This window comes from Providencia sp. (genome assembly GCF_040396775.1).
Lineage (GTDB): Bacteria > Pseudomonadota > Gammaproteobacteria > Enterobacterales > Enterobacteriaceae > Providencia.
Map to the genome: position 1 here is coordinate 1 of NZ_JBEBNT010000024.1, position 55,648 is coordinate 55,648.

The 55,648-nt window shown below is 41.9% G+C and carries 53 protein-coding genes; 17 read left to right on the forward strand and 36 right to left on the reverse strand.

The annotated features are described in order from the left end of the window. Positions 1-94 precede the first annotated feature (94 nt). Entirely contained in the window at positions 95-661 is a 567-nt protein-coding gene (gene gmhB / locus ABWP91_RS17975; RefSeq protein ID WP_353244394.1) for a D-glycero-beta-D-manno-heptose 1,7-bisphosphate 7-phosphatase, read from the reverse strand. A 170-nt stretch (positions 662-831) separates the two neighbouring features. On the opposite strand from gmhB, the gene metN reads away from it, so the two are divergent. The 6 genes from metN (at position 832) to proS (ending at position 6,466) form a co-directional block, all read left to right on the forward strand. After that, positions 832-1,863 (forward strand): methionine ABC transporter ATP-binding protein MetN, encoded by a 1,032-nt coding sequence (gene metN, locus ABWP91_RS17980; protein WP_353244395.1) that lies wholly within the window; start codon positions 832-834, stop codon positions 1,861-1,863. Continuing rightward, positions 1,856-2,509, forward strand: a complete 654-nt coding sequence (gene metI / locus ABWP91_RS17985) for a methionine ABC transporter permease MetI (protein ID WP_353244396.1) — start codon at positions 1,856-1,858, stop codon at positions 2,507-2,509. The genes metN and metI overlap by 8 nt, the downstream gene beginning before the upstream one ends. Positions 2,510-2,569: 60 nt before the next feature. Then, positions 2,570-3,391, forward strand: coding sequence for a MetQ/NlpA family lipoprotein (locus tag ABWP91_RS17990; RefSeq protein ID WP_353244397.1), 822 nt, complete (start codon positions 2,570-2,572; stop codon positions 3,389-3,391). Positions 3,392-3,516: 125 nt separating this feature from the next. After that, positions 3,517-3,921, forward strand: coding sequence for an envelope stress sensor lipoprotein RcsF (gene rcsF, locus ABWP91_RS17995; protein ID WP_353244398.1), 405 nt, complete (start codon positions 3,517-3,519; stop codon positions 3,919-3,921). 7 nt (positions 3,922-3,928) lie between these two features. Further along, positions 3,929-4,648, forward strand: coding sequence for a tRNA (N6-threonylcarbamoyladenosine(37)-N6)-methyltransferase TrmO (gene tsaA / locus ABWP91_RS18000; protein WP_353244399.1), 720 nt, complete (start codon positions 3,929-3,931; stop codon positions 4,646-4,648). A gap of 99 nt (positions 4,649-4,747) precedes the next feature. After that, positions 4,748-6,466, forward strand: coding sequence for a proline--tRNA ligase (gene proS, locus ABWP91_RS18005; RefSeq protein ID WP_353244400.1), 1,719 nt, complete (start codon positions 4,748-4,750; stop codon positions 6,464-6,466). Between the two features lie 63 nt (positions 6,467-6,529). Here the strand turns inward: proS and chbG are convergent, their stop codons facing one another. From chbG to nlpE, 7 genes are all read right to left on the reverse strand, one after another. Beyond that, a complete protein-coding gene (gene chbG / locus ABWP91_RS18010; protein WP_353244401.1) occupies positions 6,530-7,285 on the reverse strand; it encodes a chitin disaccharide deacetylase in 756 nt (251 codons plus the stop codon). A 35-nt stretch (positions 7,286-7,320) separates the two neighbouring features. Then, positions 7,321-8,673, reverse strand: coding sequence for a 6-phospho-beta-glucosidase (locus ABWP91_RS18015; RefSeq protein WP_353244402.1), 1,353 nt, complete (start codon positions 8,671-8,673; stop codon positions 7,321-7,323). 120 nt (positions 8,674-8,793) lie between these two features. Further along, entirely contained in the window at positions 8,794-9,660 is an 867-nt protein-coding gene (gene chbR / locus ABWP91_RS18020; protein ID WP_353244403.1) for a transcriptional regulator ChbR, read from the reverse strand. 9 nt (positions 9,661-9,669) lie between these two features. Beyond that, positions 9,670-10,014 (reverse strand): PTS N,N'-diacetylchitobiose transporter subunit IIA, encoded by a 345-nt coding sequence (gene chbA, locus ABWP91_RS18025; RefSeq protein WP_353244404.1) that lies wholly within the window; start codon positions 10,012-10,014, stop codon positions 9,670-9,672. A 44-nt stretch (positions 10,015-10,058) separates the two neighbouring features. After that, the gene (chbC, locus tag ABWP91_RS18030) at positions 10,059-11,420 is read right to left on the reverse strand and encodes a PTS N,N'-diacetylchitobiose transporter subunit IIC (protein ID WP_219244371.1); all 1,362 of its coding nucleotides are present in this window, start codon (positions 11,418-11,420) and stop codon (positions 10,059-10,061) included. Between the two features lie 108 nt (positions 11,421-11,528). Next, on the reverse strand, positions 11,529-11,849 hold the full coding sequence (locus ABWP91_RS18035) for a PTS sugar transporter subunit IIB (protein ID WP_206083764.1): 321 nt from the start codon (positions 11,847-11,849) through the stop codon (positions 11,529-11,531). Positions 11,850-12,221: 372 nt separating this feature from the next. Then, entirely contained in the window at positions 12,222-12,878 is a 657-nt protein-coding gene (gene nlpE, locus ABWP91_RS18040) for an envelope stress response activation lipoprotein NlpE (RefSeq protein WP_353244405.1), read from the reverse strand. A 273-nt stretch (positions 12,879-13,151) separates the two neighbouring features. Between nlpE and rof the strand changes: the two genes are divergently transcribed. Beyond that, complete coding sequence (rof, locus tag ABWP91_RS18045; RefSeq protein ID WP_042848970.1) at positions 13,152-13,415, forward strand: Rho-binding antiterminator; 264 nt, start codon at positions 13,152-13,154, stop codon at positions 13,413-13,415. Positions 13,416-13,477: 62 nt separating this feature from the next. Here rof and tilS read toward each other — a convergent pair whose 3' ends face one another. From tilS to rpsB, 19 genes are all read right to left on the reverse strand, one after another. After that, positions 13,478-14,830 carry a tRNA lysidine(34) synthetase TilS gene (gene tilS / locus ABWP91_RS18050; RefSeq protein ID WP_353244406.1) on the reverse strand — a complete coding sequence of 451 codons (1,353 nt, stop codon included), beginning with the start codon at positions 14,828-14,830 and terminating at the stop codon, positions 13,478-13,480. A 23-nt stretch (positions 14,831-14,853) separates the two neighbouring features. Continuing rightward, positions 14,854-15,732, reverse strand: coding sequence for a DMT family transporter (locus tag ABWP91_RS18055; RefSeq protein ID WP_353244407.1), 879 nt, complete (start codon positions 15,730-15,732; stop codon positions 14,854-14,856). Positions 15,733-15,842: 110 nt separating this feature from the next. Then, positions 15,843-16,802: an acetyl-CoA carboxylase carboxyl transferase subunit alpha gene (gene accA, locus ABWP91_RS18060; protein WP_353244408.1), complete on the reverse strand. Its 960-nt coding sequence runs from the start codon at positions 16,800-16,802 to the stop codon at positions 15,843-15,845. Between the two features lie 12 nt (positions 16,803-16,814). Next, positions 16,815-20,297, reverse strand: coding sequence for a DNA polymerase III subunit alpha (gene dnaE, locus ABWP91_RS18065; RefSeq protein WP_353244409.1), 3,483 nt, complete (start codon positions 20,295-20,297; stop codon positions 16,815-16,817). Between the two features lie 11 nt (positions 20,298-20,308). Continuing rightward, positions 20,309-20,902, reverse strand: a complete 594-nt coding sequence (rnhB, locus tag ABWP91_RS18070) for a ribonuclease HII (RefSeq protein WP_353244410.1) — start codon at positions 20,900-20,902, stop codon at positions 20,309-20,311. Beyond that, a complete protein-coding gene (gene lpxB, locus ABWP91_RS18075) occupies positions 20,902-22,053 on the reverse strand; it encodes a lipid-A-disaccharide synthase (RefSeq protein WP_353244411.1) in 1,152 nt (383 codons plus the stop codon). The genes rnhB and lpxB overlap by 1 nt, the downstream gene beginning before the upstream one ends. Before the next feature lie 53 nt (positions 22,054-22,106). Further along, complete coding sequence (gene lpxA, locus ABWP91_RS18080; protein ID WP_353244412.1) at positions 22,107-22,904, reverse strand: acyl-ACP--UDP-N-acetylglucosamine O-acyltransferase; 798 nt, start codon at positions 22,902-22,904, stop codon at positions 22,107-22,109. 1 nt (position 22,905) lies between these two features. Further along, positions 22,906-23,358: a 3-hydroxyacyl-ACP dehydratase FabZ gene (fabZ, locus tag ABWP91_RS18085; RefSeq protein WP_219244380.1), complete on the reverse strand. Its 453-nt coding sequence runs from the start codon at positions 23,356-23,358 to the stop codon at positions 22,906-22,908. 129 nt (positions 23,359-23,487) lie between these two features. Beyond that, on the reverse strand, positions 23,488-24,525 hold the full coding sequence (gene lpxD, locus ABWP91_RS18090) for a UDP-3-O-(3-hydroxymyristoyl)glucosamine N-acyltransferase (protein ID WP_353244413.1): 1,038 nt from the start codon (positions 24,523-24,525) through the stop codon (positions 23,488-23,490). Positions 24,526-24,528: 3 nt separating this feature from the next. Then, a complete protein-coding gene (gene skp, locus ABWP91_RS18095) occupies positions 24,529-25,023 on the reverse strand; it encodes a molecular chaperone Skp (protein ID WP_206083755.1) in 495 nt (164 codons plus the stop codon). Between the two features lie 89 nt (positions 25,024-25,112). Beyond that, on the reverse strand, positions 25,113-27,527 hold the full coding sequence (gene bamA, locus ABWP91_RS18100) for an outer membrane protein assembly factor BamA (RefSeq protein ID WP_353244414.1): 2,415 nt from the start codon (positions 27,525-27,527) through the stop codon (positions 25,113-25,115). Positions 27,528-27,568: 41 nt separating this feature from the next. Continuing rightward, positions 27,569-28,921 (reverse strand): sigma E protease regulator RseP, encoded by a 1,353-nt coding sequence (gene rseP, locus ABWP91_RS18105; protein ID WP_353244415.1) that lies wholly within the window; start codon positions 28,919-28,921, stop codon positions 27,569-27,571. Between the two features lie 8 nt (positions 28,922-28,929). Continuing rightward, positions 28,930-29,790 (reverse strand): phosphatidate cytidylyltransferase, encoded by an 861-nt coding sequence (cdsA, locus tag ABWP91_RS18110; protein WP_353244416.1) that lies wholly within the window; start codon positions 29,788-29,790, stop codon positions 28,930-28,932. A 12-nt stretch (positions 29,791-29,802) separates the two neighbouring features. Continuing rightward, on the reverse strand, positions 29,803-30,555 hold the full coding sequence (gene uppS / locus ABWP91_RS18115) for a polyprenyl diphosphate synthase (protein WP_219244386.1): 753 nt from the start codon (positions 30,553-30,555) through the stop codon (positions 29,803-29,805). A 186-nt stretch (positions 30,556-30,741) separates the two neighbouring features. Continuing rightward, entirely contained in the window at positions 30,742-31,935 is a 1,194-nt protein-coding gene (gene ispC, locus ABWP91_RS18120; protein ID WP_353244417.1) for a 1-deoxy-D-xylulose-5-phosphate reductoisomerase, read from the reverse strand. Positions 31,936-32,082: 147 nt separating this feature from the next. Beyond that, on the reverse strand, positions 32,083-32,640 hold the full coding sequence (gene frr, locus ABWP91_RS18125) for a ribosome recycling factor (protein WP_353244418.1): 558 nt from the start codon (positions 32,638-32,640) through the stop codon (positions 32,083-32,085). Between the two features lie 108 nt (positions 32,641-32,748). Next, positions 32,749-33,477: a UMP kinase gene (gene pyrH / locus ABWP91_RS18130; protein ID WP_206083748.1), complete on the reverse strand. Its 729-nt coding sequence runs from the start codon at positions 33,475-33,477 to the stop codon at positions 32,749-32,751. A 217-nt stretch (positions 33,478-33,694) separates the two neighbouring features. After that, positions 33,695-34,546 carry a translation elongation factor Ts gene (tsf, locus tag ABWP91_RS18135; protein WP_353244419.1) on the reverse strand — a complete coding sequence of 284 codons (852 nt, stop codon included), beginning with the start codon at positions 34,544-34,546 and terminating at the stop codon, positions 33,695-33,697. Between the two features lie 143 nt (positions 34,547-34,689). Beyond that, positions 34,690-35,415 (reverse strand): 30S ribosomal protein S2, encoded by a 726-nt coding sequence (rpsB, locus tag ABWP91_RS18140; protein ID WP_219244390.1) that lies wholly within the window; start codon positions 35,413-35,415, stop codon positions 34,690-34,692. Positions 35,416-36,073: 658 nt separating this feature from the next. Between rpsB and map the strand changes: the two genes are divergently transcribed. The 4 genes from map to ABWP91_RS18160 all read left to right on the forward strand — a co-directional run bounded on the left by map (position 36,074) and on the right by ABWP91_RS18160 (position 41,464). After that, complete coding sequence (gene map, locus ABWP91_RS18145) at positions 36,074-36,871, forward strand: type I methionyl aminopeptidase (RefSeq protein WP_353244420.1); 798 nt, start codon at positions 36,074-36,076, stop codon at positions 36,869-36,871. A gap of 273 nt (positions 36,872-37,144) precedes the next feature. Further along, on the forward strand, positions 37,145-39,781 hold the full coding sequence (gene glnD, locus ABWP91_RS18150; protein ID WP_353244421.1) for a bifunctional uridylyltransferase/uridylyl-removing protein GlnD: 2,637 nt from the start codon (positions 37,145-37,147) through the stop codon (positions 39,779-39,781). 63 nt (positions 39,782-39,844) lie between these two features. Further along, a complete protein-coding gene (gene dapD, locus ABWP91_RS18155) occupies positions 39,845-40,672 on the forward strand; it encodes a 2,3,4,5-tetrahydropyridine-2,6-dicarboxylate N-succinyltransferase (RefSeq protein ID WP_353244422.1) in 828 nt (275 codons plus the stop codon). Between the two features lie 411 nt (positions 40,673-41,083). Next, positions 41,084-41,464 (forward strand): DUF3461 family protein, encoded by a 381-nt coding sequence (locus tag ABWP91_RS18160; RefSeq protein ID WP_047755916.1) that lies wholly within the window; start codon positions 41,084-41,086, stop codon positions 41,462-41,464. A 78-nt stretch (positions 41,465-41,542) separates the two neighbouring features. Here ABWP91_RS18160 and ABWP91_RS18165 read toward each other — a convergent pair whose 3' ends face one another. Genes ABWP91_RS18165 through ABWP91_RS18175 form a run of 3 tightly spaced genes read right to left on the reverse strand, consistent with a single transcriptional unit; the run spans position 41,543 to position 43,115 of the window. Next, positions 41,543-41,995 carry a flavodoxin gene (locus ABWP91_RS18165; protein WP_353244423.1) on the reverse strand — a complete coding sequence of 151 codons (453 nt, stop codon included), beginning with the start codon at positions 41,993-41,995 and terminating at the stop codon, positions 41,543-41,545. A gap of 22 nt (positions 41,996-42,017) precedes the next feature. After that, positions 42,018-42,776, reverse strand: a complete 759-nt coding sequence (gene truC, locus ABWP91_RS18170; protein ID WP_353244424.1) for a tRNA pseudouridine(65) synthase TruC — start codon at positions 42,774-42,776, stop codon at positions 42,018-42,020. A 3-nt stretch (positions 42,777-42,779) separates the two neighbouring features. Next, complete coding sequence (locus tag ABWP91_RS18175; RefSeq protein WP_353244425.1) at positions 42,780-43,115, reverse strand: YqcC family protein; 336 nt, start codon at positions 43,113-43,115, stop codon at positions 42,780-42,782. A 238-nt stretch (positions 43,116-43,353) separates the two neighbouring features. Between ABWP91_RS18175 and ABWP91_RS18180 the strand changes: the two genes are divergently transcribed. After that, positions 43,354-44,241: a DUF535 family protein gene (locus ABWP91_RS18180; RefSeq protein WP_353244426.1), complete on the forward strand. Its 888-nt coding sequence runs from the start codon at positions 43,354-43,356 to the stop codon at positions 44,239-44,241. A gap of 444 nt (positions 44,242-44,685) precedes the next feature. On the opposite strand, the gene syd is transcribed toward ABWP91_RS18180, so the two are convergent. Further along, positions 44,686-45,246, reverse strand: coding sequence for a SecY-interacting protein (gene syd, locus ABWP91_RS18185; RefSeq protein WP_353244427.1), 561 nt, complete (start codon positions 45,244-45,246; stop codon positions 44,686-44,688). A gap of 142 nt (positions 45,247-45,388) precedes the next feature. On the opposite strand from syd, the gene queF reads away from it, so the two are divergent. The 3 genes from queF (at position 45,389) to xni (ending at position 48,484) form a co-directional block, all read left to right on the forward strand. After that, complete coding sequence (queF, locus tag ABWP91_RS18190; RefSeq protein ID WP_353244428.1) at positions 45,389-46,234, forward strand: NADPH-dependent 7-cyano-7-deazaguanine reductase QueF; 846 nt, start codon at positions 45,389-45,391, stop codon at positions 46,232-46,234. Positions 46,235-46,342: 108 nt separating this feature from the next. Beyond that, the gene (gene ppnN, locus ABWP91_RS18195; protein ID WP_353244429.1) at positions 46,343-47,710 is read left to right on the forward strand and encodes a nucleotide 5'-monophosphate nucleosidase PpnN; all 1,368 of its coding nucleotides are present in this window, start codon (positions 46,343-46,345) and stop codon (positions 47,708-47,710) included. 18 nt (positions 47,711-47,728) lie between these two features. Further along, a complete protein-coding gene (gene xni, locus ABWP91_RS18200; RefSeq protein ID WP_353244430.1) occupies positions 47,729-48,484 on the forward strand; it encodes a flap endonuclease Xni in 756 nt (251 codons plus the stop codon). Positions 48,485-48,540: 56 nt separating this feature from the next. On the opposite strand, the gene rlmM is transcribed toward xni, so the two are convergent. From rlmM to ABWP91_RS18215, 3 genes are read right to left on the reverse strand one after another with little or no spacing between them, the layout of a single operon-like run. Then, a complete protein-coding gene (rlmM, locus tag ABWP91_RS18205) occupies positions 48,541-49,644 on the reverse strand; it encodes a 23S rRNA (cytidine(2498)-2'-O)-methyltransferase RlmM (protein WP_353244431.1) in 1,104 nt (367 codons plus the stop codon). Further along, complete coding sequence (locus ABWP91_RS18210; protein WP_353244432.1) at positions 49,637-50,032, reverse strand: DUF423 domain-containing protein; 396 nt, start codon at positions 50,030-50,032, stop codon at positions 49,637-49,639. Before ABWP91_RS18210 ends, rlmM begins: the two co-directional genes overlap by 8 nt. Positions 50,033-50,059: 27 nt before the next feature. Next, a complete protein-coding gene (locus ABWP91_RS18215) occupies positions 50,060-51,001 on the reverse strand; it encodes a transcriptional regulator GcvA (protein ID WP_353244433.1) in 942 nt (313 codons plus the stop codon). A gap of 698 nt (positions 51,002-51,699) precedes the next feature. Between ABWP91_RS18215 and csdA the strand changes: the two genes are divergently transcribed. Together csdA and csdE are read left to right on the forward strand one after the other, a co-directional pair. After that, the gene (gene csdA / locus ABWP91_RS18220; protein WP_353244434.1) at positions 51,700-52,905 is read left to right on the forward strand and encodes a cysteine desulfurase CsdA; all 1,206 of its coding nucleotides are present in this window, start codon (positions 51,700-51,702) and stop codon (positions 52,903-52,905) included. A 29-nt stretch (positions 52,906-52,934) separates the two neighbouring features. Then, complete coding sequence (csdE, locus tag ABWP91_RS18225) at positions 52,935-53,393, forward strand: cysteine desulfurase sulfur acceptor subunit CsdE (protein WP_353244435.1); 459 nt, start codon at positions 52,935-52,937, stop codon at positions 53,391-53,393. Between the two features lie 41 nt (positions 53,394-53,434). Here csdE and tcdA read toward each other — a convergent pair whose 3' ends face one another. Further along, complete coding sequence (gene tcdA / locus ABWP91_RS18230) at positions 53,435-54,253, reverse strand: tRNA cyclic N6-threonylcarbamoyladenosine(37) synthase TcdA (protein ID WP_353244436.1); 819 nt, start codon at positions 54,251-54,253, stop codon at positions 53,435-53,437. Between the two features lie 30 nt (positions 54,254-54,283). Then, positions 54,284-55,393: a murein transglycosylase A gene (gene mltA / locus ABWP91_RS18235; RefSeq protein WP_353244437.1), complete on the reverse strand. Its 1,110-nt coding sequence runs from the start codon at positions 55,391-55,393 to the stop codon at positions 54,284-54,286. Positions 55,394-55,648 lie beyond the last annotated feature (255 nt).

Here is a 55,648-nt window from a genome sequence, read left to right on the forward strand (position 1 = left end):
CCGGTCAGTGGATGCGCATTATAGGGAGTCAGAAAAATCTGGCAAGTGTTTTTTTAAACTTTTTTTCTGACTGTTCGCTTATTACCCAAAATGACTATTTTTTGTTTCTTTTTAACGTTTCTGGCAGGTCTGCAATGCTATTAATGACAAAATCAGCACTATTCATTGCTTCTTCTGTCACAGGCTCGCCACTTTTAACCAGCACTGTTGTTCCGACATTTGCTGCTTTACCCGCTAAAATATCAGCAAGTTTATCGCCTACCATTATAGAAGCAGCCATATCTATATTTAAGAATGACTGCGCATCTAATAACATGCCCGGTTTTGGTTTACGGCAATTACAGTCTTGGCGATATTCTTCAACATCGGACTCTGCGTGATGTGGACAGAAGTAAATACCGTCGAGGTCAACACCACGATCGGCAAGTGACCAGTCCATCCACTCTGTTAATTGCATAAATTGGTCTTCGGTATAAATACCACGCCCAATCCCCGATTGGTTTGTAACAACCACTAATGCATAACCCATTTTTTTTAATTCCGACATCGCCTCAATAGCACCTTCGATAAATTCGAAGTCATCTATTTTATGTACGTAACCATGATCGATATTAATTGTTCCGTCTCTGTCTAAAAAGACTGCTGGTATCCCGTTACTCACCTGTTTACTCCTCAAACTGAATATCTTTTTAGTATCTCACGAAAAGAAATGAAATGAGAATAGAATAAATCGCACAATCTTTATTGACTTAGACGTCTAGACGCCTTAACATCCACCCATATTAGATACACTATCTAAAGAACAATTCAGATAAAAGTTAAAAAACATAAATGATAAAGCTCTCAAATATAAATAAAGTTTTCCAGCAAGGAAGCCGTAGCATTCAAGCGCTGACTGATATTAGCTTGCATGTACCTGCTGGTCAGATATATGGCGTTATTGGTGCTTCAGGCGCAGGTAAAAGTACGTTAATTCGTTGCGTAAACATGTTAGAGCGCCCAACATCAGGCCACGTTGTTGTTGATGGGCAAGATTTAACATCAATGACAGAAAAAGCGTTGACGAGAGCGCGCCGCGGTATTGGCATGATTTTCCAACATTTTAACTTATTATCTTCGCGTACTGTTTTTGATAACGTGGCACTGCCACTGGAACTGGACAATACGCCTAAAGAAAAAATTAAAGAACGCGTTGATGAGCTACTAGATTTAGTCGGCTTAAGCGAAAAGAAAGATGCTTACCCTGCTAATTTATCAGGCGGACAAAAGCAACGTGTTGCAATCGCACGCGCTTTAGCTAATTCGCCAAAAGTTTTACTGTGTGATGAAGCGACTAGCGCATTAGACCCTGCGACAACACGCTCAATTTTAGAGTTATTAAAAGATATCAACCGCCGTTTAGGGTTAACCATCTTATTAATCACTCACGAAATGGATGTCGTAAAACGTATTTGTGACCAAGTTGCGGTAATTAGTGGCGGCCAATTAATCGAACAAGATAAAGTGAGCGAAGTATTCTCTCACCCAAAAACACCAGTTGCGCAGGCTTTTATTCAGTCAACGTTAATTATTGATATTCCAGATGACTATAAAGAGCGCATGAGCACTGAAGCAGGTAAAGATTTATCGCCATTAGTGAAATTAGAATTTACAGGCCAATCCGTTGATGCGCCGCTAATTTCGATGGCTGTACGTAAGTTTGATATTGATATTAATATTTTAAGCTCTCAGATTGATTACGCAGGCGGCGTAAAATTTGGTGTGATGCTAGCGGAGCTGCATGGCATTAATGGTGGTGTTGAGTCCACAATTGAATTTTTGAAAGAGCACCACGTGAAAGTAGAGGTTTTGGGTTATGTCTGAGAGAATGATTTATTTGCTGATTAACGGCACCATCGACACTATCACAATGACCTTTGTTTCTGGCTTTTTAGGCTTTGTTTTAGGCTTACCATTGGGTGTTTTGCTTTATATTACGCGTAAAGACCAAGTGATGGAAAATGTCGGCTTATATCGTGCACTTGCCGTTATAATTAATATTTTCCGTTCAGTACCATTTATTATTTTACTCGTTTGGATTATTCCATTAACGTCATTTTTAGTGGGTACAACCATTGGTTTAAAAGCCGCGATCGTGCCTTTAACCATTGGTGCAGCACCATTTATTGCACGTATGGTCGAAAATGCGCTGTTAGAAATTCCAAGTGGTTTGATTGAATCAGCACGCGCTATGGGGGCAACGCCTCTTCAGATCATCCGTAAAATACTGATCCCTGAAGCAATGCCAAGCCTGATTAACGCAGCAACCATTACTTTAATTATGTTAGTTGGCTATTCCGCAATGGGTGGTGCAGTCGGCGCCGGTGGCTTAGGGCAAATCGCACTACAATATGGTTACCAAACCTATAACCCTGTTGTGATGAATACCGTCATTGTTCTTCTTGTCATTTTAGTAAACATAATCCAGTTTGGTGGCGAGTACTTAATGAAAAAAGTTTCACATCGATAGTCAGTAAAATAGCGGCGCCGTTAGGGTGCTTATAAAGTCCGTATGAAAGGGGTACTACCAATGTCTATTAAGTTAAAATCTATCGCAGTTGTCGGCGCGCTATTAGGCACACTCGTTTTAGCGGGTTGTGGCGAAAAAGAAAAAGATGCTAACAGCATTAAAGTTGGTGTGATCATGGGCAAAGAGTTAGAAGTTGCTGAGGTCGCACAGAAAGTTGCTAAAGAAAAATACGGTTTAGATGTTGAGCTAGTTTCATTTAATGATTTCGTATTACCAAACGAAGCATTAAGCAAAGGCGATATCGATTTAAACGCCTTTCAACACAAGCCATACCTTGATCAACAAATTAAAGATCGTAATTATAAGTTAGTGCCAGTCGGTAATACGTTTATTTACCCAATTGCTGCTTATTCTAAAAAAATCAAATCTGTTGATGAATTAGCTGACGGTTCGCAAATCGCATTACCAAATGACCCAACCAACTTAGGTCGTTCTTTGCTGCTGCTGCAACAACAAGATTTAATTAAATTAAAAGATGGCACAGGTTTAATGCCAACTGTTCTGGATGTTGTTGAAAATCCGAAAAACCTGAAATTTGTTGAATTAGAAGCGCCACAATTACCACGTGCTCTTGATGACCAAAAAATTGCTTTAGCTATCATCAACACCACTTGGGCAAGCAGCGCAACACCTAAACTGACGCCAGCAAAAGACGGTTTATTTGTTGAAGATAAAGATTCTCCATATGTAAATATTATTGTTGCCCGTGAAGACAATAAAGATAGTGAAAATGTGAAGAAATTTATCCAAGCTTATCAATCAGATGAAGTTGCTAACAAAGCTAACGAAGTCTTTGATGGTGGCGCTGTTAAAGGCTGGTAATCTTTTTTATTATTAAAAAAACGATTAAAATACTAGGTGGCTCTATGCCGCCTAGTATTTTTTGCAATTTATAGACTATAAAAATAACGATACTTTATTGAATCATATAAGAAAGGTAATAACTTATGAGACTGTTATTGCTCACCATAGCGGCGTTTGCGTTAGCTGGGTGTGGGATTAACCAATACACGAGTCCAGGGGCAAACAAAGGTTTCACCAGTATGAAATTGTCTAAACCTGTACCGAGTGTGACTGAAGAACCTGAAACAGCAAATGTTAAATTAATGAATAGTCCTGAAGAACTTTTGGGAATGCCTTTCAAAGATTTAGGTATTGTTTCTGGTGAATCTTGCAGAGAAAGCGTTCAAAGCCCGCCTGCAAATCTAAATACAGCAAAAAACAGTATGTTATCACAAGCTGCTTTTATCGCTGCTGATGCCGTCCTTTTGCATCAATGCCAAACAATGACCGCACCAGGTTGTTATCAAGCAACGATTTGTGAAGGTAGCGCATTAAAAATTGTTGAATAACCGCCATATGCAATCTTTTCAATTTGAGACTATTGGGCATATCGAATCGCCATATAAAGAAAAGTTTGCCATCCCGCGCCAACCTGGGCTTGTTCCAGGTGGTGCAGGACGCCTACATCTCCACCCCCCTTTTAATGATGCCAATACCGTTCGTGGCTTAACGCAATTTAGCCATATCTGGGTAATTTTTGTATTTCATCAAACAATAAAAGGTGGCTGGAAACCTTTAGTTCGCCCGCCTCGCCTTGGTGGTAATGACAAAATGGGTGTATTTGCAACGCGCTCAACATTTAGACCAAATCCAATTGGTATGTCCCTTGTTGAATTAAAAGGGGTTTCTATAAAAAACAACCAAGCTATACTCGAGCTTGGTAGCCTGGATTTGGTTGATGGCACACCTGTGATTGATATAAAGCCTTATTTACCTTTTGCTGAGGCAATACCAGAGGCCACCGCGGGATATGCACAAGATGCACCTTCGGATAAAATGCAGGTTATATTCACGCCAGCCGTTGAAAATCAATTAGTGCCTTATCAACACCAATACCCTGCGCTAAAGCAATTTATTGAACAAATTTTGATGCAAGACCCTCGCCCTGCGTATAAAAAACAATCGACTGAAATTCGTGATTATGCGGTTCATTTATTAGATTTTAATATTCGTTGGCGAGTGATTAATGGTGTGACTGAAGTATTCGCTATCGAACCTTACGAAAAAACGTGTTAACCCCTTTTGGCGAATCTCAGTCGCTGGTAGACTAGCTCTCTATATACTTTGGTAAGCAAGCGGCTTGCCATAATTTGTTGTTCTAATGGAACCTATACAATGCGTACTAGCAAATATCTGCTCTCAACTCTAAAAGAGACCCCTGCGGATGCAGAAGTTATCAGCCACCAGCTGATGCTGCGTGCAGGAATGATCCGTAAACTTGCTTCTGGTCTGTATGACTGGTTACCCACAGGCGTGCGTGTTCTGCGTAAAGTCGAAAACATCGTCCGTGAGGAAATGGAAAATGCAGGCGCTATCGAGGTATCTTTACCCGTCGTTCAGCCCGCAGATTTATGGCAAGAAAGTGGACGTTGGGAACAGTATGGTCCTGAATTGCTGCGTTTTGTTGACCGTGGTGAGCGTCCATTTGTCCTTGGCCCAACCCATGAAGAAGTGATCACTGATTTAGTGCGTAACGAAATCACGTCTTATAAACAACTGCCATTGAATTTATTCCAAATTCAGACCAAATTCCGCGATGAAGTTCGCCCTCGTTTTGGCGTCATGCGTTCACGCGAATTTATTATGAAAGATGCATACTCTTTCCATATTAGCCAAGAATCATTACAAGAAACCTATGATGTAATGTATGAAGCGTATAGCAAAATTTTCACACGTATTGGCTTTGATTTCCGTGCAGTTCAAGCGGATACTGGCTCAATTGGCGGTAGTGCATCTCACGAATTCCAAGTACTAGCGCAAAATGGTGAAGACGATGTTATTTTTTCCACTGAGTCTGACTATGCTGCAAATATCGAGTTTGCTGAAGCATTAGCGCCAACCACACCACGTGGAGCACCAACCGAAGAACTGCGTTTAGTGGATACTCCAAACGCAAAAACAATCGCTGAGTTGGTAGAGCAATTTAACTTACCTGTTGAAAAAACAGTTAAGACACTTATCGTTCATGCCGAAAAAGATTCAGGCCATACACTAGTCGCATTATTGATCCGCGGCGATCATGAATTGAACGAAGTTAAAGCGGAAAAACATCCTTTAGTGGCCAGCCCACTAGAGTTTGCAACAGAAGCTGAAATCAGAAATGCCGTGAATGTAGGCCCAGGCTCATTAGGCCCTATCAATATGCCATTACCAATTGTTATCGACCGTAGCGTTGCAGTGATGAGCGACTTTGGTGCGGGTGCAAATATTGATGGTAAACACTACTTTGGCATCAACTGGGAACGCGACTTAGCCTTACCTGAAACTTATGATTTACGTAATGTTGTCGAAGGCGACCCAAGCCCAGATGGTAAAGGCGTGCTGCAAATTAAACGCGGTATTGAAGTTGGCCATATTTTCCAATTAGGCACCAAATATTCAGAAGCCATGAAAGCGTCGGTCCAGAATGAAGAAGGTCACAACCAAATCGTCACCATGGGTTGTTATGGTATTGGTGTGACACGTATTGTTGCAGCTGCTATTGAGCAGAGCCATGATGATCGAGGAATTATTTGGCCGGATGCGATTGCACCGTTCCAAGTCGCTATTTTACCAATGAATATGCACAAATCTTATCGCGTAAAAGAAGTTGCTGAAAAATTGTATGCTGACTTAAAAGCAAACGGTATTGATGTGATTTTCGATGACCGTAAAGAACGCCCTGGTGTAATGTTTGCTGATATGGAACTGATTGGCGTTCCATACACCATCGTTATTGGTGACCGTAACTTAGATAATAACCAGATTGAATATAAATCACGCCGCAGTGATGATAAAGAATTGGTTGGTTTAGAAAATGTCGTTAGCTTCCTTAAAGGTAAGCTCGGTAAATAAGTTAGGTTAAAAGCCAAAAAATAGAGCCCAAATTCTAGTCATCTTGAATTTGGGCTTTTTTCTTTAAATATCTCTATACGAACCGATTTTAAAACCACGTGCGGCGATTTGTGATTTTAAATTTTCCGATGTTAATACTTCCAATTCATTTAAACGTGGATAAGCGTAGTTGCTTTTTAATAATGCATTATCAATAAAAGCGGGATGACTCATGACTTCAATAGAGCGATGCCCCTGTGCTTTTGCTTCATCGATAATTTTCAAAAATAATGTTTCTGAAATTTCATCCCCATAAAACTCACTACTAAAACAATCAGTGCTCGCCACTTGGTATGATAATGGCGGCCAATTTTTCTCTAATTGACGATCTACTCGCAGTGCAACACCTTGTTCTTGTGCAAACCCCACGACAAGAGGAAAAATGCCTTCAATCATATGCACGTGATGATGGCTATCAATATGGCTGGGCTTTTTGCCAAAAATTTCGATAAATTTTTGATATTGCAGATTCAACTCTTGTTCAATCTCAGATAAAGGTAAATCATTAATATCGATATCCCACAACCATTTACCCAACATTCCATCACGGCTGAGTATTGGCATTGCTGAAAAAGGCTTACCTGCCGTTAAAACAAAATGCATTCCTACCGCTAAATTCGGATTTTCATGACTTAATTTAGCCGCATGGGATATGGCAGGCATATTCATCATTGCACTCGTTGAATTAACAATCCCATTACGATGAGATTCGATAATCCCATAATTAACGGCTTCACATAATCCAAAATCATCAGCATTCACAATAAGTAATGAAGCCATTTGTTCTCCCTTAATGCTATAAGCGATTTAACTCATTAACCTTCCTGCTCAAGTTGTTGTATTGCTTTCGTAAAGTTCGGCAGGTGTTTCTTGTGAGCGATAAGTAATTCTTTCGAAATTAAACGCGCATCGTTATCCGAATGAATTAATGGGTTTAAATTCATCGCCAGTAATACATCATTAAACTGGCCATTTACAGCTGCTTGGCTCGTGGCAATTTCAAAGTTTTTTAAGGTATAAATTAAGCCAAGTACTTTATCATCAAAGTGAGTCACTCGTGGATGCGGTTTTGCTCCATCGCGTCCTAGTAAGCAAGTCATCTCCACCGTCCAATCTTCAGGAATATTATCAATTTGCCCCTGATGTGGAATATTAACGTAATGCTCCGTATTTTTATCGTTATAAATAGCGTTGATAACTTCACAAGCCGCATCTGAATAATAAGCACCGCCACGTAATTCAAGCTCTTTAGGTTTCACATCGAGTGATGGATCCTTATAAAGTTCAAACAGTCGATGTTCAACCTTTTGAACGATTTGAGCTCGAGCGCCACCTTTATAATATTCACCCAGCTCAATAGCTAACATTTCTTTTGGCTTAAAGTAATACAGTAAATAAGAGCAAGGGATCAGATTTAAGCTACGAATTAACCCTTCGTCAAACGCAAGGTCAGTGATATTTTTGACTGAGTTAGCACTTAATGTACCTGAAGCAATACCATCTAATAGCTCATCAAAACGTGAAATGCCATTAACAATCACATCTTTGATAAAAACCATGTGGTTTAAACCGAATAAGTCGATGGATAACTCATCGTTATCTGACAGATTAAGAACATCTGTAATAAACATTTTCATACCAATCGGAATATTACACACACCAATAAAACGCTTAAAGTTTGTATGTCGATAAACGGCTTCTGTCACCATCCCAGCTGGGTTAGTAAAATTAATCACCCATGCATTAGGGCAGATTTCTTCCACATCTTTAATAATGTCAAAAATAACAGGGATTGTACGCAACCCTTTAAATAACCCACCAGCACCATTGGTTTCTTGGCCTAAATAACCGTGTTTTAATGGAATCGTCTCATCTATTTCACGAGCCTTTAACTGACCGACCCTTAATTGTGTGGTGACAAAGTCAGCATCTTTAAGAGCTTCCCTTCTATCCAATGTTTTTACTATTTTCAACGGAATGTTTGCGTGCTTAACCATGCGTTGGCATAAATCAAAAATAATATCTAATTTTTCTTTGCCTTCCTCAACATCCACCAACCATAGCTCAGTAATCGGAAGTTCATGGTAACGTTTAATAAAACCTTCGAGTAATTCAGGTGTATAGCTACTACCACCACCAATGGTGACAACTTTTAACTTCTGAGTCATATTAACCTCATAGAACCTTATACAATAGACATAGAAAGGCACACCATCTTTATTAAAAAGATGGTTATGCTTGAATTTTTAATTAAGAACGTTTTTGAAACTTAGTTTACTTAATACTAATTAACCCACCATTTTTTGCTCAACACTGTATAAATTTTTTCGGTAATCACTTGGCGTTAGTGAGGTTGATTCTTTAAATTTTTTCACAAATAAACTTGGGCTACTGTAACCAGATTCAAATGCAATATCCGTAATCGAATAATTGGTAATTTCTAATTGTTTTTTAGCAAAATTAATTCTGATATCGTTAATAATTTGCATAGGTGTTTTGCCATAAAAACGCTTTGTCGCTCGCGTTAAATATTCTTGAGATTTCCCCGTCATGGTGATCATATTTTGCAGAGCACTTTCACTGAACATCGCAATATCATGCATGTCTTCAAGTGTGCTCTTAAGCCATTGAGGAGCATCATCCTGTAAACTCTTTTCGCGAAAATGGCGTAAGCGATTAACGACATTGAATGTGACTAATTCAATAAACTCATTAAATTCGCTGTCTCTAAAGTTTAACGAGGCAATAACGGATTCAATATAAGCCATAAATTCATTTTTTAATGGATAGCTTTGCGATGCAACAAAACAGCTTGGTAATAATGGCAAATAATGTTTATCAAAAAATGATTTACTAATGCCAACATTTAATATTCGTGTTGGACCAAAGTCATAAGCACTTTCGTGATATGACCCAATAGGTAAAAAAACAAAATCCCCACGCTCTAATAATATTTTTTTTCCATTAATAACTTGGTAACAGCGACCTGTTAATACAATTGTATATTCATAATAGTCGTGTTGATGCAGCCCACTTGCACTCTCAACTTTATTATAAATAAAGACATGAAAGGTTTTATTGTTAAATAGTTCGCTTTCTTGAACTAATTTAATTTCAGCATTAGTGTCAGTTCTATTCATCAGTGTCTGCATCATTATCCCCTTTTAATGGTTTAACTTTTCATGTAGCTCAATTAATTCGGTAATCAGTTCGCGAGCTAGCATGGCATTCATTAAATGATCTTGAGCATGAACGAGGACTAAACTAACTTTGATTCTGCCCTCTCCCATGTCGCTTTCAATGAGCTGAGTTTGTACTTTATGTGCTTCATTCAAAGAAGAGTGGGATTGCTCCATTAAACTTTTTGCCGTGGCGAAGTCGCCCTCTTTAGCCTTTCTTAATGCGGTATAGGCTAAACTTCTCGCTTGCCCTGCATTAATAATTAAGCCCATGACAACTTCTTCTAACTCATTAGCTGCATCTTCTTGAATATCATCGAGTTCAAACATATTTTTATCTCTACTTAAATGGGAGGAGCAAGCTCCTCCGTTTTTTAAAACTTCAGTGCATTAGCAATATCTTCTTCACTTTCTTCTTCGTCTATCGTGTTTTGGGCTTTATTCGAAATCACCACAAATGGCAGATAAACCAGTACAGCGACACCAAGGTTAAATAAAGCAAGTAATAACGCTGCAATACTTCCGTTAGTGTTGAAGAAGGCGGCTAAACCTGTCGGCATTGTCCACGGTGCAATATTGGTCACCGGCGGGATAATTCCTAAAGAATACGCTGCTACCATTATTCCCGCCAATAACGGCTGGATCAGAATAAATGGGATAAACATGACAGGGTTCATGATGATAGGTAATCCAAAAATAATCGGTTCATTAATTTGGAATATACCCGCTGGTAATGCTAATTTTGCAACTTGGCGGTGATCTGCACGGCGTGAAGCAATAAAGATGGCAATGATCAGTCCTAATGTTGCCCCTGTTCCGCCTAGGAAGACGTAGGAATCAAGCATTGGTTTTGCCCACATATGGAAAGATTTACCCGCAGCAATCGCCGCATCTACCGAACCATATTGCGCATATAACGAGACGTTTTCCAGTGCCCATGGTGTCATAATCCCGCTATCTAAGGCTGTCAGGGCTAATGAGCCGTGAATACCAAAGAACCACAGCAATGACGTAAATACCACATAAGCCCAGCCAACGACATTCCCCATTGATGCGAGTGGCGTCGACACGGTATCCATAATAATTTGGTGGAAGTTAGTGCTGATACCGCTCGAAAGCGCCCATGACACAATCCCCATTATCGATAAGATAATAAAACCAGGAATAAGTGCAGAGAATGAACGGGAAACAGAAGGTGGCACACTATCAGGTAATTTTATCACCCAATTACGACGCACAATAAATGCAAACATTTCGGCAACGACTAACCCTAAAATAATGCCCGAAATAATGTTTGCTCCGCCTAACCAATTTGCACCAACGGCATAAGCCCCATTAACTTCATAAGGTGTCACGGTCATAAAAGCAGCAACGGCCAGTAACCCTGCGGCTAATGGGTCAACTTTTCGCTCTTCCGCTAATGCCATGGAGATAAAAAAAGGCGCCATGAGGGACATAATACCGAGAGTCCCGTTGTAGACATTCCCCCCAATCGCTTTAAATCCATTTAATGTTTCAATAGTTGACGGTTCTAATCTCACACCCAATGAGTAAAAGAACGACCCTGCATCAAAGCTTAAAAATACATTATTAATCAGTACAAACATTGCCCCAACTAATGTCAGTGGCATAATACGAATAAAACCATTCTTTATTGCATTAACGTGAGGTTGCTTTCCCAATCTAACTGCGAAGGGCAGAAGTACCTTTTCAAGCGAAGTGATAACAAGACTCATAAAAATACCCTCGATTTTTTGAGTGTGCTCCATTCTGACTAGGCTAATCTGCAATGAATAGCGCTAAGGTTGATGGAGTTATTATTGAGTAGAGGTAGGTCTCTAATTTTAATTTGCTGTTTGTTTTTTTATGCTTGCAACGGCTGCCTTTAATACCCCCAGCCCATCCACTTTGCCGTATAACAATGAATCAATCACTTCGACAGGTTTATTTGGTAGTATTTTTTGAATATCCGTTAACATCCAAGCAATTTGAGGACCGAGTAAGACTAAATCTGCATCAACACCTTTTTCACTTGCTAAACTTTCAGGGAAAGCCTCTATGTTGACGGGGACATCATATTTTTCTGCCTGTTGCCTCATTTTGTTGACTAACAATGAAGTCGACATGCCAGCAGAACAAAATAAATAGATATTTTTCTTCTTCATTCCTTATCCTTTGATTCGTTCTATTTTTTAGTTACCGCTTAGATTTATAAATTTTTTTACAGACTTGCGGCTTTTCTTAAATCAATAAACTAAAAATTAAAATTATTTCTAGTTGAATGGATTATACGGACTTCCCTGAGTTTACGATATTTCATTGTTATCATTAATTGTCCCTGATTGACCAGCAGCCATGACAACCTTCACAAAATACGCAAATATTTTGCGACAATAAAAAAGTTATACTGATATCAAAAAAGGAGTGTGTGAAGAAGTAAAAAATAGATGAGGTGATTTTTTATTGAAATTTTAAGACGTTAAATAAAAAAGCCCAATATTTCTACTGAGCTTTTTAGGAGGAAAATGCAATTTAAATTATTTGCACGACGCCGTTTTATCGAATTTAATTTGCCCTGTTTGGACGAATGCTGAGTCAAATTGACCATCTTCCATTGATGGACGAACGGTATAATAACCTTCAACCTCAACATACACAGGGGTACCTCCATCAACACCCGTTTCCCCATAGGCTTTTTCTAATTCAATACCCGATGCAGCGTATTGGCGCCCAGTTTCGCACTCAGTAAAGACAGCGGCATCAGCCATGTAACGATATTGGCCCACTTTCTTACTTGGTTGAACGCGATTTAACGAATAGTTCAATTCAGTCTCAATCGGGTTACCATCTAAATCCAGTAAAGTAACGGACTCTCCGTTATCCGCTTTAGCAAAAAAGGTGCTTTCGCCTTTTGGATTTGTTGTACGCAGTTTATTACCTTCAACGCTCCATTTACCCGCCTCATGGAAGCCCGTGTTACCGTCTTTTGTTTCCAAGTAAATCAATTGTTCGACATAACTGCCATCTTGGTTCACTAACAATGTTGCTTCAATGCCTGAGCAATCTGCACAAGGCAATACCCCGGTATAGACCTGATCAACTGGGACTGTATTGGTATTTTGTGCACCACTTTGGCAGCCCGCTAATGTAACTGTGCCAACCGCCATTAAGACTAACAATAGTGATTTTCTCATAATAATTCCCTTGAAATTATTCGCTTTTAACTCGTTTACCAATATGAAACATCATAGCATCTCAAGCCATAAAAAAATGGAAACAGTAATATAATTCGGACATAACTGATAAAAAATGTCACGTATTAATTTGATGAATAAGAATTATCTTTTTCATCCAGTAGCGATTATAGTTATTAAAATTACTATGCTATTATCGTACTAAGCATTTTTTTGCTTGATACAACATGTTCAAGGCGGCAATAACCGCCACTAACACAGTGGTGAGGGAATATGTCTACAGATACTGAATATCAACCTATCAATTGTGATGATTACGAATATCTAGAAATTGCATGCCAACGTCAGTTGAAGTTGCAAATAAAACTTAATGACGGCGAGAATATTGAAGGGCAGGCCAGTGATTTGCTTCTACGAAAAAAAGTCGAGTACCTGATTGTTGAGACACATGAGGGCACAAAGGAGCTACGGTTGGATTGCATTAATTCCTTCAGTCATCCAGAAATCGGCACGATAGTTGTCGACCACTCTCACTAATACTCACAATTTGAGTCCTTCTTGCCCCTTATGATGGTCACAGTCATAAGGGGTTTCTTGTTTTAGAAATCGGTCTGAAACCTCGACTCTTGCTGCCAATCTATCGCTATCCCAACTAGCTCATCGCCAATAAAACCTTCTGGCGTGATAAAACACCCCACCGCTGTAATCAATTGGTCGTTATAATAAACCAGTGGAATACGTTCTCGCATCCACGGCGCAACCCCCAGTTCCTGCCATATTTTTTTGCTGCTTCTTGAACGATGCCGCCCCACAATATTGAGCGTGCCTTGCAAACCAAAACGTACAGTCACTTTTTCATCAGGCTCTGGAGGGCGAATTTGCCCTTGCCCTCCCATAACCTGTAATCGCCCAAGGGATTCAGGCAGTTCAAATGTGGCTGGATATGACCACGTATATTGCTGCCCTGCTAAGTTTTCAATACGAGGAACCAGCCACAAGGCGCCTTGGTAGCGGCGAACGTCAATCTGCCCTAGACGACAAACAGGCTCGGCATCTTGCCGCGCAAGCGCCACTTCTTGCCAGATACGCTCTAACTGGTTAAAAGGTGGCATCTTAAGCTGATGCAACCCAATCCAGCGGCGGATCAATGCATTACGCTTTGCGACAGAACAATTTTGCAGTTCATCAATAAACAAACCACCACGGTAATCCATCATCCCTTCAAGGGTTTCTTGCAATAATTCATCCAGTAACGATTCTTGCTCCGCACATAGCGATGCACTGCGCGCAATGGCATTGGAAATATGCGGCCAACGTGCAGTTAAGCACGGTAAAATATGTAACCGAAGGAAGTTTCTGTCATAACGAGCATCTTGGTTGCTATCGTCTTCTACCCAAGGCAATTGCTGCGCTTGCATGTAAGTTTCTAAATCAATACGGGAGACCGTTAATAATGGCCGCAGCAACTGTGTTTGCCCGCATTTCGCGATAAAAGGTAAAGATTCAGGCATCGATGATAACCCTGCGGGGCCACTTCCACGCTTTAACGCTAATAAAAATGTTTCCGCTTGATCATCAAGATGCTGAGCAGTTACCAACACTTCGTTGATTTCAAGTTCTTCACGATAAGCTTGATAACGGGCATCCCGTGCCGCAGCCTCAATACCTTTCTCGCTTGGATCAACAAATACATGGTAGCAGATAAAAGGGATCTGCCATTGTTGGCATAGTTGTGCACAATGTTGTTCCCAAGCATCTGCTTTTGTGTTTAAACCGTGGTGAATATGAATTGCGCGGATAATTAAGCGCGAATTATGATGTTTCTTGAGCTGATAAAGCGTATGCAGCAATACTGTCGAATCAATCCCGCCACTAAACCCAACAAGTATTTTTGTACAATCACCGATTTTTTCACGTACTCGCTCGATGATCATGGATGATTGCTGCACCATTCGTTTGCCCTTTTTGACTATTATTAATTGCGGCGTTTTGCACCAACACATAAAACGCCTGAAATAATGACTAACATGACCCCAATAATATACGCAATTTCAAATGGCTCACTTAAAAGTAACACTAACCACAATACCGATAATACCGGTGATAAAAATACTACTGAGGCAATTTTTGTCGAGTTCCCCGTATTCATTGCTTTGAACCACAAGATATACGACACGCCATTAATGAGTACCCCATTAATCAGCGTCGGCCAAAATGCGCCTTGAGATGGTAACTGCATTTCACTGAAAGACAACAGGAGAACCAAGGAAGTTAATGTCGAGAAGATAAATAACCAAACCGTACTAATATACGGATCAATAGAATATTTGCGTGAAAATACCGACATTAAAGCAAAGCAAAATGCTCCGCTAAAGACCAACAATAACGCCGTTGGGTTATCCACATACAGTTGGGTTATTTGCCCTTTTGTGAAGGTGATGATAACAGCAATAAAACCAACCATAACCCCGACAATTTGCCGCCCAGACAATCTGTCTTTCAATAGCACTACCGATAAAAGAATAATAATCAGTGGCCAGCTATATTGGATCACCAAAACAGCAATCCCATTTTCAATGGAATAACCGTAATACAACAACAAATAAAAAAGGCAATCCAGAAACCCAAGAACAAAGACTTTGGCTAAAATATCACACGGCAACATAAACAATTTGGCTGGTGTATAGCCTGATGCCAATGCTACCGTAATAACGGCAATAACCGAAATAAGGTTTGACCAAAATAGAAATTGAAAGCTATCCATCCCATCTTGCCCAAAGCGTGAAACGATCGGAATAAAACTCCAAATCAGTACGCAGGAAAAGGCATAAATTAAATAATTATATTGTCGCACTTTTATACCTATTTTTTATTATTTGCAGGTGAGCACTAATAATGTTCAATAAAAAACGGGAGTTGGCAAAAGCAAACTCCCGTTTTATTTAATCTATGAATCGCTAAAAATTAGCAATAACCGTATTCCATCAAGCGCTGATAACGACGATTTTTCAATGCTTCGCCATCTAGCACTTCCAACTCGTTAAGGTCTTCAGTGATACGTGCTTTTAGATGAGCTGCAATTTCATCGTAGTTACGATGTGCACCACCTAAAGGCTCAGAAACCACGTTATCAATCAGTTTTAGTTCTTTCAGGCGCGGCGCTGTAATCCCCATCGCTTCAGCAGCTAATGGGGCTTTGTCTGCACTTTTCCACAGAATGGATGCGCAGCCTTCTGGGGAAATAACCGAATAGGTGCTGTACTGCAGCATATTCACTTTATCACCCACACCAATGGCTAACGCGCCACCAGAACCGCCTTCACCAATGACTGTACAAATCACTGGGACAGATAAACGTGACATTTCACGCAGGTTACGCGCTATCGCTTCTGATTGACCACGTTCTTCTGCACCAACACCTGGGTATGCGCCCGGGGTATCAATGAACGTGATAATAGGCAGGTTAAAACGCTCAGCCAGTTCCATCAAGCGCAGTGCCTTACGGTAACCTTCAGGGGCTGGCATTCCAAAGTTACGACGGATTTTCTCTTTCGTTTCGCGCCCTTTTTGGTGCCCAATAATCATGACAGGACGGCCTTCTAAACGCGCTAAACCACCGACAATCGCTTTATCATCAGCATAAGCACGGTCACCCGCTAATTCTTGGAAGTCCGTGAAAATGCGAGAGATGTAGTCCAATGTATAAGGACGGCGTGGATGACGAGCAAGTTTAGCAATTTGCCAAGCACCCAGATCAGAGAAAATTTTACGTGTCAGCTCAACACTTTTTTCACGTAAACGAGCAACCTCTTCATCAAGGTTGACCTCTAAGTTGTTATCTTGACGGCTTACGGCTTTTAGAGAGTCAATTTTTGCCTCTAATTCCGCAATTGGCTGTTCAAAATCAAGAAAATCCAGACTCATAATATTCCTATTTTAGTCAAATTCTAATTCTACCTGCTCACTACCCAGCAGAGTTCGAAGATCGTTCAGAAGGGGATCCACGGGTGTCACACGCCAAACAACGCCAAATTTAAGCTTGGCTCTGGCATCGTCCTTCTGGTAATACAGATGAACCGGGATAGTGCCTGAACGGTGAGGTTCAAGCGTACTGCGCAGCCGGTTCAGTAATTGATCGTTAATTTGTTTATCTGACAGTGAAATTGCAAGTCCACGCGCATATTTCTCCCTTGCTTCACTAATGTCCATTAACTCACGCACTGTCATTTTATTACCACCATTGAAATCATCAAAGCTGACCTGACCGGTGGCTATCAGGATATTGTCTTTTTCCAACATATGTTGGTATTTATCGAGTGCATCTGAAAATAGCATAATATCCAGACGACCGGAACGATCATCAAGCGTACAGATACCAATTCTATTCCCACGCTTGGTCGTAATCACTTTAGCTGAAAGTACTAAACCTACCACAGTTGTCACTTGACCACGAGGGGTTGGGTTCACATCTTTTAATCTAAGGCCATTAGTATAGCGTTCTATTTCACTCAAGTATCGCGTTATTGGATGACCCGTTAAATATAAGCCAAGGGTTTCCCTTTCCCCATCCAATACCACTTGTTCTGGCCATTTTGGCACGCTTGCGTACGAACTTTCCACTTGCTCAGGGGCTTCAGCTAACACACCAAACATATCTGCTTGGCCTATGGCTTCGGCTTTCGCATGTTGATCGGCGGCTTTTAATGCATCCTCAAGGGATGACATCAGCGCTGCACGGTGAGGGCCTAGTCGATCAAACGCCCCCGCCATGATCAGTTTTTCCATCACGCGGCGGTTAATTTTTTTAATATCAACACGAGCGCAAAGGTCAAAAATTTCTTTAAAAATTCCGCCTTGTTGGCGAGCTTCAACAATAGCTTCAATGGGGCCTTCACCAACCCCTTTGATAGCACCAATACCATAAACTATCTCACCTTCATCATTCACATGAAAGTGATAAAGCCCACTATTGATATCTGGAGGCAATACTTTTAAGCCCATTCGCCAGCATTCGTCAACTAAACCAACGACTTTTTCTGTATTATCCATATCCGCGGTCATTACTGCCGCCATAAATTCAGCAGGGTAATGCGCTTTTAGCCACAGTGTTTGGTAAGAAACTAACGCATATGCTGCGGAGTGCGATTTGTTAAACCCATAACCAGCAAATTTCTCTACCAAGTCAAAGATTTTCATCGACAATTCGCCATCAACGCCGTTTTTGATTGAACCTTCTTCAAAAACAGAACGTTGCTTCGCCATCTCTTCCGGTTTCTTTTTACCCATTGCACGGCGCAGCATATCCGCACCACCAAGGGTATATCCCGCAAGGACCTGCGCAATCTGCATAACCTGTTCTTGGTATAAAATAATACCATAAGTTGGCTCAAGAACAGGCTTTAACGATTCATGTTGCCATTCTACATCAGGGTATGAAATCTCTTCACGACCATGTTTACGGTCGATAAAGTTATCAACCATGCCTGATTGCAGCGGACCTGGGCGGAATAACGCCACCAGTGCTATCATATCTTCGAAACAGTCGGGGCGTAACCGCTTGATTAAGTCCTTCATTCCGCGGGATTCTAGCTGGAACACTGCCGTGGTTTCAGAACGTTGCAGCATATCAAAACTTTTTTGATCGTGTAATGGAATGGCTGCAATATCAATCAGTTCTTGGTTTTTCTTCGCCCGACGCGCGTTGATCATTTCCAACGCCCAGTTAATGATCGTTAACGTCCGTAAACCTAGGAAGTCAAACTTCACTAACCCTGCATATTCAACGTCGTTTTTGTCGAATTGCGTAACAGGGTTGTTCCCCTCTGCATCGCAATACAGTGGCGCAAAATCGGTAATTTTGGTTGGTGCAATAACCACACCACCTGCGTGTTTACCTGCGTTTCGTGTCACCCCTTCAAGTTTTCGCGCCATATCAATTAGCGCTTTCACTTCTTCATCAGCTTCGTAAATTTCAGGAAGCTGCGGTTCCGCTTCAAAGGCTTTTTCTAATGTCATTCCCGGATCTGGGGGAACCAGTTTAGAAATCCTATCCACAAAACCATAAGGGTGACCAAGGACACGCCCTACGTCACGAATAACCGCTTTTGCCGCCATCGTACCGAAGGTAATAATTTGTGATACCGCATCACGGCCGTACATCTGCGCTACGTGATCAATAACTTGGTCACGTTTTTCCATACAGAAGTCGACGTCAAAGTCAGGCATCGAGACCCGCTCAGGGTTTAAGAAACGCTCAAACAGAAGGTCAAATTCTAATGGGTCGAGGTCTGTAATTTTGAGTGCATAAGCCACTAATGAGCCCGCACCAGACCCCCTTCCCGGCCCAACAGGTACACCGTTATCTTTTGACCATTGGATAAACTCCATCACGATCAAGAAGTAACCAGGGAACCCCATTTGGTTAATCACGTTCAGTTCTATTTCTAAACGCTCATCATATTCAACGCGTTTTTCTGCACGAACTTTTTCGTCAGGGAATAAAAACTCAAGACGTTCTTCAAGCCCTTCTTTTGACCGCATGACCAAAAAGTCTTCAGTTTTCATATCCCCAGTTGGGAATTGCGGTAAGAAGTATTCACCAAGACGAATAGTGACGTTACAACGCTTAGCAATCTCTACACTGTTTTCTAACGCTTCTGGAATGTCGGCAAAAAGCTCGCACATTTCCTCTTCAGTACGTAAGTATTGCTGAGGGCTATAGTTTTTCGGTCTTTTGGGGTCCGCAAGTGTGAAACCATCGTGGATAGCAACGCGAATTTCATGAGCATCAAAGTCGCTACTTTCAATAAAACAGACTTCGTTAGTCGCGACAACGGGCAAGCCTTTCTTCGTGGCCAATTCGACGGCAGCATGAAGATAGCTTTCTTCATCGGGTCGACCTGTTCTGACGAGTTCAAGATAATAACAACCGGGGAAATGTGCTTCATAAAACTCAAGGCACTCATCGACAAGCGCTTGGTTTCCTCGTAATAGAAATTGCCCGACATCCCCTTTGCGCCCACCTGAGAGCAAAATAAGCCCTTCTTTGTGCTTTGCTAACCACTCACGCTTAATGGTCGGGCCAACCGCACCATAACCCTTTTGATAAGCTTCTGAAATCAAGAGAGTGAGGTTTTGATACCCTTCATTATTGCGAGCAAGAACGGTGAGGTGAGAAATATCATCCCCTAATAATTCGCTTTCTACATAAAAATCCGCGCCAATGATCGGCTTGATCCCTGCCCCATGAGCAGCACCGTAAAATCTCACTAACCCACACAAGTTAGTAAAATCGGTAATTGCGAACGCGGGCATGCCCATTGCAGCCACTTTTTTGACCAATGGGCCCGTTTTCGCGAGCCCGTCAATCATCGAGTAGTCACTGTGCACACGCAAATGAATAAAACGAGGTGATGCCATCGATTAAATACCTATTTTTGACTGTCTAAAGCTCGTCTCACGGGAGCAAAGCTTTTACGATGGAATTCAGTTGCACCATACTGCGCCAATTTTTCTAAGTGGTATGCGGTTGGGTAGCCTTTATGCTTTGCAAAGCCATATTCTGGGAATGCTTTGTCCAGCTCGACCATTTCCCTATCCCGCACTACTTTCGCTAAAATGGATGCTGCGCTAATTTCTTGTACAAGGCTATCACCTTTAACCACGGCCTGTGAAGGCATTGGCAGTTCAGGGCAGCGATTGCCATCAATTAAAACAAATTCAGGGGCGATAGATAACCCAGCAACGGCACGCTGCATGGCTAACATCGTCGCGTGTAATATATTTATTTTATCAATTTCTTCAGGTTCTGCACGGCCAATGCACCAACATAAGGCTTTTTCTTTGATTTCGTCGAACAGTTTTTCGCGTTTTTTTTCACTGAGTTTTTTCGAGTCCGCGAGCCCGGTAATTGGGTTATTTGGGTCAAGGATCACAGCAGCGGTCACAACCGCGCCCACTAATGGCCCACGCCCGACTTCATCAACGCCAGCAATTAAATTGGCCTTGGGATAGATAAATTCCATTAATTTTTAACCAAATCGAGTACTGCTTCTGCAGCTTGTTTGTCTGCATCACAACGGATCAACTGATGCAGATGTAAAAAAGTGTCTTTTAACTCGGCAGCTTGTTCCCCGCCTTCCAATAATGGAAGAAGCTCTTGCGCCAGTTTTTCTGGCTGGCACTCTTCTTGCAGCAATTCTTTGACAATTTCTTTTTCAGCCAGCAAATTCGGCAAGGAGACATACGGAGTTTTAACTAAGCGCTTAGCAAGCCAAAACGTGAAGGGTTTCATACGGTAACCAACCACCATCGGGCATTTCGTCAACATACATTCCAGAGCAGCGGTTCCTGAGGCTAACAGTGTAGCATCTGCGGCAATCATCGCATCACGGGCTTGCCCATCTAAAATGTGTACAGGTAATTCAGGCGCAGCAATGGCTTTGATGGCATCAAATTGCTGGCGGCGCTTTTCATTAACCAGTGGTACCACAATATGCAAATCAGGGAAGCGTTGTTGGAGTATTTGCGCCGTTTGTAAAAAATCAGCACTCAACATTTCCACTTCTGAATGGCGGCTTCCTGGCAATAATGCGAGGCATTTTGCATTTTCAGGAATACCGAGGCGTGCTCTCGCAGCAAGTTTATCTGGATGCAGGGGAATCGCATCCGCCATGGTGTGGCCAATAAAACGACAAGGTACATCAAAACGGTCATAAAACGCTTTTTCAAATGGTAAAAACGCTAAGACTAAGTTTGTAGAACGACCGATTTTAAATACGCGTTTTTGGCGCCAAGCCCAAACTGAAGGACTGACGTAATGAATGGTTTTGATGCCTTTTGCTTTTAAGCGCCCTTCAAGGGTGATGTTGAAATCAGGCGCATCAATCCCGACAAAAATATCGGGTTGTAACTGCGTAAATCGCTGGGTCAAATCTTTACGAATAGATAATAAACGAGGTAACCGGCCGAAAACTTCAACAATTCCCATCACGGCTAACTCTTCCATTTCGAACCAAGCTTCACAGCCTTCCGCTTGCATCAGCGGGCCTGCAACACCAACAAAGCGTGCATTAGGCACTTGCTCTTTCAGTGCACGAATAAGCCCTGCACCGAGGATATCGCCAGATGTTTCTCCGGCAACAAGGCCAATAGTAAGTGGACGGTTATCTATCACCGAAATTCGCTCCTTATTAAAGGCCTAGTCACGTTAACCACAGCACCTTGTGATTAACGGATAATGCCACGCTTAGATTGTGCAGAATCTTCTAAGAAATCACTAAACACCTTAACGTGTTCGTTGACTTTCGCCGCTTCTGCGATCTCTTCACGTGCTTCTTCTAATGATTTACCTGAACGATATAACGTCTTGTATGCATTACGAATAGCATGCAGTGATTCTTTTTCAAAACCACGGCGTTTTAAACCTTCAAGGTTTAGACCAAATGGCGTTGCATGGTTACCTTGTGCAATTACATATGGCGGCACATCTTGTGCCACGCCAGAGCAACCACCCACCATAACGTGAGCGCCAATTTTGCAAAATTGGTGAACCGCTGTCATACCGCCAATAATAGCGTAATCGCCTAATGTGACATGACCGCCTAACGTCCCGTTATTTGCAATAATGCAACGATTACCAATGATACAATCGTGAGCAATATGCACGTTAACCATCAGCAGGTTATCATCACCCACTTTTGTTAGGCCAACATCTTGAACAGTACCACGGTGGATTGTGACACTTTCTCTAATGCGATTTCTATCACCAATTTCAACGCGAGTTGGTTCACCTTGATATTTCAGGTCTTGGTTAGCTTCACCAATAGACGCAAACTGAAAAATCACATTATCGCGACCAATTTTTGTGTGGCCGTTAACGACAACGTGGGATTTCAGCTCTGTGCCTTCGCCAATTTCAACATTCGCGCCAACATAACAAAAAGGGCCAATACGCACATTGGCACCAATGATTGCGCCATCTTCGACGATGGATGAAGGATGGATATAGGCAGTATTGTCAATCATATCAGACCTCACGGCGACGGGCGCACATCATTTCTGCTTCGCAGGCCACTTCTCCATCAACTTTTGCAACGCCTTTAAAACGTGCGACTCCGCGACGTTCTTTAATAAATTCAACTTCTAAGATCATTTGATCTCCAGGCTGAACAGGACGTTTAAAACGAGCGTTGTCTACCGCTGCAAAATAATACAGTTCACCCGGCTCTAATTTCCCAACGCTTTTAAATGCAAGGATACCCGTTGCTTGCGCCATCGCTTCTAAAATTAAAACACCCGGAAAAATCGGTTTACCAGGGAAATGCCCTTGGAAAAATGGCTCGTTGAAGGAAACATTTTTAACTGCACGCAAAGATTTGCCTTCTTCAAAATCCAATACACGGTCAACCAAAAGGAACGGGTAACGGTGTGGAAGGAGCTCTAAAATTTCTTCAATATTCAGAGTATGATTATCACTCATCGAAATACTCTTCCTGTCTATTAATACGGTTATTATTAACGAATCGGCCTGCTTTAACCTTAAATTAGGTTAACTGGCAGGCCGGAAAACGTAACTCAGATAACTATTTTAGCCTGAATTACAAAATGATTACTGATTTTTTTGGTTTTGGCTATCTAATTCACGTTCAACATTTTTCAGTCGCTTATTCATCTCATTGATACTTAAGACTAAAGCGGCTGTTTTACGCCAAACTTTATTAGGTTGCAAAGGAATGCCTGAAGAGTAAACTCCCGGTTCGGTGATAGGCCGCATGACCATTCCCATTCCCGTTACTGTAACCTTATCGCAAATTTCCATATGACCGTTGATCACGCTCGCGCCACCAATCATACAGTAACGGCCGATTTTTAAGCTGCCCGCCATGATTACGCCGCCAGCAACTGCGGTATTATCACCAATAATGACATTATGTGCAATTTGGCACTGGTTATCGATAATAACCCCATTGCCAATCACCGTGTTATCTAGTGCGCCGCGGTCAATTGTTGTACTTGCGCCGATCTCAACACGATCTCCGATGATCACGGTGCCTAATTGAGGAATTTTGATCCAATTGCCACGATCATTTGCGTAGCCGAAGCCATCTGACCCGATCACGGTACCCGATTGCACTAAGCAGTGCTCGCCAATTTCAATATTGTGGTAAACACTGACATTCGCCCATAGGCGGGTTCCTGCCCCAATATGCGTGTTTTTTCCCACAAAGCAACCTGCGCCAATTACGACGTTATCGCCCAGTACAACACCACTTTCGATAACAGCATTTGCGCCAATTGCAACATTTTTACCGAGTGTTGCATCATCTGCAATCACTGCGGATGCATGAATATCTTCAGCTGGACTTGGCGTGGTATCCATGATTTGCGCCATCCGTGCATAGGCGAGGTACGGGTTATCAACAACCAGTGCAGCCACTTTGCAGGATTCGAGATCTTTTGCTGTGAGAACCACTGCAGCAGCTTGGCAATCGGCCAATTTATCACTGTAACGGCTATCAGATAAAAAAGTTATCTGTTGATTATTCGCTGAATGCATGGGAGCAATACTGGTGATGACGATGTCGCCATCACCATGTAATTGTGCATTCAACTGCTGAGCAAGGTCAGCCAATCGAATTGAAGACATCTATTATTTAACCTGTTTTTGAACCTGACTAGTGATGTCGATGCTATCTTTTGCATACGCAACTGCGTTTGCATCAATAACAACATCGTAGCCTTCTTTAGCAGCAACAGACTTAATAGAGTCTTGAATACGAGTTAAAATTTTATTGCGCTCTTCACCTTGACGACGACGGTTGTCTTCTTCAAATTTCTGCGCTTTTTCAGCAAAAGTGTCACGTTTAGTCATGAGTTCGGATTCAAGTTTTTCGCGCTCACTTTGCTTCATGGTAGCACCATCACGACGCAGTTTTTCTACGCGTGATTGCAGGTCTTTTTCCAGATTCTGCAATTCAGTAGCACGGCTTTTGAATTCGCTTTCAAGCTGTTTAGCAACGGCTTCACGCGCAGGCATATTTTGGAAAATTTCGCCAACATTTACGATAGCGATTTTTTCAGCATAAGCACCCGCAGACATTGCTAAAGCAATACTCACACCCGCTGCACACAACAATTTTTTCACACTAAACTCCTTAACCCATATGTATGGCTGGAAATTTTGGTTGCTCCCATAAAATTATGGGAGCCTTCATAGATAGAAACTGGTGTAGATTACCACGTTCTACCAATATTAAATTGGAACTGTTCTGATTTATCCCCTTCGTAGTCCTTAATCGGCTGCGCATAAGAGAAGACCAGTGGTCCAAGTGGGGACATCCATTGTAAAGCCACACCCGCTGAAGCACGGACATTGGACGCCTTACCGTAGTCAGGCATACCCGCACGCCAATCAGATGGAATACTGTTCCAGTTAGTGTCCCATACAGTACCCGCATCAACGAAGAGAGAGGTACGAACAGAGTTCGAATATTTCTCGTCAATAAATGGTGTAGGCGTAATTAACTCAAATGATGCTGCATACATGGCGTTACCACCGACTGCATCACTTGATGGGCTACCTGGCTCTGGGCCATCTTTTCCATTAACTTTCTTCAAGTAAACCGCTTTCGGACCGATATTGTTCGAGCGGAAACCACGAATGGTGCTAGAACCACCCGCATAGAAGTTTTCATAGAATGGCATTTGTTTGCTGCCGATACCGTCACCGTAACCTGCTTGAGCACGACCCAGAACAACCCATGTTTCATCTTCATCTAATGGGTAGTACTGCGCTGTATCAAAGCGCAGTTTATAGTATTCGTTATCAGAGCCTGGAACAGTCACTTTACCAGAGACGTTAGTTTTGTTACCCGACGTTGGGAAGAAACCACGGTTTAACGAGTTGTAAGTCCAACCTAAGTTAAGCGTGAAGTCATCCGCATCAAAGCTTTCTTTATTACGGCCATTCTCTGTGATTGGTGGATTTTTACCCATAGAATCAAGGTAATCCCACATCGCAGCTTGCGCACGCATATCAGACAGTTTGTTATGAACGTAACCCGCACCTACGCGGAAAGAGTTATTTTCATTGAATGGGAAACTTAAGAAGCTATCTAAGCCATACGTTTTATTGTTATAGCCAGACAGGTCAGCATCTTTCGCACTAAAGTCGTTATAGAAAATACGACCACCCAAGCTCACACCATTAACGGTGAAGTAAGGGTCAGTAAAGGAGAACTCAACGTTGGTTGAATAGTCATTTTTACTTGCGTTGATACCAACCGCGTTACCTGTACCTAACCAGTTATCTTGCGTAACACCAACTTGGAAGCTCACGCCACTTTCTGTACCGAAACCGATACCGAAGTTCATCGAACCTGTATTACGTTCTTTAACTTTATAGATAACATCAACTTGGTCAGGGCTACCCGGCACACGCTGAGTTTCAACATCAACGGTTTCAAAGAAACCAGTACGGTTTAGACGTTCTTTACCTAGCTCGACAAGGTCGTTACCCAGCCATGCCCCTTCCATTTGACGCATTTCGCGACGCAGGACGGTATCTTTACTGGTGTCATTACCTTGGAAACGAATTTCACGAACGTAGAAGCGGTTGCCTGCATCAATATTCAGATGCAATTTAACGGTTTTATCTGCGTCGTTAATTTCAGGCTGAGTCATCACACGTGGATAGGCATAACCATAACGACCAAACAATTCTTTGATCTGGTTTTCCATCCGTGTCACTTGCGCACCGTTGTATAATTCACCCGGTGTGATCGTGATCAGCTCTTTGATTTCATTTAAATGTTCAGCCGTATTACCATTAATTTCAACGCCAGAAATTTTGTACTGGTCGCCTTCAGTAATGTTAATCGTGATATAAATGCCTTTCTTGTCTGGGGTCAGACTAACTTGGGTAGAATCAATGTTAAAGCGTGCATAACCGCGATCGAGGTAGAAACTGCGCAACGTTTCTAAGTCGCCCGCCAGTTTTTGCTTCTGATATTTTTGGTCAGCCGCAAGGTTCCACCATGGTACATCATCACGTAATTGCAGCTTATTAACCAATTCAGCGGTCGTGTAGTTTTTGTTACCCACGATGTTAATCTGCTGGATTTGTGCAGACACACCTTCGGAGAACACAAATTTTAAATCGACACGGTTACGCGGTAATGGTGTTACAACGGCTTTAACTGTCGCGTTGTATTTACCCACACTGTAGTAAAAGTCTTCTAAGCCTTTTTCAATATTCGCGATTGTCGTGCGGTCAAGTGCCTCACCCACGCGAATATTTGAAGCCTCCAAGTTCTGCTTGAGCATATCGTCTTTAACAGATTTATTACCTGTAAACGTGATGCTTGCGATAGTTGGCCGCTCTTTAACTTGAACGATCAGCGTGTTTCCATCACGCAGGACCCTAACATCTTCGAAGTTACCGGTTGAGAATAGGGAACGAATTGAACGACTGATATCGTCGTTATCAATCGAATCACCCACCCTAACAGGCATGTTCAATAATGCTGCACCAACGGCGACGCGTTGTAGACCTTCGAAACGAATGTCTTTAACTACGAATCCGTCTGAACCGTATGCAGTGGCGCTGCCTAGAAGCAGCGACGCTATGAGCAACTTTTTCATCGCCATCGTTGTTATGCGTATTCCTTACTGGTCCCCAGCTTACAAAATTAGAAGCGAGAGAAATCATTAAAAAGTGCAAGTCCCATTAACAGAATCAATGCCATTGCACCTATCCGAAAACTAAAGTCTTGTACTCGCTCAGACACTGGACTTCCCTTAATTTTTTCAATTAATAAGAAGAGCAAATGCCCCCCATCTAAAACAGGCAATGGAAACAGATTGATGATACCTAAATTCACGCTAATAAGCGCAATAAACATCAAATAATATACCAAGCCTGATTCGGCGGATACCCCCGCTCCTTTCGCGATAGATATCGGACCGCTTAAGTTATTGAGTTTGACATCCCCAACAACTAATTTACCCATCATGTTGACCGTTAGCTTCATCAACTGCCACGTTTTATCGCTTGCTTGGTAAAGCGCAGAAAATGGCCCATATTGTTGCACCATTTTATATTCATCTGCTAACGGTAACACTGAAAGTTCCACACCCGCAAATCCAATTTTCTCACCACGCTGCCCATCTTGGCTATCTGGCGTTAAGGTGAGTGAAACACGTTGTGAAGAACGTTCAATTTCTAACTTTAACGGTGTTCCCGGATTCATACGAATGATTCGAGTCACAGGGTTCCAATACCCAAGCTCCTCACCGTTAACACTTACAATTCTATCGCCCGGAATTAACCCTGCGCGTTCACCAGCCTGACCCGCGGTTACTTTCTGAATCACAGGATCGATTCTGGCTGAAACAGGCATGATACCAATTGACAAAATCGGGTCTTGTTTTTCAGGATCAAATTTCCAATCAGTTAAATCAACTGTTTTGGTAATGGGCTCACTATACCCTTGTGGCACCACTTCAGCAGTTAACTCGCGATCGCCAATTTTAGCCACTAATGCTAAACGCGCTGAATTCCAATCAGGTGTTTCGATACCATCAATGGATTTTAGTTCCATTTTGGGTTCAAAATTCGCAGCCGCGGCAATCGAATCTGGTTTTATATCCGCAATAATTGGCTTCACTGATGGAACGCCAATCATAAAGACTATCCAGTAGACAACAATAGCCAGTAAAAAGTTCGCAATTGGACCTGCGCTAATAATTGCGGCACGCTGACCCACAGTTTTATTATTAAACGCTTCATGCCTGCGTTCAGGTGAAACCTCACCAACACGTTCATCCAGCATTTTGACATAACCGCCCAGCGGGATTAGTGCGAGGACAAACTCAGTACCGTGTTTGTCTACTTTGCGCCACAGCGTTTTACCAAAACCAATTGAGAAACGCTCAACATAAACACCACAGCGGCGTGCAACCCAATAATGACCAAATTCGTGTACAGTAATTAGCACACCAATTGCAATAATAAATGCCGCTAAGCTCCAAATAAATCCCATTTATCTTCCTACAGACCAAAGCCGTTAAAAATTAACAAATTCAGCCCAGCAAATACTGGAATTGCCGCAGTTAGGCTATCAATACGGTCAAGAATACCACCATGACCTGGGATTAAATGACTACTGTCTTTAATGCCAGATTGGCGCTTAAACATACTTTCAGTTAAATCACCAAACACAGATACTACAACAACAATAATTGAAGTCACTAGCAAATAATCTGGCATAACAGGGATTGGCGCGTATGCACTAAATACCCAAGAAATAATCCCAGCGGTGATTAGACCACCCACGAGGCCTTCCCATGTTTTACCCGGAGATACTTTCGGTGCCATTTTATTACGGCCGATTGTGCGCCCAAAGGCATAGGCACCTGAGTCTGCTCCCCACACCAGCAACATCACATACAGTAACCACCATGCACCAATAGCAGTATCACTCTGGTAGCCCACGGTACGCAGTGCCATCATGCCGCAATAGAAAGGAATTATAGTTAATACGCCAAATAATAAGCGAATAATTACAGATTTACCCCATGATGCAGATGCAGGGTAAGTCACAACAAGCACAATAGCGACAACCCACCAAACTAACCCTGCCCATAACCCATAAAGGATCATTGGCGAACTGGATAAGGATGTGATATCAGGGATTGAGAATTGCATTGCCAGCAAAATTGCTGCAAAAACAATTGCTAAACCAATACGTTTAGCCTGTGAGTGCCACCCTGCAAATTGAGCCCATTCCCAAGCACCAAGAGCAGAAACAGCAATCACCACTAAACCAAAATTTGCAGGAGAAAGTAAAAACAACGCCGCAATAACAATTGGTATTAATACTATCGCAGTAAGCAAACGGTATTTCAGCACATCTATCCCCTATTATTTGACGAGTTCGTCATCTGATTCAGCCCCACCATAACGACGCTCGCGCTTACTAAATGCATCAACCGCATCTTGAAACACCATTTCATCAAAATCTGGCCACAAAACGTTGGTGAAATAAAATTCCGCATAAGCGACTTGCCATAATAGGAAGTTGCTAATTCGATGTTCTCCCCCTGTTCTGATAACTAAGTCAACACACTCTTGGTCATGCATACAGATTGAGTTATTAATAGCATCTTCATTGATATCATCAATCGAAAGTTCACCACTTTGCACTTTGGCAAAGACTTGCTTCACACTGTTGGCGATATCCCAGCGTCCGCCATAGTTCGCCGCAATATTTAATTTTAAGCCTGTATTGTTTTGCGTTAATGCCTCTGCTTTATCAATACGTTTTCTAAGACGCTCACTAAAACGGTCAATATCCCCTATCACTTTTAATTTAACATTGTTCTTGTGTAGGTTTTTGACTTCATTATCGAGTGCAAAAACGAATAACTCCATCAAAGAACTGACTTCTTTTTCAGGTCGTCTCCAATTTTCACTACTAAATGCATAAAGTGTGAGCGAGCTAATTTTATTTTTTACCGCAAAACGCACAGAATTACGTACAGATTCAACACCTGCCTTATGGCCTGTTATTCTGAGTTTTCCTCTCTGCTTTGCCCATCGCCCATTACCATCCATAATGATAGCGACATGCTTAGGCATCATCGATTCAGAGAGATTTTCACCACTAGAGTTCATTAAATGTTAATCCTTGTGAGTACCGCTTTGAGAATTCCACTCAATAATAACCACTATTATTAAGTTTGCTGATAAGACACATCCTTAATTCTCTGCTAAATACTAGGTTATCTTTCTTTTTTTAAACGCATCACATATTAAAGATAAATTATGGTTATCAGCAACTAAATAAATCACATACCAGGCTTAAACTGTCTGAGCGATTATTTTTGCCGCATCGCGGCGCGCACATTCGTCGATTTCTAAGACCTCTTCAATAGAAACAGGTTCAGAAAAAACTTGGTTTTCTAATATTTTGTAATTAATTTTCGCTATATCAGTAAAGCGAATTTTCCCTTCAAGGAACGCCGCAACCGTCATTTCATTTGCCCCATTCAGCGCCGTTGTTGCTGCTTGACCTTGATGGCAAGCATCAATCGCCAGTTTCAAACAAGGGTAACGCTGGTAATCTGGTTGCACAAATGTTAATGATGAAAGGCTAGCAAAATCAAGCGGTTTTGCACCTGAAATAATACGCAGAGGGTAGGCCATACTGTACGAAATCGGCGTGCGCATATCGGGTGTACCGAGCTGTGCGATCACACTGCCATCGCGGTATCTCACCATTGAGTGGATCACCGATTGAGGGTGAATAATCACTTCCATTTGATCAGCATTTGCATTGAAGAAGTAGCAGGCTTCAATATATTCTAGCCCTTTATTCATCATTGTCGCTGAATCAACGGAGATTTTACGCCCCATCGACCAATTTGGGTGATTGCATGCTTCATCTGGCGTGACATTATCAAAGTGCGATAATGGCGTTTCTCTGAACGGGCCACCTGAGCCTGTTAAAACAATACTGGAAATACCTGAAGCTGTTAAATCAGCAAAACCTAAGTTGAGCTGAATAATTTCAGGCAAACTTTGGAAGATAGCATTATGCTCACTATCAATTGGAAAGACTGATGCATTATGCTGACGAATCTCATTAAAGAATAAACGGCCACTGGTAATCAAAGACTCTTTATTCGCTAATAATATTCTTTTGCCTTTGCGGATCGCCGCTAAGGTAGGTAATAACCCAGCAACACCCGTAATTGCTGACATCACTTGGTCCGCATCGTCAAGGCCTGCAAGGTCAATCGCTGCTTGTTTTCCTGATAACACTTCTGTTGTGTTATTATTCTCAGACAAAATCGTTCGTAATACCTTCGCCGATGACTCATCCGCCATAGCGGCATATTTCGGATTAAACTCAAGGCATTGCTTTGCCATTTCAGCAACGTTTTTACCTGCGACTAAAGCAAGAACTTGGAATTTTTCAGGATTTTGACGGACAACAGAAAGTGTATTAGTACCAATTGAACCTGTTGAACCCAGGACTGTCAGACGTTTCATAGTGATCGGATACTCTGTATTAATTCAATACTGAGATTATATCAGCTTAGTGATAAGAAAGGATTTTTTAATGGGTACGAAAAATAATAAAGCCACGCTAACGCACACTTTTAGAATTTGCGTTGGTGGCTTTATCATCATGATGGATTAAAACTCCATCAACTCAGTTTCTTTTTGCGCTAATGATTCATCAACTTTCTTGATGTAGCTATCAGTCAGCTTTTGAATGTCATCTTGTGAACGACGCTCATCATCTTCACTGATTTCTTTGTCTTTTAGCAGTGCTTTAACTTTATCGTTAGCATCACGGCGTACGTTACGGACAGCGATACGGCCTTGTTCTGCTTCACCACGAACCACTTTAATTAAGTCTTTACGACGTTCTTCCGTTAACGGAGGAAGTGGAACACGGATAACAGTCCCCGCAGAAGAGGGGTTCAGACCTAAATCAGACGCCATAATCGCTTTTTCAATCGCAGGTGACATGCTACGGTCAAAAACAGAAATAGCTAATGTACGTGAATCTTCAACCGTTACGTTAGCTAATTGGCGCAGAGGCGTCGCTGAGCCATAATACTCAACGTTGATGCCGTCTAACAGGCTTGGTGATGCACGGCCTGTACGAACTTTACTGATTTGGTTTTTGAATGCTTCAAGGCTCTTTTCCATACGGTCTTGAGCATCTTTTTGGATTTCGTTAATCACGTTTTCAACCCTTAAGAACTGATTATTAAAGGCCGCAATGCGACCTCGCTTAAATTGTCTGAATTTATCTTAGATAATACATTTAAACTCAGGCTGTGTCTCTGAGTATTAGTTGTGAGAAATCAGAGTACCTTCGTTTTCGCCCATGACAACACGGCGCAATGCACCCGGTTTATTCATATTGAAAACACGGATTGGTAAGTTATGGTCACGAGCTAATGTGAAGGCCGCTAAGTCCATCACTTTTAACTCACGCTCCAAAACTTCTTGATAATTCAGATTTTCATATAATACGGCATCGGGGTCTTTCGCTGGATCAGCAGAATAGACGCCATCAACCTTTGTGGCTTTTAACACGACATCTGCTTCAATTTCAATACCGCGTAAACACGCCGCAGAGTCTGTTGTAAAGAATGGATTACCTGTTCCCGCAGAAAAAATAACAACACGGCCGTGACGTAGTAAGCTAATGGCTTCAGCCCAGCTATAATTATCACAGACGCCGTTTAATGGAATTGCAGACATCAGTCTTGCATTCACATAAGCACGGTGCAAAGCATCGCGCATCGCGAGTCCATTCATCACCGTGGCTAGCATCCCCATGTGGTCACCGACAACACGGTTCATACCAGCTTGTGCCAAACCAGCACCACGAAACAGGTTACCACCGCCAATAACCACACCGACCTGTATACCCAGTTCTATGAGTTCTTTGATTTCCTGAGCCATACGATCTAAAACGCTAGCATCGATACCAAAACCTTCTGCGCCTTGTAAGGCTTCGCCACTTAATTTAAGCAGAATACGCTGATAAACGGGTTTTGCATTGGTAGCCATGGTGTTCTGTCCTAACAGATTATTTATTGGGGTAACATACGCAGAACACGCAGGTTCTACATACCTAAATTTGAATAGAATTTTAAACCTTAATTACCCACGATATATTTCAAGCCAAAAGATAACGTTGATGGTCTCTCATACCCGCTAACTGATGTTTGTTTGCTTGAACGAAACGTGAATAAAACAGAGCCGCCAATTGGCGGCCCTTAGTTGATTACTTGCTCATCGCAGCAACTTCTGCTGCAAAGTCAGTTTCAACTTTCTCGATACCTTCACCTACTTCGAAACGAAGGAAACCAGAAACAGTAGCACCTTTCTCTTTCAGTAAGTCACCAACAGATTTGCTTGGGTCCATTACGAAAGGCTGGCCAGTCAGAGAGATTTCGCCAGTGAATTTGTTCATGCGACCGATAACCATTTTTTCAGCGATTTCGCGTGGTTTACCAGATTGCATTGCGATGTCTAACTGAATTTGGTGCTCGTGAGCAACAACATCAGCTGGAACGTTGTCTGGAGTCACATATTCAGGTTTGCTTGCAGCGATGTGCATAGCGATGTGTTTCAGTAATTCTTCGTCTGCACCTTCGGCAGCAACTAAAACACCAATACGAGCACCGTGCAGGTAGCTACCTACTTGTGCGCCTTCCAGAATAGCAACGCGACGAATATTGATGTTTTCACCAATTTTCGCAACTAATGTTGTACGAGCTTCTTCGAATTTTGCTTTCAGCGCTTCGATATCCGCATTTTTGTCAGCAACAACAGAAGCTAAAACTTCTTTACCGAATGCTAAGAAACCAGCGTCTTTAGCAACGAAGTCAGTTTCACAGTTCAGCTCAACCAGAGCACCTGTTTTACCACCGTTGAAAACTTCAGTCAGGATAACACCTTCAGCTGCAACACGACCTGCTTTTTTAGCCGCTTTTGCTTGACCTGATTTACGCATGTTATCAATCGCTAATTCGATGTCGCCATTAGCTTCAACAAGTGCTTTTTTACATTCCATCATACCTGCGCCAGTACGTTCGCGCAGTTCTTTTACCAATGCAGCGGTAATTCCAGACATGTGATTTATTCCTCGATATTCCCCGTGAGAGTCTTCCCCACGTGGATAGTTCTGATTCATATATAAAAGGGGCCTAAGTCAGGCCCCTTCTAACATATAGCAGTACCTGTATAGCAATACCTGTTAATAAGGATAAAACCTTATTATTCAGCTTCTACTAAGCTTTCTTCTGCTTGAACAGCCAGATCTTGCGAACGACCTTCACGAACGGTGCTTGCTACAGCGCCCAGATACAGTTTGATTGCACGGATTGCATCGTCGTTACCAGGGATAATGAAATCAATACCATCTGGATCAGAGTTAGTATCAACGATAGCAAATACTGGGATACCCAGGTTGTTTGCTTCTTTGATAGCAATGTGTTCGTGGTCTGCATCGATAACGAACAGAGCGTCAGGTAAACCGCCCATATCTTTGATACCGCCTAAGCTGTTTTCTAACTTAACCAGTTCACGAGTACGCATCAGCGCTTCTTTCTTGGTCAGTTTGTCAAAAGTACCGTCTTGTGATTGAACTTCTAAATCTTTCAGACGTTTGATTGACTGACGAACAGTTTTCCAGTTAGTCAACATTCCGCCTAACCAACGGTGGTTAACGAAATATTGGTCACAGCTGTTAGCAGCTTCTTGAACGGCTTCGCTTGCAGCACGTTTAGTACCAACAAACAGAATTTTGCCTTTACGAGAAGCAATTTTAGTCAACTCAGCCAGAGCTTCGTTGAACATTGGAACAGTCTTTTCCAGGTTGATGATATGAACTTTGTTACGCGCGCCGAAAATGAAAGGTTTCATTTTTGGGTTCCAGTAACGAGTCTGGTGACCAAAGTGAACGCCCGCTTGTAACATATCGCGCATGGAAACAGTTGCCATTTAATACCTCTGTATTTAAGTAATTGGGGTTATGCCTCCACGAATCCCATACTACCGACTCTAAAGCTGCGTCTAAACGCATAAGAGCACCCCGGCGCACGTGTCGATTCGTGTGTGTTATACACAATTGAGTTTAAGTTTCGCAAATCCAATTTCCTTTTCAGGAAACCTCATTTTGCTGTCATAAATTGACATTTTAATGAAGATGAGAAGAAATAATATGGATTGCCGGCGCGCTTTATACCATAAAACCAACTTAGAAGCCAACTTTTGTTGATTTTTTCGCTCACAAAAATGACAAAAAAACGGATTTTATGGGTCGCATTTCGCCTATCTGATGCAGGATTTGCATCCCATTAATTATAGACCTTTTTTGATGAGATGAAAAAGCCCTATTTTTATGATGGGTACTCATTCGCCTAGCTCATATTTTTGCAATTTGTGCGGTGAGAAGCTCAAAATGAACAAGGCACTCGCCTCTGTTCCCCTATCCTAATAGCAACTTCAACTCTCGAACCTTTCGATAGCAGGTTGGCAGAAAATGCGGTGGCTGTTACCATAAGTGTCATTAATGCTAAAAAATGGTCTCAAAAACCCATTTTCAACCTCTCATTTTTAACATGTCATCAATCATTGCTGGCATGAATGGACTGAACTCATGGCTATTATTATCAAAACTGAAGAAGATATTCAGAAAATGCGCGTTGCTGGCCGCTTAGCAGCCGAAGTATTAGAAATGATTGCACCGCACGTGGTACCGGGTGTGAGCACGGGTGAACTGGATAGACTTTGCCATCAACACATTGTTGATGCACAACAAGCGATCCCTGCCTGCCTGAACTACCATGGTTTCCCAAAATCCGTTTGTATTTCCGTCAATGATGTTATCTGCCACGGTATTCCAAGTGATGACAAAATTCTAAAAGACGGTGATATCGTTAATATCGATGTGACGGTGATTAAAGAAGGCTTCCACGGCGATACATCCATGATGTTTATCGTTGGAAAACCGACAATTCAAGGCGAACGCTTGTGCCAAGTCACCCAAGAAAGCCTGTATTTGGCGATCCGCATGGTTAAACCGGGCATTCGCCTGCGTACTATCGGTAAAGCTATTCAAGAATTTGTTGAAAAACAAAGCTTTTCCGTGGTTCGTGAGTATTGCGGACACGGTATTGGTGAAGGCTTCCACGAAGAGCCACAAGTGTTGCACTATGATGCCGATGACAGCGGCGTTGTTCTGCAAAAAGGGATGGCGTTTACCATCGAACCTATGGTCAACACTGGCGACCACCGTATTCGTACTATGAAAGATGGTTGGACGGTGAAAACCAAAGACCGCGGCTGGTCTGCGCAATATGAGCACACGTTAGTTGTTACAGATAACGGCTGTGAAATTCTCACTCTGCGTAAAGAAGAAGAACCCTTTATTTCTGCCGTTTTAGTCAACGAATAAATTCCCCCAATAACCCTCAATTAGAGGGTTCTTAGGGTTGCTGACAAAGCAGGATAAAAACGTGGTTTTTCCTGCTTTGTGTTATCAGCCGAAAATCAATAAATTGATATTCCTTTGTTTTTTCAAAACCTATCCAACCTGCGGCCAACCCTAATCGGCTTGTCAGCAGTCTGAAGCCCCCTCAATTAAGAGGGTTCTTTCTCTGTTCATCTTTCACAAAAAACCGTAAGCTGGTCATAGTTTCTTTATGGCTATCAATACGGAAAGATAAAGATGACGGCATCCTCTGCAACGTATCTCGCTCCAAACCACTTCACTGCCCACGACCTTGACCTCGCTGCTTTAAGGCAACATGTTGATGATTTTGACAGTTGGCTTGAGGACAGCTTTAATCAAGGTAAAGATGTGGTTGATTTGATTCACATTCGCAGTGACTACCTTGATGCATTACTGACAAGGTTGTGGCAGGCTTTCGAATTCGACAAACAAGCGAATATGTCTCTTGTCGCTGTCGGAGGTTATGGGCGACATGAGCTCCACCCACTTTCTGATATTGATATCTTAATTCTAAGTAAACAACCCGTTTCTGAGGATATCGCCGCAAAAATCGGCCAATTTATCACGTTACTGTGGGATTTACGTTTCGATATTGGGCACAGCGTCCGCTCTCTTGCTGAATGCATCGAAGCCGGAAATACTGATTTAACAACAGCAACCAATTTAATTGAGTCTCGGCTTATTTGCGGTGATATCGCCCTTTTCTTGTCACTACAAAAAACCATTTTTAGTGACGGCTTTTGGCCATCAGCGACCTTTTTTGCTGCCAAAATTGCTGAACAGCAAGAGCGCCACCAGCGCTATCACAGCACCAGCTATAATTTAGAGCCTGACATTAAAAGCAGCCCTGGGGGCCTACGGGATATTCATACCCTACTTTGGGTAGGAAGACGCCATTTTGGTGCGACAACCGTCGATGAAATGGTCGGTTTTGGTTTTTTAACTGAAGAAGAACGCCAAGAGCTGAAAGAATGCCTCACTTTCTTATGGAAAATTCGTTTTGCGCTCCACTTGGTGGTGAAACGCCACGATAATCGCTTATTGTTTGATCGCCAATTTAGTGTAGCGCGCTTATTAGGCTACGAGGGTGAGAAAAATCAACCTGTAGAGCGCATGATGAAAGATTTTTATCGGGTGACTCGCCGCGTGAGGGAGCTGAATCAAATGCTATTGCAACTATTTGATGAAGCTATTTTAACCCTTAAACCTAATGAAAAGCCGCGCTCAATTGATTCACAATTCCAATTACGCGGCACACTAATTGATGTGATTGATGAAAACCTGTTTATTAACCAGCCCGCCGCTATTTTAAAAATGTTCTACCAAATGGCTCGCTATCCAAATATCACTGGTATCTATTCTACAACATTGCGTCTACTGCGCTTTGCACGACGAAACTTAAGCGTGCCACTATGTGAAATCCCTGAAGCACGCGAGCTGTTCCTCAAAATTCTTCGCCACCCGCGAGCAATTAAAGGCGCTTTTGTCCCCATGCATTTGCACAGTGTGCTTAGTGCCTATACGCCGTTATGGAGCAACATTGTTGGGCAAATGCAGTTTGACTTATTCCACGCTTATACGGTTGACGAGCATACCCTCCGAGTCTTACAAAAAATCGACAGTTTTACGCTTGAAGAAAACCGCCGCGAGCACCCATTGTGTGTCAGTGTTTATCCTAAACTGCTGCAACCTGAAATTTTACGCCTTGCAGCTATTTTCCATGATATCGCCAAAGGCCGTTCAGGGGATCACTCTGACTTAGGCGCTGATTTTGTGTATGACTTTGCACTACTGCATGATTTATCAATAAAAGAAGCAGAGCTTGCCGCATGGCTTGTCAAAAACCACTTATTGATGTCGGTTACCGCTCAACGCCGAGACATTCAAGACCCTGATGTTATCAAGCAGTTTGCAAGTGAGGTGAAATCGGTTTCTCGACTTAATTATTTGATGTGTTTAACCGTTGCAGATATCTGCGCCACCAACAGCACCTTGTGGAATAGTTGGAAGCAGAGCTTAATTCGTGAGCTATTTTTGTCAACAGAGCACCAACTCAACCAAGGCATGCAAAGCACGCCAGATTTACGAGAGCGCATTCGCCATCACCGAAATCAAGCGTTATCTCTGCTTCGCCCTCTTGCTATTGATGAAGAGAAACTGCAAAAACTGTGGTCACGCTGCCACGCAGACTATTTTTTACGCCACACGCCATCACAACTCGCTTGGCACGCAAAAAACTTGTTAAATCATGACCTAACTAAACCATTAGTGTTAATCAGCACGCAACCGAAACACGGTGGAACAGAAATTTTTATTTGGTGCCATGATAAATCGCATTTATTTGCCGCAGTGGCCAGTGAACTCGATCGCCGCAACTTAAGTATTCACAGCGCTCAAATATTCACCAACAAAGACAATATGGCGATGGATACATTTGTGGTACTCGAACCAAATGGCTCACCGCTCGCCAAAGACCGCTATGATCACATTCGGAAAATGTTGTTACTCGCGGTACAGCAACCTGAAATTTCCCTACCGAAACAGCGTACATTGCCCGCAAAACTACGCCATTTTACCGTTCCCACTAAGGTCAATTTTTTGCACTCCACCAATGAGCGCCGCACCTACATGGAATTATTCGCGTTAGATCAACCGGGTTTACTGGCACGAATTGGCCATATTTTTGCACAACTCGATATTTCGTTATACGGCGCAAGGATCACCACAATTGGTGAAAAAGTAGAGGATTTCTTTGTGTTAGCGGATAAAGAACACAAAGCGCTCGATAAAAATATGCAACAAGTTTTATCAGAAAGGTTGACAGAAGCCCTAAAATCGAAGGATAAAATATAACGTTCACCACATTTTTATGTGTGAACGCTCACTTTTATGTTATTCAAGAGGGAAATACTATCAATGCAGCATTTACAAACGATCATTGAAAACGCATTTGAAGACCGTGCTAGCATCACGCCAAACACAGTTTCAGAACCTATTAAGCAAGCTGTTTTAGACACTATCGCACTGTTAGACAGCGGTAAACTACGCGTTGCCGAAAAAATCGCGGGTGTGTGGGTTACTCACCAATGGTTAAAAAAGGCCGTTTTACTGTCATTTCGTATCCAAGACAATCAAGTGATTGACGGTGCTGAAAGTCGTTATTTCGATAAAGTCCCAATGAAATTTGCTGATTATGACCAAGCACGCTTCGAAAAAGAAGGTTTTCGCGTTGTACCACCAGCAGCAGTTCGTAAAGGTGCTTATATCGCCAAAAATAGCGTACTTATGCCGTCTTATGTGAACATTGGGGCCTATGTCGATGAAGGGACAATGGTCGATACATGGGCAACCGTGGGCTCTTGCGCGCAAATCGGTAAAAACGTACATTTATCAGGTGGTGTGGGTATTGGTGGTGTGCTAGAACCTTTACAAGCTAACCCAACTATTATCGAAGATAACTGTTTTATTGGCGCACGCTCTGAAGTTGTCGAAGGCGTGATTGTCGAAGAAGGCTCAGTCATTTCCATGGGCGTCTACTTGGGGCAAAGCACTAAAATTTATGACCGTGAAACGGGTGAAATTTTTTATGGCCGCGTTCCAGCAGGATCTGTCGTTGTGTCGGGTAATTTACCGTCGAAAGATGGCCGTTACAGCTTATATTGCGCAGTGATCGTCAAAAAAGTGGATGAAAAAACTCGCGGAAAAGTTGGCATTAATGAATTATTAAGAAGTATTGATGAATAACTAATTTTCTAACAGTTTACCCCCTTAACCTTTTACTGCTGTTTTTGAATTAGTTAGCGGTAATCTGGTAAAACGAAGCTATCCCGAAATGCATACTCTGTATGCAGCTCGGGTGGCCAAGTTCCCCTATCTTTCCCCATATCGCCTTTTTCTTTTCGCGGTTTATTGCAAAGAGAAGTTGGTCAATTTCAAGAAATCGCGCATAATATGTTCGTGGCTTTTGCCGTTTACCATCAATAAAACTGTATTATTTTATTTTTCATTATCATGATGCTATTTACGTAATGGCTTAATATTATTTACGTCTTTAGGTCAATAGCACAATAAAAGAGAAATAGACCGGTATTATTACGGCCTGCTCACACGATTATTTTGTTCACCGACTCTGTCTCTACAGTTAAGCGAGCTAACATGTACGATAATTTGAAAAGTTTAGGCATTAGTAACCCTCAGGATATTGACCGCTATACCCTACGCCAAGAAGCAAATAACGATATTTTGAAAATTTATTTCCGTAAAGACAAAGGGGAGTTTTTTGCCAAAAGCGTCAAATTCAAATACCCACGCCAGCGTAAAACCATCGCGGATGGGGGGAATAATTTCAAAGAAATACACGAGATCAATACTAACCTTCGTTATGCTATTGAAGAACTTGACCAAATTTGCCAAACAGATAAAACTGACATTGATTTAAAACACAAAATTCTTGATGACTTACGTCACTTAGAACACGTTGTTTCAAACAAAATTGCAGAAATCGAAGCTGACTTGGAAAAGCTGACTCGTAAATAATTTACCAGCCAGATAATTCACTGCGCCGTGAAATGACCTAAATCCGTCTCGAAAAGGGCTATTCCACGGTGCAGGCACTTAAAGTAATTCACTCCACGCTTCAACCCACGGTTTTGCAAACTCTTCAGGGACATCCACTTCAATAGCGTCAATAAAAAGGATATCGCCGATACGCGTGGCGGATTGCTCTGTCAACACTTCATCAAAACGTAACCCTGCGCCACAAAAGCTTTCATAACTACTATCACCTAATGCAATTAACCCATAACGTAAATCAGGCTGATAGCCTACAACATCATTGATCTCATTAAAAAGCGGTGCAATGGAGTCGGGTAAGTCACCTTGCCCTGTAGAGGAAGTCACGATTAACGCAATTTCATTACCTGAATTGTACAATTGCCAATCAGTTAGAGTAGGTTCGTCAAAGACAACCACTTCATGCCCTCGTTCCTCTAAGATTTCTTGTGCGATTTCTGCCACAGCCAAAGAGTTGCCATAGACAGTGCCTACAAAGATGCCTACTTTTGACATAGTTTCTCCCTCTAAATTTAATTTACACTGATGGTTTGATAACTTTTATATCTAAATTAGCGACTTGTGCTGACCACCCAAACTGCTCAATCAGTGATACCCATTGTGCATCCCAAGGTGCAACCAGCGATATATTTTCTTCTGTTATAGGATGACTTAAATTTAATTGGCTTGCGTGCAACATCAGCCGAGAGACTGCGAAATGTTCAGTAACGCCTCTGTTTTGTCGTAAATCACCATGCTTGCTATCCCCAATAATTGGGTGTCGTAAGTGAGACATATGCCGCCTAAGCTGATGTTTTCGCCCAGTTTCTGGCGTTAACTCCACTAAACTAAATCGTGCGGTTTCATAGCGACCAATAGCCACAGGGCATTCCACCGTCGCAATCGGGTGGCAATGGGTAATGCACTCTTGCAGTACAGGTTCCCGAGTAGCATGTTTATCTGCGATTTTGTCTAACTCTTCCAGTAACGGGTAGTCAATAGTTTGCTCATCTGTTAGATAACCCCGAACAATTGCATGGTAGGTTTTCTCTAGCTGGTGCTTTTCAAACTGAGCAGCAAGCAGCCTCGCGACATCACTCGATAAAGCAAATAATAAAATACCGGATGTCGGCCTATCTAGGCGATGAATGGGATAAACATACTGGCCAATTTGGTCACGCAGTGTTTGCATGACAAAAACAGTTTCTTTGCTATCTAACCAACTGCGGTGAACTAACATACCTGCAGGCTTATTCACCGCAATCATGTATTCATCTTGATAAATGATTTCTAACATCAATCACCCATTTGATTTAATCGAAAAAACGCGGTCTAGCTCACGTAAATGCTGGATAATAACCACGTATTGTTCTTCTTCATCATGCTTATACGCTTCCTCAAAATACGGTGCGATAGCAAAATTTGCTGGTAGCGTGCCGCCTTGGTCAATAATCGCTTGTAAACGCGGAATTAAGATCCATTGGAGCCATTCCAACGCTTCCATTGTGTCAATACAAAATGGCTCTACGCTTTTAAACGCATCTTGTTCAGGTGGATGCTCACGCCACAATAATTTTAATTTCATTTCCTCTTCAAGATGACGAAGCTTTTCAATAATGCGTTGTTCTGTATTCATATTTAAACCTTTTAGTCTTTATGCTGCGAAATATACTGTAATTTTGCCAATGATTCTGTCGGATAAATGGGGTTGTTCTGCTTTATATACAAGCTTATTTATTTCTATTGAATTTTTTTGTTCAAACACGTGCAACTCAATAAGTTTCGTTGATGTTTTGTTAGGGTACATGCACATAAAATGAAATGTTTTTTTAATTGAATTTTAGCGAAATAATTAACAATAAAATGGTCTATCTATGGGATTACTAAAGCAGTGGCGCAAGAAAAATAAGGCATGGAAGGCCTTCAGTGGCAAATATGTCGAGTTCAAACGAAAAATTCGCGTAGCGAACCTTCCTTCAGTGCAATATCAACAATACCAAAATATGTGTCAGGCATATCAAAGTGCTCGGCTTGCCTCTGCAATTGATGGAGTTCCCCATTTTATTGAGCGCCCAATTAATAAATACCTACATAAAACATGGAGTGGAAAGCAAAAGTTGCTGACAGCAAACTACACGCTGGATTTAATTGAAAAAACCTTTAGCCCAGAAGCCATTGAAAAAATGTTTTCGACAAAACGTGAGGGGTTAACCGTTGCAAATATTGAGCTGAAATCGGGCGATTTTGCACAGCTCACCTTGATTTACTCCCAATACCCAAGAGAAGGCGATCTCACCTTACATCTGCGTAATGAAACCGGTGATGATATCTATTTAATGAGTTTTTCTTTTGGGCCTGAAGGACAACTCTATGTTTGCTCGCTGCAAGGGCCATCAACCGACCAAAGCGTTGAGCAAGTTCGCCTAATCACCAAACAAATGCATGGAATGAGACCAAAGAACTTATTAATGTCTGCTGTTTATGCAGTTGCGGCTTATTTCAAAGTAACATCTATCCAAGGTATTTCAAACAATAGCCACATTAAGAGCCAGCATTTAAAATCAAGCTACGATACCTTTTGGCAAGAATGTAATGCAACACTCACCTCGGATGGTTGGTACCAGCTTCCACTGCAAGAACCTATTCGCGATATCGAATCGGTCAAAAGCCAGCGCCGAGCTGAATTTCGTCGGCGAGAAGCGCTCCGTGATGCGATGAGCCAAGAGATTGTTGCATCACTCAGTGCAAATGCAACGCATTAACGACCTTTTGGGAATGCGCTAAAGTGACAAAAAAGCCAGCCGCCCCAGATGAGATCGACTGGCTTAACTTCACATTTTAAATTCTAATGCATCCTGCAAAACGACATCCTGTCGCTCAACATCCTGTTGAATAAAACAATTTAATAGGTTGTTCCTGCCTATCAAGCAGTCCATCGCTTTGTTTTTTCATTTTTTATACATTACGATGTATAAAAAGCTAAACGAACTTACCCTGTCCAGCGGCATAAGAATGTATTAAATCTATTAATGAAACAACCTAGCTAAGCAAACAAAAATTGATTTTAAAAAGCAGTATTACCACTTTGGGTAGTAACGCCATGAAATTAAAAGTTAAATAATAATCATTTTAATAAAATTAAATAACCTTGAGAAATTACTTAACCAAATTGTAAGCCTTGGCTTACATCATTTATCCTCGAATACTTACCCCTGAGGCTCAACAACGGGGAGCAATTCTTCAATAAAACTCGCTAAATTTGGCGAAAGCACTCGTCGCTCTTGGCTGCCAAATTTCTCTAGGATCACTTCCCCCGTCAGATTACACAGAGAAATCATTTCAATTTCAGAGTCGATTGTGGCAATAAACAGGGTTGGCGATAATTTTAAACGTTTTTGCGTCACTAAATGCCCAATTAGATTTTCTTGTAAGCGAATGAAATCCTCTTCATTCCAGACTTGCACCAAGCTTACGGTAATATCACGAAATGTGGCTTTCATATCCCCAGCGAGCTGAGTGGTATAAAAATGATGAATATCGTCTTGTAAACTGATATCCAATGCCGTAGCGACTTTATTTAAATGTGCACCTTTGATTGGGAATGGTTGAGGCTCCCAATAGACCCAGTTTTCCCCTGTTCTTACAACACAAGGAGAAGGAATACCATATAAATCAACGGACGCAGGTGGTAACCCCGTTTGTTGTTCCCACGCTGAAATATAGCTTTGAGTAAAACGCAGTAACGCTTGAGAGAGTATTGTATTCATAATTACGTAATTTTTACGGATAGCCTAAATTGAAAGACGTCAATATGATGGATAAATGGTATTATGACAGATGTTTGCAGGCGAATAAAATGTACTCATTCAGCCTTTTAGCCTCATTTGTTTATGAAGTATAAGGATCACTATGTCACACTACCAGAATAATCCCGCACTTGACAATTTAACCCTTGGAAAAAAAACGGCGTATCACGATCAGTACGATCCCTCGCTGCTGCAACCCGTCCCAAGGAGTTTAAACCGTGATCCTCTGGATATTCATGCAAATGCGCTTCCATTCCATGGTGCCGACATTTGGACGTTATATGAACTTTCTTGGTTAAACCAACGTGGCGTCCCCCAAGTTGCAATTGGTTCAATCAGTGTGAATGCAACAAGTGAAAACCTTATTGAGTCGAAAAGTTTTAAGCTGTATCTCAATAGTTTTAATCAAACTCGCTTTGAAACTTGGGAAAATGTGCGAAGCGTTTTGCAAAATGATTTAAGCCACTGTGCTAATGGCAAAGTTGACGTTACACTTTATAAGCTAGACGATTTTTCTCATCAAGCAATCAGCCCATTTAGCGGGCAGTGCATTGATGAGCAAGATATTGCTATTGATCAGTACGAGTTTAATCGTGACTATCTAACGGGATGTACCCAAGAACAGATTGTTGAAGAAACATTAGTCAGTCATTTATTAAAATCGAATTGTTTGATTACAAATCAACCTGACTGGGGCTCTGTACAAATTCACTATTATGGCCCTAAAATCAACCAAGAAGCACTTTTGCGCTATTTGGTTTCGTTCCGCCACCATAATGAGTTTCATGAGCAATGTGTAGAACGGATCTTTAACGATATTATGCAGTTGTGTAAGCCCGAGAAACTGAGTGTTTACGCGCGCTATACTCGCCGCGGGGGACTTGATATTAACCCATGGCGTAGCAATGAAAGCTTTGAACCTGACATTGGGCGTTTAGCTCGCCAATAAGTACGCATGTAGTTAAAAAATGCTTGAAAAACAGTTGAAAAGTAAATGCGCTAATGCATTTGCAGTACAATTCACCTATCAAGAACCCATGGGGTAAAGGAGTACTACTTGATTACGCATATCAGTCCATTAGGATCTATGGATCTACTCTCGCAACTTGAAGTCGACATGCTTAAACGCACCGCAAGTAGCGATTTATACCAATTATTTAGAAACTGCTCATTAGCGGTTTTGCATTCAGGAAGTCTTACTGATAGCAGTAAAGAGTTACTCGAAAAAAGTAAAGACTTTGATATTAACGTATTACGCCGCGAACGTGGTGTAAAACTTGAGCTTATCGAGCCGCCAGAAAAAGCGTTTGTTGATGGGAAAATTATTCGCACTTTGCAAGCGAATCTATTTGCAGTTTTACGCGATATTTTGTTCGTTCACGCGCAAATTAACCAAGCCAAAGAGCAATTCCATTTTGATACTGAAAATGGTACACACATCACCAATATGATTTTCTCCATCCTACGTAATGCTCGCGCATTACATATTGATGATGACCCAAGCATGATAGTCTGTTGGGGTGGTCACTCAATTAATGAGATTGAATACCAATATGGCCGTAAAGTCGGTAACGAACTGGGCCTGCGTGAACTGAATATCTGTACGGGCTGTGGGCCGGGTGCAATGGAAGCCCCAATGAAGGGTGCTGCTGTTGGTCACGCACAGCAACAGTACAAAGATAGCCGTTTTATCGGCTTAACCGAACCTTCTATCATTGCGGCTGAGCCACCTAACCCATTAGTTAACGAATTAATTATTATGCCTGATATTGAAAAACGTTTAGAAGCGTTTGTTCGTTTGGGTCACGGCATTATTATTTTCCCGGGCGGGGTTGGTACTGCCGAAGAGTTACTGTATTTACTGGGGATCTTGATGGATCCGGCCAATAAAGAGCAGGTTCTGCCGCTTATTTTAACCGGCCCGAAAGAGAGCGCGGAATACTTTGAAGTACTCGATGATTTTATCCGGCACACTTTAGGCGATGATGCGAGCAAACATTACCAGATCATTATCGACGATGCTCAAGAAGTGGCGCGTGTGATGAAAAGAAGCATGCCACAAGTGAAAGAAAATCGCCGTAGCACAGGTGACGCATACAGTTTCAACTGGTCAATCAAAATTGCACACGACTTACAGCACCCGTTTGAACCGACTCATGAGAACATGGCATCACTAAACCTGCATCCGGGCCAAGCGCCTGAGAAACTGGCATCAGATTTACGCCGTGCCTTCTCCGGTATCGTTGCGGGTAATGTGAAAGAATTTGGTATGAAAGCGATTGAAAAACACGGTCCATTCAAAATTCACGGCGATAGCGAGCTTATGAAGCGTATGGATGTACTATTACAAGGCTTTGTTGAGCAACATCGTATGAAATTACCGGGTGGAACTGCATACGAGCCTTGCTATGAAATCGTGAAATAAATCAGTGATGGCGTATTTATGATCCACTTATTAATTATTGATGCATTAAATTTAATACGCCGTATCCACGCGGTGCAAGGAAGCCCGTGTGGAGAAACCTGTTTATCTGCAATATCGCAATTGATTACCCATACAGATGCTACACATATTGTGGCAGTGTTTGACGAAGAAGGCCGCCACCAAAGCTGGCGCCATGAAAAGCTGCCTGATTACAAAGCAGGCCGGTCACCGATGCCTGAAGATTTGCATGCTGAGCTCCCCACATTAATGACTTTATTTACTGAAAAAGGCATTCACTGCTGGCAATCTGAAGGGGATGAAGCGGATGATTTAGCGGCCACTTTAGCAACACGGATCGCAGGGTCTGGGCATACAGTGACCATCGTTTCTACGGATAAAGGTTATTGCCAACTGCTTTCACCTAATCTGCGAATTCGCGATTATTTTCAAAAGCGCTGGTTAGACATCCCTTTTATTGAAAAAGAATTTGGCGTTTCCCCAGAGCAACTTCCTGATTATTGGGGGCTTGCCGGAATAAGTAGTAGTAAAGTTCCAGGTGTTGCGGGTATTGGTCAGAAAAGTGCAACAACGCTATTGCAGCAATATCACTCTATCGAAAATTTATTTGCGAATTTAGATAAACTTGAAGGAAAATGGCAGAAAAAGCTAATTAATCAACGGGAAATTGCATTGATCTGCCGCGATATTGCCACATTAAGAACGGATATTGCGCTACAAGGTAATCTCAATCAGCTACGTTATATAACCAACTAATGAAAACAAAAAGGCCACTTAGTTAATGAGTGGCCTTTCTTAATTGGCTTGATGAATTAATAGAATTCACGCGCCATTGGGTTTGCTGACCAAACACGCATCACATGCACAGTCACTTCTTCACGGTCATGATAAAGCTGCTTAGCCTGAATGAGCACATTTATGCCTCGTTCCTTCAGTTGCACCTGCATCTTTTCTAAGATGTGTGAAACTTCTTCATAGCGCTTTTTCATTGGCAGTTTTAGGTTAAATATCGCCTCACGGCACCAACCTTGGGCTAACCAATCTGTCATCAATGCAGCCACTTTGGCTGGTTTTTCAACCATATCACACACTAACCATGTGATATTTTGTGATGACGGTTGAAACTTAAAGCCATCCACTCGATGATGAGTAACTTGCCCTGTATCCATCAAGCTTTCTGCCATCGGGCCATTATCAACCGCATGAACCATCATGCTGCGTTTCACCAATTGGTAAGTCCAGCCACCTGGGCAAGCACCTAAATCGACAGCTTTCATTCCGCTCGCAAGACGTTCATCCCACTCTTCGTAAGGGATAAAGACATGAAAAGCTTCTTCTAACTTCAACGTCGAACGGCTTGGCGCATCTGATGGGAATTTTAAACGCGGGATACCCATATAAAAGTTCGAGCTATTGTTGGTATATGAATAACCAGTGTAGCAACAACCCGGTGCGATGAAAAACACATGGATCACTGGGCGCTTGAAGTTCTCAAGGGGAAGTAAAATTTTTTCTTTACGCAGTGCATTACGCAAAGGTACCGTAAACTTACGGCAAAACTTCATCAATTCTTTTGATTCATTCGTGTCCGCCACTTCGACACGGACATCGCCAGCTCTTGCCACTTGCTGACTTAGCGCGTTGACTATCGGGGTAATGCGGTCTTCGGGTGGCAGGTCTTTTAATAAATCACCAACCACAATCATCTGGCGAGCAAAAATTAACTCACGAAAAGGTAACGTACGCGCGAGCTTATCCGCATCTTCTGCTTGATAACACTCAAAAATGACATAACCACTATTTTCTTTTACGCGGGCAAAACCGTAAATTTCTTTTTGCCCAGCCTTATCTGTAATCTCTGCTGCGCACTCTTTTTCAAAGCCTGGTCGACAATAAAGTGCAATCTTATTACTCATTGCGTGACGCCGATTTCCTTAGACGCATAGCGCCAATAACTACTAACAACCAACCAATCAGGAAACAAACTCCCCCTATTGGCGTAAAATAAGAAAAGTATTTTACCTGCAATAGGGCCATACAATAAAGACTACCACTAAAAAGAAGTATCCCAACAGAGAAAAAAACACCTGACCAATAAAACCACAGGATCACTTTACGTAATAAAATTGCTCCCAGCACCATTAAGGTAACCGTATGCAACATCTGATAACGTAATCCAGTTTCAATCCAGTCCATTTGATGGACACTCATGATTGACGATAACGCATGAGAACCAATAGCCCCAAAAGCAACGGTAAAAAAGCCACTAATTCCAGCGAAAATTAACATCAAACGACTATTCACAGTAACACCTTTTGTTTAAATACTTGATTACTGAATAAGCGCCACATCTTGGTCACCCGTAATAAAGCCCAATTTTTCTTGTTCACTCGCTGCTTGCGCAAGGATCCACTGGCGAAATGCAGCTATTTTTCCTAAATCTGCCTGATTTTCTTGGCAGACTAAATAAAACGCATTTTTACTAACTAACACCTCGCTAAAGGGACAAACTAATCGCCCTGCGTCAATCTCATTCTTTGCCATTACATTATTGGTTAATGCAACACCTTGCCCGTGTACTGCCGCTTGGATAACCATCGCACTATGGCTAAAAATAGGTCCTTGCTGCACATTGACGATATTCTGTAACTCTAGCTGCTTGACATACGCTTGCCAGTCTTTACGTGAGGAATCATGCAATAACGTATGCTTAGCTAAGTCTTCTGGATTTTTTAATTGGTTATCCCCCATCATTAATGACGGAGCACAAACTGGCATTAAATATTCCGCGTACAGCCTATCCGTTCTTAGGCCTGACCAATTTCCTCGCCCATAAAAAATGGCGACATCCACATCATCTGCGAGTTTATCTTCTTCTCTATCAACCGCTTGAATACGGACATCAATACCTGGATAAGCTTGATTAAACCCTGAAAGCCTAGGCACCAACCATTGGATAGCAAAACTGGGTGATAAACTCACCGTAAGTGCCCCTTTGGCGCTTCTCGCTTGCAACTTACGTGTTGCTTCATTTAAAGAAGAAAATATTTCTTTAATATCAAGGTAATAACTTTGCCCTTCTTCCGTCAACAGTAATGAACGATTACGTCGGCGAAATAGCTTCAAGCCAAGGAAGTCTTCCAAACTTTTCATTTGATGACTTACAGCGGCTTGAGTCACAAATAATTCTTCTGCTGCCTTAGTAAAACTTAAATGACGCGCTGCGGCATCAAACACTCTTAGGGCATTCAGTGGCGGTAATCTTTTAGACATAATCACTTCTACTCGGCATCTCGTTATGCATTAGTTTTTTTCATCCGAAGCATTATAATTTGTCCCTTGAGGATCTGCCAGTAAATACCTATAGTATGCGCACTTCCTAAGCCGGAACGAAAAGTTACAGAGTTTAGTTACTTTGAAACTTTTGGCTTTGTGGTTGTGATGTTGTGTTTGCAAGTTGTCTGGTTGAACCAGACTTTGTAGCTTTTGCTACTGTTTTTTTCACTTCCTGTACATTTACCCTGTCTGTCCATAGTGATTTTTTATAGTGCACCGCCAAAATGCGGTGCTTTTTTTTGCTTTTTTTACTGGTATCTACTTAGGACAGTTAAACAATTTAACTTAGTAAATACAAATAGCTATAGATAATTACTAGTGTACCGAAAAAACTTTAAGTTAGATATTTAAGATAATTCCTGAAAATAATTCAGTTTATGCTTTCTAAAAAAGAACTCGCAAATAAAAAGGATTACTTTGTAGTGCAACACGCCGAATCACCCTAAAAAATTTATTTTTGATATTGCTAATAAGTAATACCAAACGTAACAAAATATTTCAATGTTTTGATTGAAAATCACAAGTTTAAATTAATCAAAAAATAATCAATAATGTACGGATAAATGTACATTTCTGTAGACAACATTCACAACTGTCAGATAACACAGATAATATTGACTAAAAAGAAAAAAACCATGGATCATTTTAGTGCTACCTCATTTCGCCAATTATTTCCTGCGATAAATTCCTCAACACTCTTTTTTGATAGTGCGGCAACGGCGTTGAAACCACTTGTAATGATTGAGGCTTCAAATGATTACTACCGCTTATCTGGTAGTTCGGTTTACCGTGGTCAATCCCCCGAGTCATTAAAGTTAACTCGTGATTATGAGCAAGGCCGTATCCGAGCGGCAAAACTTATCAATGCCGCCAGCGAAAGCAATATTATTTGGACGCGTGGTACAACTGAATCAATTAATTTAATTGCTCAGAGTTATTTCCGCCCTATTTTACAAGAAGGCGATGAAATCATAGTCAGCGAAACAGAGCACCATTCAAACTTATTACCTTGGATGATAGTCGCTAAGCAAACGGGTGCTAAAATTATAAAGTGGCCCATCGAACAAGATGCCTCACTCAATTTAGAAACACTAAAGTCACTGCTGAATAATAAAACTAAAGCCATAGCTATTACACAGATGTCGAACGTCACAGGCTTCCAGCCTAACTTATCGGCCATCACTCATCTCGCCCATCAAATAGGTGCTCTGGTTATCGTTGATGGCGCACAAGGCGTTGTACACTGCCCTGTTGATGTGGGCACAGAGAATATCGATTTTTATGTTTTTTCCGCCCATAAACTTTATGGCCCAACAGGCCTTGGTGTTTGTTATGGGAAAAAAGAATTATTAGAAGCAATGGCACCTTGGCATGGCGGAGGAAAGATGTTGACCGAGGTGACCTTTGAAGGTTTCACGCCAGCACCAATTCCCCTATGTTTCGAAGCTGGCACGCCTAATATTGCCGGTGTGATTGCTTTTTCAGCGGTTCTTGAGTGGATTCAATCTATCGATTTAGTACAAGCAGAAGCTTATACTTGCTCACTTATCGAACAATCCAATAGAAAACTCTCACGCATTCCCGGTTTTATTGGTTATAGTGTGCCTAATTCACCTTTACTTTCATTTAATTTTGAAGGTATTCACCATAGCGATTTAGGTGTGCTCTTGACTGAGCAACATATTGCATTACGCTATGGTCAGCATTGTGCTCAACCTTTAATGGATGCCTTGAATATTAGTGGCTGCATACGCATCTCTGTGATGCCATACAATAACCTGCAAGATATTGATAAGCTGGTTCATGCGGTCACACTCTCACTTTCAATACTCAATGATTAAATTAATACTAAAGATAAAAAGGAAGCCTAATGACTTCGACTAAATATGAACTTGCTCCGCACCCTTTTGGTACAGAGATTGGAATTCAGGAAATAGTTGAACAGTTTTCCGCACACAAAGCATGGGAAGATAAATACCGTTTGCTGATCCAATTGGCAAGACAGTTACCTGCATTAACTGACGATGAGAAACAACAAACTCAAGAAGTCAAAGGATGCGAAAATCGCGTATGGATTGGTGCGCTGATTAATGATGATGAAACCTTCCACTTCTATGGCGATAGTGAAGGGCGTGTGGTAAAAGGACTTTTTGCGATTTTATTAGCGGCTATTGAACAGAAAACTGCTAAGGAAATTACGGAGCTTGATTTTAATGAGTTACTAGAGCAAACAGGTTTACCTAACCAGCTTAGTGAATCACGTCAAAATGGGATTCAATCATTAATTACAGCAATTCAAAATATTGCTAATGAAATGACACCAGCCTAATTCATGAAAGAGGCTATCTATCGCAATAGCCTCTTCACTGCTTAATGATTTTTTTCCACATCCCTTTGAGCTTTCGCCATCATTTTTTTCAACGCATGTGCCACGGCAATAAAACCAAAACTGGCAGTAACCATGGTTACAGCACCGAAGCCGGATGCGCAATCCATTCGCTTAGAACCTTCCGCTGTACTTTTTGCAGCACAGACAGTGCCATCACTTTGCGGATAAACAAGTTGCTCGGTGGAGAACACGCAATCAATCCCTAGCTTACCTTTACCATTTTTGACGACATTAAAATCTGACTTTAGACGCTCACGAAGCTTTGCCGCTAATGGGTCTTGAATGGTTTTCGCCAAATCTACTACTTGTATTTGTGTTGGGTCAATTTGGCCACCTGCCCCACCTGTTGTGACCACAGGGATTTTAAAGCGCCTACAATAAGCCAGCAGCGCCGCTTTAGGCCTAACACTATCAATGGCATCAATAACGTAATCAAAGCCCATACTGAAGTACTGAGCGACATTTTCGACAGTGATGAAATCATCAATCACATTCACCACACATTCTGGATTAATGTCCAAAATACGTGCTTTCATCACCTCAACTTTCGGAAAGCCAACCGTTGATTTAATTGCATGTAATTGACGGTTAGTATTGGTGACGCAAATATCATCCATATCAATTAAGGTGATAGTCCCAATCCCCGAACGAGCAAGCGCCTCAGCAGCCCACACACCAACACCACCCACACCAACGACACAGACATGGGAACGCGCAAAAAGATGAAGGGCTTGTTGCCCATATAAACGCCCGATCCCAGCAAAACGCTGCATCCAAGCATCTGAAAGTTTAGTTTGCATAATAACAAACGACCTTAGTTAAAACGGTAATTACATTGCACCAAAAAGGGGCTGACTCTTTTTCAGCACCCAAACGCGTCCATAATGGTTATAAAAACCTGCCATTTTGCCTGCGTCATGGCCTGTTCCGTGGTAAATATCGAAGTGGTGACCTTTAATCGCCCCCCCTACATCCAGAGCAACCATCATACGCATTTCATATTGCCCCGTAAATTTACCATTGCCATCTAAAACGGGAATTTCCGCCAATAATGCCGTTCCTGCAGGGATCAAGGTTTTATCTGATGCGACTGACGCTTTTGCGATTAATGGAACTGCGCTTGCGCCTCTTACGGGCACAAAAGATTGTGGTTTGAAGAAAACAAACGAGGCATTTTCCTCTAATAACTGACGAACTTCTTGCTCACTATGGCTATTTGTCCAATCGTGGATAGCTTGTAAGGACATTTGACTTAATGGCACCTCGCCACGATCAACGAGAACTTTCCCGATACTTTTATACGCGTGGCCATTTTTTCCTGCATAACCGAAGAAATTCAGCGGGCTGCCATCACCAAAATCCACATAACCGCTACCTTGAACTTCCATCATAAAATTATCTACAGCGGAATTACTGTAAGCCAGAATAAGGTTATTACTCAAAGCACCATTGTAGATAGCCGCCCGACTAGGTAATCGTGATTTTCCTTTTGTTGGCATTCCATATAATGGATGGCGAAATTCCCCTTGAGGAGTGCGTCTTGCTTCAATGACAGGTGTGTAATACCCAGTAAATTGAACGTTTCCGTAGTTATCAGCACCTTCCATTTGGAATGCCGATAAATTGTAACTAGCGAGCTCTGCGGGGTTCCCGCCAGCCATTAACCAGTTTTCAATCGCATGATAGGTATCACGGTTGTTTTGGAATAAACGAGGGGATGCATTTTGAATTTCAATTACTTGCTGATTAAAGTCAGGTGCATTTATTGGTTTCCCTTGAACGTTGACCTGATTAACTTTTTGTAAGTCTTCAACAAGACGACCATCTTTATATTGTTGACCTTTATCTGTTGGGTGAGTTTGGCATCCCGCCAACAATGAAAAAAAGATACCAGTGACTATCCATTTATTTACTGCCAACCATTTTTTCACCGATAGCATATTTATTACCTTTATTAATCCTAAGTTCATGCTCCACCACCCAAATGCAACCCACAGTCCAATATGAAATGCACAATAGCAAACCCAAAATGGGAATGAAACGTGTAAACATATTTAGTTAAGTTATTTTTCTTTACCACACCGATAAAGTTTAAAAAGTAGACATTCCGTGCGTATTTTGTTCTGTAGAGTGCGAAATGTGAAAAAAAAACACGAAAAAACTTGCATCAGATCTCATCCCGAGTATAGTGCCCG

Bases quoted from the DNA above. Each gene is read 5' to 3' on its own strand.
- metN (WP_353244395.1), top strand. From the start codon at position 832: ATGATAAAGCTCTCAAATATAAATAAAGTTTTCCAGCAAGGAAGCCGT.
- metI (WP_353244396.1), top strand. From the start codon at position 1,856: ATGTCTGAGAGAATGATTTATTTGCTGATTAACGGCACCATCGACACT.
- ABWP91_RS17990 (WP_353244397.1), top strand. From the start codon at position 2,570: ATGTCTATTAAGTTAAAATCTATCGCAGTTGTCGGCGCGCTATTAGGC.
- rcsF (WP_353244398.1), top strand. From the start codon at position 3,517: ATGAGACTGTTATTGCTCACCATAGCGGCGTTTGCGTTAGCTGGGTGT.
- tsaA (WP_353244399.1), top strand. From the start codon at position 3,929: ATGCAATCTTTTCAATTTGAGACTATTGGGCATATCGAATCGCCATAT.
- proS (WP_353244400.1), top strand. From the start codon at position 4,748: ATGCGTACTAGCAAATATCTGCTCTCAACTCTAAAAGAGACCCCTGCG.
- chbG (WP_353244401.1), bottom strand. From the start codon at position 7,285: ATGGCTTCATTACTTATTGTGAATGCTGATGATTTTGGATTATGTGAA.
- ABWP91_RS18015 (WP_353244402.1), bottom strand. From the start codon at position 8,673: ATGACTCAGAAGTTAAAAGTTGTCACCATTGGTGGTGGTAGTAGCTAT.
- chbR (WP_353244403.1), bottom strand. From the start codon at position 9,660: ATGATGCAGACACTGATGAATAGAACTGACACTAATGCTGAAATTAAA.
- chbA (WP_353244404.1), bottom strand. From the start codon at position 10,014: ATGTTTGAACTCGATGATATTCAAGAAGATGCAGCTAATGAGTTAGAA.
- chbC (WP_219244371.1), bottom strand. From the start codon at position 11,420: ATGAGTCTTGTTATCACTTCGCTTGAAAAGGTACTTCTGCCCTTCGCA.
- ABWP91_RS18035 (WP_206083764.1), bottom strand. From the start codon at position 11,849: ATGAAGAAGAAAAATATCTATTTATTTTGTTCTGCTGGCATGTCGACT.
- nlpE (WP_353244405.1), bottom strand. From the start codon at position 12,878: ATGAGAAAATCACTATTGTTAGTCTTAATGGCGGTTGGCACAGTTACA.
- rof (WP_042848970.1), top strand. From the start codon at position 13,152: ATGTCTACAGATACTGAATATCAACCTATCAATTGTGATGATTACGAA.
- tilS (WP_353244406.1), bottom strand. From the start codon at position 14,830: ATGGTGCAGCAATCATCCATGATCATCGAGCGAGTACGTGAAAAAATC.
- accA (WP_353244408.1), bottom strand. From the start codon at position 16,802: ATGAGTCTGGATTTTCTTGATTTTGAACAGCCAATTGCGGAATTAGAG.
- dnaE (WP_353244409.1), bottom strand. From the start codon at position 20,297: ATGGCATCACCTCGTTTTATTCATTTGCGTGTGCACAGTGACTACTCG.
- rnhB (WP_353244410.1), bottom strand. From the start codon at position 20,902: ATGGAATTTATCTATCCCAAGGCCAATTTAATTGCTGGCGTTGATGAA.
- lpxA (WP_353244412.1), bottom strand. From the start codon at position 22,904: ATGATTGACAATACTGCCTATATCCATCCTTCATCCATCGTCGAAGAT.
- fabZ (WP_219244380.1), bottom strand. From the start codon at position 23,358: ATGAGTGATAATCATACTCTGAATATTGAAGAAATTTTAGAGCTCCTT.
- lpxD (WP_353244413.1), bottom strand. From the start codon at position 24,525: ATGTCTTCAATTCGATTGGCTGACCTTGCTCAGCAGTTGAATGCACAA.
- bamA (WP_353244414.1), bottom strand. From the start codon at position 27,527: ATGGCGATGAAAAAGTTGCTCATAGCGTCGCTGCTTCTAGGCAGCGCC.
- rseP (WP_353244415.1), bottom strand. From the start codon at position 28,921: ATGGGATTTATTTGGAGCTTAGCGGCATTTATTATTGCAATTGGTGTG.
- uppS (WP_219244386.1), bottom strand. From the start codon at position 30,555: ATGAACTCTAGTGGTGAAAATCTCTCTGAATCGATGATGCCTAAGCAT.
- ispC (WP_353244417.1), bottom strand. From the start codon at position 31,935: ATGAAACGTCTGACAGTCCTGGGTTCAACAGGTTCAATTGGTACTAAT.
- pyrH (WP_206083748.1), bottom strand. From the start codon at position 33,477: ATGGCTACCAATGCAAAACCCGTTTATCAGCGTATTCTGCTTAAATTA.
- tsf (WP_353244419.1), bottom strand. From the start codon at position 34,546: ATGTCTGGAATTACCGCTGCATTGGTAAAAGAACTGCGCGAACGTACT.
- rpsB (WP_219244390.1), bottom strand. From the start codon at position 35,415: ATGGCAACTGTTTCCATGCGCGATATGTTACAAGCGGGCGTTCACTTT.
- map (WP_353244420.1), top strand. From the start codon at position 36,074: ATGGCTATTATTATCAAAACTGAAGAAGATATTCAGAAAATGCGCGTT.
- glnD (WP_353244421.1), top strand. From the start codon at position 37,145: ATGACGGCATCCTCTGCAACGTATCTCGCTCCAAACCACTTCACTGCC.
- dapD (WP_353244422.1), top strand. From the start codon at position 39,845: ATGCAGCATTTACAAACGATCATTGAAAACGCATTTGAAGACCGTGCT.
- ABWP91_RS18160 (WP_047755916.1), top strand. From the start codon at position 41,084: ATGTACGATAATTTGAAAAGTTTAGGCATTAGTAACCCTCAGGATATT.
- ABWP91_RS18165 (WP_353244423.1), bottom strand. From the start codon at position 41,995: ATGTCAAAAGTAGGCATCTTTGTAGGCACTGTCTATGGCAACTCTTTG.
- truC (WP_353244424.1), bottom strand. From the start codon at position 42,776: ATGTTAGAAATCATTTATCAAGATGAATACATGATTGCGGTGAATAAG.
- ABWP91_RS18175 (WP_353244425.1), bottom strand. From the start codon at position 43,115: ATGAATACAGAACAACGCATTATTGAAAAGCTTCGTCATCTTGAAGAG.
- ABWP91_RS18180 (WP_353244426.1), top strand. From the start codon at position 43,354: ATGGGATTACTAAAGCAGTGGCGCAAGAAAAATAAGGCATGGAAGGCC.
- syd (WP_353244427.1), bottom strand. From the start codon at position 45,246: ATGAATACAATACTCTCTCAAGCGTTACTGCGTTTTACTCAAAGCTAT.
- queF (WP_353244428.1), top strand. From the start codon at position 45,389: ATGTCACACTACCAGAATAATCCCGCACTTGACAATTTAACCCTTGGA.
- xni (WP_353244430.1), top strand. From the start codon at position 47,729: ATGATCCACTTATTAATTATTGATGCATTAAATTTAATACGCCGTATC.
- rlmM (WP_353244431.1), bottom strand. From the start codon at position 49,644: ATGAGTAATAAGATTGCACTTTATTGTCGACCAGGCTTTGAAAAAGAG.
- ABWP91_RS18215 (WP_353244433.1), bottom strand. From the start codon at position 51,001: ATGTCTAAAAGATTACCGCCACTGAATGCCCTAAGAGTGTTTGATGCC.
- csdA (WP_353244434.1), top strand. From the start codon at position 51,700: ATGGATCATTTTAGTGCTACCTCATTTCGCCAATTATTTCCTGCGATA.
- csdE (WP_353244435.1), top strand. From the start codon at position 52,935: ATGACTTCGACTAAATATGAACTTGCTCCGCACCCTTTTGGTACAGAG.
- tcdA (WP_353244436.1), bottom strand. From the start codon at position 54,253: ATGCAAACTAAACTTTCAGATGCTTGGATGCAGCGTTTTGCTGGGATC.
- mltA (WP_353244437.1), bottom strand. From the start codon at position 55,393: ATGCTATCGGTGAAAAAATGGTTGGCAGTAAATAAATGGATAGTCACT.